Origin of the sequence: Haloferax elongans ATCC BAA-1513 (genome assembly GCF_000336755.1) — an archaeon.
GTDB classification, from domain to species: domain Archaea; phylum Halobacteriota; class Halobacteria; order Halobacteriales; family Haloferacaceae; genus Haloferax; species Haloferax elongans.
Genome location: NZ_AOLK01000012.1, coordinates 1 through 54186, shown reverse-complemented (window position 1 = coordinate 54186; position 54186 = coordinate 1). Strand labels below are relative to the sequence as shown.

61 protein-coding genes and 1 tRNA gene are annotated in these 54186 nt (G+C 63.5%); 35 read left to right on the top strand and 27 right to left on the bottom strand.

Annotated elements, in window-relative coordinates:
* The first annotated feature begins 67 nt into the window (after nucleotides 1–67).
* From C453_RS05645 to C453_RS05625, 5 genes are read left to right on the top strand one after another with little or no spacing between them, the layout of a single operon-like run.
* Complete coding sequence (locus C453_RS05645) at nucleotides 68–907, top strand: shikimate dehydrogenase (RefSeq protein ID WP_008323243.1); 840 nt, start codon at nucleotides 68–70, stop codon at nucleotides 905–907.
* Nucleotides 908–954: 47 nt separating this feature from the next.
* Nucleotides 955–1671, top strand: coding sequence for a helix-hairpin-helix domain-containing protein (locus C453_RS05640; protein ID WP_008323242.1), 717 nt, complete (start codon nucleotides 955–957; stop codon nucleotides 1669–1671).
* Between the two features lie 59 nt (nucleotides 1672–1730).
* Nucleotides 1731–3257 (top strand): anthranilate synthase component I family protein, encoded by a 1527-nt coding sequence (locus tag C453_RS05635; RefSeq protein ID WP_008323241.1) that lies wholly within the window; start codon nucleotides 1731–1733, stop codon nucleotides 3255–3257.
* Nucleotides 3254–3910, top strand: a complete 657-nt coding sequence (locus C453_RS05630; RefSeq protein WP_008323239.1) for an anthranilate synthase component II — start codon at nucleotides 3254–3256, stop codon at nucleotides 3908–3910. Before C453_RS05635 ends, C453_RS05630 begins: the two co-directional genes overlap by 4 nt.
* Nucleotides 3907–4800 (top strand): aminotransferase class IV, encoded by an 894-nt coding sequence (locus C453_RS05625; RefSeq protein ID WP_008323238.1) that lies wholly within the window; start codon nucleotides 3907–3909, stop codon nucleotides 4798–4800. Before C453_RS05630 ends, C453_RS05625 begins: the two co-directional genes overlap by 4 nt.
* 6 nt (nucleotides 4801–4806) lie before the next feature.
* On the opposite strand, the gene C453_RS05620 is transcribed toward C453_RS05625, so the two are convergent.
* The 4 genes from C453_RS05620 to C453_RS05605 form a co-directional block, all read right to left on the bottom strand.
* Nucleotides 4807–5223: a Rieske (2Fe-2S) protein gene (locus tag C453_RS05620; protein WP_008323237.1), complete on the bottom strand. Its 417-nt coding sequence runs from the start codon at nucleotides 5221–5223 to the stop codon at nucleotides 4807–4809.
* A gap of 276 nt (nucleotides 5224–5499) precedes the next feature.
* Nucleotides 5500–5574, bottom strand: a tRNA-Met gene (locus C453_RS05615).
* Nucleotides 5575–5643: 69 nt separating this feature from the next.
* Nucleotides 5644–6102: a GtrA family protein gene (locus tag C453_RS05610; protein WP_008323236.1), complete on the bottom strand. Its 459-nt coding sequence runs from the start codon at nucleotides 6100–6102 to the stop codon at nucleotides 5644–5646.
* Nucleotides 6095–6880, bottom strand: a complete 786-nt coding sequence (locus C453_RS05605) for a glycosyltransferase (RefSeq protein WP_008323235.1) — start codon at nucleotides 6878–6880, stop codon at nucleotides 6095–6097. The genes C453_RS05610 and C453_RS05605 overlap by 8 nt, the downstream gene beginning before the upstream one ends.
* Before the next feature lie 95 nt (nucleotides 6881–6975).
* Between C453_RS05605 and C453_RS05600 the strand changes: the two genes are divergently transcribed.
* Nucleotides 6976–9324 carry a DUF2298 domain-containing protein gene (locus C453_RS05600; protein WP_008323234.1) on the top strand — a complete coding sequence of 783 codons (2349 nt, stop codon included), beginning with the start codon at nucleotides 6976–6978 and terminating at the stop codon, nucleotides 9322–9324.
* Nucleotides 9325–9331: 7 nt separating this feature from the next.
* Here the strand turns inward: C453_RS05600 and C453_RS05595 are convergent, their stop codons facing one another.
* Nucleotides 9332–9592 (bottom strand): HAH_0734 family protein, encoded by a 261-nt coding sequence (locus C453_RS05595; RefSeq protein ID WP_008323233.1) that lies wholly within the window; start codon nucleotides 9590–9592, stop codon nucleotides 9332–9334.
* Between the two features lie 220 nt (nucleotides 9593–9812).
* Between C453_RS05595 and C453_RS05590 the strand changes: the two genes are divergently transcribed.
* From C453_RS05590 to C453_RS05570, 5 genes are read left to right on the top strand one after another with little or no spacing between them, the layout of a single operon-like run.
* Nucleotides 9813–10094: a 50S ribosomal protein L44e gene (locus C453_RS05590; RefSeq protein ID WP_007545081.1), complete on the top strand. Its 282-nt coding sequence runs from the start codon at nucleotides 9813–9815 to the stop codon at nucleotides 10092–10094.
* Nucleotides 10095–10098: 4 nt separating this feature from the next.
* Nucleotides 10099–10293, top strand: coding sequence for a 30S ribosomal protein S27e (locus C453_RS05585; protein ID WP_008323232.1), 195 nt, complete (start codon nucleotides 10099–10101; stop codon nucleotides 10291–10293).
* An 18-nt stretch (nucleotides 10294–10311) separates the two neighbouring features.
* Nucleotides 10312–11112: a translation initiation factor IF-2 subunit alpha gene (locus tag C453_RS05580; RefSeq protein WP_008323231.1), complete on the top strand. Its 801-nt coding sequence runs from the start codon at nucleotides 10312–10314 to the stop codon at nucleotides 11110–11112.
* The gene (locus tag C453_RS05575) at nucleotides 11112–11333 is read left to right on the top strand and encodes an RNA-protein complex protein Nop10 (RefSeq protein WP_008323229.1); all 222 of its coding nucleotides are present in this window, start codon (nucleotides 11112–11114) and stop codon (nucleotides 11331–11333) included. Before C453_RS05580 ends, C453_RS05575 begins: the two co-directional genes overlap by 1 nt.
* Before the next feature lie 57 nt (nucleotides 11334–11390).
* Nucleotides 11391–12155, top strand: a complete 765-nt coding sequence (locus C453_RS05570; RefSeq protein ID WP_008323228.1) for a proteasome assembly chaperone family protein — start codon at nucleotides 11391–11393, stop codon at nucleotides 12153–12155.
* Between the two features lie 20 nt (nucleotides 12156–12175).
* Here the strand turns inward: C453_RS05570 and C453_RS05565 are convergent, their stop codons facing one another.
* Both C453_RS05565 and C453_RS20360 read right to left on the bottom strand, forming a co-directional pair.
* Nucleotides 12176–13075: a PhzF family phenazine biosynthesis protein gene (locus C453_RS05565; protein WP_008323227.1), complete on the bottom strand. Its 900-nt coding sequence runs from the start codon at nucleotides 13073–13075 to the stop codon at nucleotides 12176–12178.
* Nucleotides 13076–13208: 133 nt separating this feature from the next.
* A complete protein-coding gene (locus tag C453_RS20360) occupies nucleotides 13209–13379 on the bottom strand; it encodes a DUF7563 family protein (protein WP_008323226.1) in 171 nt (56 codons plus the stop codon).
* Nucleotides 13380–13614: 235 nt separating this feature from the next.
* Here C453_RS20360 and C453_RS05560 point away from each other — a divergent pair, with 235 nt between their 5' ends.
* The 3 genes from C453_RS05560 to mtnP all read left to right on the top strand — a co-directional run bounded on the left by C453_RS05560 (nucleotide 13615) and on the right by mtnP (nucleotide 16328).
* Nucleotides 13615–14328 (top strand): phosphoribosyltransferase, encoded by a 714-nt coding sequence (locus C453_RS05560; protein ID WP_008323225.1) that lies wholly within the window; start codon nucleotides 13615–13617, stop codon nucleotides 14326–14328.
* A 98-nt stretch (nucleotides 14329–14426) separates the two neighbouring features.
* Nucleotides 14427–15398, top strand: a complete 972-nt coding sequence (locus C453_RS05555; RefSeq protein WP_008323224.1) for an AEC family transporter — start codon at nucleotides 14427–14429, stop codon at nucleotides 15396–15398.
* Nucleotides 15399–15467: 69 nt separating this feature from the next.
* A complete protein-coding gene (mtnP, locus tag C453_RS05550) occupies nucleotides 15468–16328 on the top strand; it encodes an S-methyl-5'-thioadenosine phosphorylase (protein ID WP_008323223.1) in 861 nt (286 codons plus the stop codon).
* A gap of 35 nt (nucleotides 16329–16363) precedes the next feature.
* On the opposite strand, the gene C453_RS05545 is transcribed toward mtnP, so the two are convergent.
* The 3 genes from C453_RS05545 to C453_RS05535 all read right to left on the bottom strand — a co-directional run bounded on the left by C453_RS05545 (nucleotide 16364) and on the right by C453_RS05535 (nucleotide 21544).
* Nucleotides 16364–17461: a segregation and condensation protein A gene (locus C453_RS05545; protein ID WP_008323222.1), complete on the bottom strand. Its 1098-nt coding sequence runs from the start codon at nucleotides 17459–17461 to the stop codon at nucleotides 16364–16366.
* Nucleotides 17454–21107 (bottom strand): chromosome segregation protein SMC, encoded by a 3654-nt coding sequence (gene smc, locus C453_RS05540; protein ID WP_008323221.1) that lies wholly within the window; start codon nucleotides 21105–21107, stop codon nucleotides 17454–17456. Before smc ends, C453_RS05545 begins: the two co-directional genes overlap by 8 nt.
* Before the next feature lie 83 nt (nucleotides 21108–21190).
* The gene (locus tag C453_RS05535) at nucleotides 21191–21544 is read right to left on the bottom strand and encodes a DUF7518 family protein (RefSeq protein WP_049907538.1); all 354 of its coding nucleotides are present in this window, start codon (nucleotides 21542–21544) and stop codon (nucleotides 21191–21193) included.
* 195 nt (nucleotides 21545–21739) lie between these two features.
* On the opposite strand from C453_RS05535, the gene gatB reads away from it, so the two are divergent.
* The gene (gene gatB / locus C453_RS05530; RefSeq protein WP_008323219.1) at nucleotides 21740–23230 is read left to right on the top strand and encodes an Asp-tRNA(Asn)/Glu-tRNA(Gln) amidotransferase subunit GatB; all 1491 of its coding nucleotides are present in this window, start codon (nucleotides 21740–21742) and stop codon (nucleotides 23228–23230) included.
* Nucleotides 23231–23309: 79 nt separating this feature from the next.
* Here gatB and C453_RS05525 read toward each other — a convergent pair whose 3' ends face one another.
* Both C453_RS05525 and C453_RS05520 read right to left on the bottom strand, forming a co-directional pair.
* On the bottom strand, nucleotides 23310–23489 hold the full coding sequence (locus C453_RS05525) for a hypothetical protein (RefSeq protein ID WP_008323218.1): 180 nt from the start codon (nucleotides 23487–23489) through the stop codon (nucleotides 23310–23312).
* A 59-nt stretch (nucleotides 23490–23548) separates the two neighbouring features.
* Nucleotides 23549–24976, bottom strand: a complete 1428-nt coding sequence (locus C453_RS05520; protein ID WP_338035948.1) for an MATE family efflux transporter — start codon at nucleotides 24974–24976, stop codon at nucleotides 23549–23551.
* A 209-nt stretch (nucleotides 24977–25185) separates the two neighbouring features.
* On the opposite strand from C453_RS05520, the gene C453_RS05515 reads away from it, so the two are divergent.
* Entirely contained in the window at nucleotides 25186–27753 is a 2568-nt protein-coding gene (locus C453_RS05515; protein ID WP_008323216.1) for a DNA topoisomerase I, read from the top strand.
* Here C453_RS05515 and C453_RS05510 read toward each other — a convergent pair.
* Nucleotides 27750–28754, bottom strand: coding sequence for a restriction endonuclease (locus tag C453_RS05510; protein ID WP_008323215.1), 1005 nt, complete (start codon nucleotides 28752–28754; stop codon nucleotides 27750–27752). The genes C453_RS05515 and C453_RS05510 overlap by 4 nt on opposite strands.
* A 104-nt stretch (nucleotides 28755–28858) precedes the next feature.
* On the opposite strand from C453_RS05510, the gene C453_RS05505 reads away from it, so the two are divergent.
* Entirely contained in the window at nucleotides 28859–29584 is a 726-nt protein-coding gene (locus C453_RS05505; protein ID WP_008323214.1) for a phosphoglycerol geranylgeranyltransferase, read from the top strand.
* A gap of 34 nt (nucleotides 29585–29618) precedes the next feature.
* Here C453_RS05505 and C453_RS05500 read toward each other — a convergent pair whose 3' ends face one another.
* A complete protein-coding gene (locus C453_RS05500; RefSeq protein WP_008323212.1) occupies nucleotides 29619–30353 on the bottom strand; it encodes a DUF4013 domain-containing protein in 735 nt (244 codons plus the stop codon).
* Between the two features lie 123 nt (nucleotides 30354–30476).
* On the opposite strand from C453_RS05500, the gene aspS reads away from it, so the two are divergent.
* The 4 genes from aspS (at nucleotide 30477) to C453_RS05480 (ending at nucleotide 34147) form a co-directional block, all read left to right on the top strand.
* The gene (gene aspS, locus C453_RS05495) at nucleotides 30477–31781 is read left to right on the top strand and encodes an aspartate--tRNA(Asn) ligase (RefSeq protein ID WP_008323211.1); all 1305 of its coding nucleotides are present in this window, start codon (nucleotides 30477–30479) and stop codon (nucleotides 31779–31781) included.
* 206 nt (nucleotides 31782–31987) lie between these two features.
* On the top strand, nucleotides 31988–32422 hold the full coding sequence (locus C453_RS05490; protein WP_008323210.1) for an SHOCT domain-containing protein: 435 nt from the start codon (nucleotides 31988–31990) through the stop codon (nucleotides 32420–32422).
* Nucleotides 32423–32486: 64 nt separating this feature from the next.
* A complete protein-coding gene (locus tag C453_RS05485; protein ID WP_008323209.1) occupies nucleotides 32487–33320 on the top strand; it encodes a pantoate kinase in 834 nt (277 codons plus the stop codon).
* Nucleotides 33321–33394: 74 nt separating this feature from the next.
* Nucleotides 33395–34147 carry a 4-phosphopantoate--beta-alanine ligase gene (locus C453_RS05480; protein WP_008323208.1) on the top strand — a complete coding sequence of 251 codons (753 nt, stop codon included), beginning with the start codon at nucleotides 33395–33397 and terminating at the stop codon, nucleotides 34145–34147.
* A 67-nt stretch (nucleotides 34148–34214) separates the two neighbouring features.
* Here the strand turns inward: C453_RS05480 and C453_RS05475 are convergent, their stop codons facing one another.
* The 3 genes from C453_RS05475 to C453_RS05465 all read right to left on the bottom strand — a co-directional run bounded on the left by C453_RS05475 (nucleotide 34215) and on the right by C453_RS05465 (nucleotide 37089).
* Nucleotides 34215–34898, bottom strand: coding sequence for a hypothetical protein (locus C453_RS05475; RefSeq protein WP_008323207.1), 684 nt, complete (start codon nucleotides 34896–34898; stop codon nucleotides 34215–34217).
* A gap of 61 nt (nucleotides 34899–34959) precedes the next feature.
* Nucleotides 34960–36033 carry a molybdopterin-dependent oxidoreductase gene (locus tag C453_RS05470; protein WP_049907537.1) on the bottom strand — a complete coding sequence of 358 codons (1074 nt, stop codon included), beginning with the start codon at nucleotides 36031–36033 and terminating at the stop codon, nucleotides 34960–34962.
* Between the two features lie 75 nt (nucleotides 36034–36108).
* Entirely contained in the window at nucleotides 36109–37089 is a 981-nt protein-coding gene (locus C453_RS05465) for a glutathione S-transferase family protein (RefSeq protein ID WP_008323205.1), read from the bottom strand.
* 165 nt (nucleotides 37090–37254) lie between these two features.
* Between C453_RS05465 and C453_RS05460 the strand changes: the two genes are divergently transcribed.
* Together C453_RS05460 and C453_RS05455 are read left to right on the top strand one after the other, a co-directional pair.
* A complete protein-coding gene (locus C453_RS05460; RefSeq protein ID WP_007545035.1) occupies nucleotides 37255–38178 on the top strand; it encodes a sulfide-dependent adenosine diphosphate thiazole synthase in 924 nt (307 codons plus the stop codon).
* Nucleotides 38179–38233: 55 nt separating this feature from the next.
* Nucleotides 38234–38923 (top strand): DNA methyltransferase, encoded by a 690-nt coding sequence (locus C453_RS05455; protein ID WP_206536609.1) that lies wholly within the window; start codon nucleotides 38234–38236, stop codon nucleotides 38921–38923.
* A gap of 29 nt (nucleotides 38924–38952) precedes the next feature.
* Here C453_RS05455 and C453_RS05450 read toward each other — a convergent pair whose 3' ends face one another.
* The 4 genes from C453_RS05450 to C453_RS05435 all read right to left on the bottom strand — a co-directional run bounded on the left by C453_RS05450 (nucleotide 38953) and on the right by C453_RS05435 (nucleotide 42002).
* On the bottom strand, nucleotides 38953–39660 hold the full coding sequence (locus C453_RS05450) for a class I SAM-dependent methyltransferase (RefSeq protein ID WP_008323203.1): 708 nt from the start codon (nucleotides 39658–39660) through the stop codon (nucleotides 38953–38955).
* Nucleotides 39661–39666: 6 nt separating this feature from the next.
* Nucleotides 39667–40572, bottom strand: coding sequence for a thiamine-phosphate synthase family protein (locus tag C453_RS05445; protein ID WP_008323202.1), 906 nt, complete (start codon nucleotides 40570–40572; stop codon nucleotides 39667–39669).
* Complete coding sequence (dcd, locus tag C453_RS05440; protein ID WP_008323201.1) at nucleotides 40569–41159, bottom strand: dCTP deaminase; 591 nt, start codon at nucleotides 41157–41159, stop codon at nucleotides 40569–40571. Before dcd ends, C453_RS05445 begins: the two co-directional genes overlap by 4 nt.
* A gap of 102 nt (nucleotides 41160–41261) precedes the next feature.
* Complete coding sequence (locus tag C453_RS05435; protein ID WP_008323200.1) at nucleotides 41262–42002, bottom strand: Yip1 family protein; 741 nt, start codon at nucleotides 42000–42002, stop codon at nucleotides 41262–41264.
* 115 nt (nucleotides 42003–42117) lie between these two features.
* Here C453_RS05435 and pth2 point away from each other — a divergent pair, with 115 nt between their 5' ends.
* Together pth2 and truD are read left to right on the top strand one after the other, a co-directional pair.
* Nucleotides 42118–42456: a peptidyl-tRNA hydrolase Pth2 gene (gene pth2 / locus C453_RS05430; RefSeq protein WP_008323199.1), complete on the top strand. Its 339-nt coding sequence runs from the start codon at nucleotides 42118–42120 to the stop codon at nucleotides 42454–42456.
* Nucleotides 42456–43802 carry a tRNA pseudouridine(13) synthase TruD gene (gene truD / locus C453_RS05425; protein WP_008323198.1) on the top strand — a complete coding sequence of 449 codons (1347 nt, stop codon included), beginning with the start codon at nucleotides 42456–42458 and terminating at the stop codon, nucleotides 43800–43802. Before pth2 ends, truD begins: the two co-directional genes overlap by 1 nt.
* A 16-nt stretch (nucleotides 43803–43818) precedes the next feature.
* On the opposite strand, the gene C453_RS05420 is transcribed toward truD, so the two are convergent.
* Entirely contained in the window at nucleotides 43819–44634 is an 816-nt protein-coding gene (locus C453_RS05420; RefSeq protein WP_008323197.1) for a hypothetical protein, read from the bottom strand.
* Between the two features lie 146 nt (nucleotides 44635–44780).
* Here C453_RS05420 and C453_RS05415 point away from each other — a divergent pair, with 146 nt between their 5' ends.
* From C453_RS05415 to C453_RS05385, 7 genes are all read left to right on the top strand, one after another.
* Nucleotides 44781–45506: a DUF2103 domain-containing protein gene (locus C453_RS05415; protein WP_008323196.1), complete on the top strand. Its 726-nt coding sequence runs from the start codon at nucleotides 44781–44783 to the stop codon at nucleotides 45504–45506.
* A gap of 108 nt (nucleotides 45507–45614) precedes the next feature.
* Nucleotides 45615–45884 (top strand): eL43 family ribosomal protein, encoded by a 270-nt coding sequence (locus tag C453_RS05410; RefSeq protein ID WP_007545022.1) that lies wholly within the window; start codon nucleotides 45615–45617, stop codon nucleotides 45882–45884.
* Nucleotides 45885–45916: 32 nt separating this feature from the next.
* A complete protein-coding gene (locus C453_RS05405; RefSeq protein ID WP_004044283.1) occupies nucleotides 45917–46051 on the top strand; it encodes a DNA-directed RNA polymerase subunit P in 135 nt (44 codons plus the stop codon).
* Between the two features lies 1 nt (nucleotide 46052).
* The gene (locus C453_RS05400) at nucleotides 46053–46322 is read left to right on the top strand and encodes a KEOPS complex subunit Pcc1 (protein WP_008323195.1); all 270 of its coding nucleotides are present in this window, start codon (nucleotides 46053–46055) and stop codon (nucleotides 46320–46322) included.
* A 43-nt stretch (nucleotides 46323–46365) separates the two neighbouring features.
* Entirely contained in the window at nucleotides 46366–46743 is a 378-nt protein-coding gene (locus tag C453_RS05395) for a prefoldin subunit beta (RefSeq protein WP_008323194.1), read from the top strand.
* Nucleotides 46744–46998: a DUF3194 domain-containing protein gene (locus C453_RS05390; RefSeq protein ID WP_007545019.1), complete on the top strand. Its 255-nt coding sequence runs from the start codon at nucleotides 46744–46746 to the stop codon at nucleotides 46996–46998.
* 153 nt (nucleotides 46999–47151) lie between these two features.
* Entirely contained in the window at nucleotides 47152–47358 is a 207-nt protein-coding gene (locus C453_RS05385) for an HVO_0649 family zinc finger protein (protein ID WP_008323193.1), read from the top strand.
* A 43-nt stretch (nucleotides 47359–47401) separates the two neighbouring features.
* Here C453_RS05385 and C453_RS05380 read toward each other — a convergent pair whose 3' ends face one another.
* The 3 genes from C453_RS05380 to C453_RS05370 all read right to left on the bottom strand — a co-directional run bounded on the left by C453_RS05380 (nucleotide 47402) and on the right by C453_RS05370 (nucleotide 50629).
* Nucleotides 47402–49312 (bottom strand): DUF2070 family protein, encoded by a 1911-nt coding sequence (locus C453_RS05380; RefSeq protein WP_008323192.1) that lies wholly within the window; start codon nucleotides 49310–49312, stop codon nucleotides 47402–47404.
* Nucleotides 49313–49444: 132 nt separating this feature from the next.
* Complete coding sequence (locus tag C453_RS05375) at nucleotides 49445–49996, bottom strand: GMP synthase subunit A (RefSeq protein WP_008323191.1); 552 nt, start codon at nucleotides 49994–49996, stop codon at nucleotides 49445–49447.
* A gap of 90 nt (nucleotides 49997–50086) precedes the next feature.
* A complete protein-coding gene (locus C453_RS05370) occupies nucleotides 50087–50629 on the bottom strand; it encodes a DUF7097 family protein (RefSeq protein WP_008323190.1) in 543 nt (180 codons plus the stop codon).
* Between the two features lie 132 nt (nucleotides 50630–50761).
* Between C453_RS05370 and C453_RS05365 the strand changes: the two genes are divergently transcribed.
* Nucleotides 50762–51106 (top strand): DUF192 domain-containing protein, encoded by a 345-nt coding sequence (locus C453_RS05365; RefSeq protein ID WP_049907536.1) that lies wholly within the window; start codon nucleotides 50762–50764, stop codon nucleotides 51104–51106.
* 193 nt (nucleotides 51107–51299) lie between these two features.
* Entirely contained in the window at nucleotides 51300–52844 is a 1545-nt protein-coding gene (locus tag C453_RS05360; protein ID WP_049907535.1) for a (R)-citramalate synthase, read from the top strand.
* A gap of 30 nt (nucleotides 52845–52874) precedes the next feature.
* Here the strand turns inward: C453_RS05360 and C453_RS05355 are convergent, their stop codons facing one another.
* Together C453_RS05355 and C453_RS20150 are read right to left on the bottom strand one after the other, a co-directional pair.
* Nucleotides 52875–53054, bottom strand: coding sequence for a hypothetical protein (locus tag C453_RS05355; protein WP_008323187.1), 180 nt, complete (start codon nucleotides 53052–53054; stop codon nucleotides 52875–52877).
* 124 nt (nucleotides 53055–53178) lie between these two features.
* Nucleotides 53179–53337, bottom strand: coding sequence for a hypothetical protein (locus C453_RS20150; protein WP_160163388.1), 159 nt, complete (start codon nucleotides 53335–53337; stop codon nucleotides 53179–53181).
* Nucleotides 53338–53439: 102 nt separating this feature from the next.
* On the opposite strand from C453_RS20150, the gene bluB reads away from it, so the two are divergent.
* Entirely contained in the window at nucleotides 53440–54105 is a 666-nt protein-coding gene (gene bluB, locus C453_RS05350) for a 5,6-dimethylbenzimidazole synthase (RefSeq protein WP_008323186.1), read from the top strand.
* Nucleotides 54106–54186: the final 81 nt, after the last annotated feature.

Sequence of the window (54186 nt, the reverse complement as noted above, 5' to 3'; positions counted from 1 at the left end):
CAGCCGAGTCCCGGCGGAATCCGACGCAGGCGGGCGAGTTAAACCGTCTGCCAAACACCACCTCGGTATGCACGTCTACGGTCTGGTCGGGAATCCCGTCGGCCACTCACTCTCACCGCCGATGCACGAAGCGGCCTACGAGACGCTGGGGCTGGATGCGCGATACGTCACGTTCGAGCCCGAACCGTCGGCGCTCGCCGACGCCATCGCCGGTGCCGACGCACTCGGAATCGACGGACTCAACGTCACGATTCCGTTCAAACAGGACGTTCTCGAACTGGTCGACCCCGACCCACTCGCCGACCGTATCGGCGCGGTCAACACCATCGCCTTCGGCGACAGCGCATCAGGTGACGGTAGCACATCGACGGATAACACACCGAAAGGATACAACACGGACGCCGCGGGCGTCACGCGCGCTTTCGAGCGTCACGACATCGACCTCGACGGGTCGAACGCTGTCGTCGTCGGTGCGGGAGGTGCTGGTCGCGCCGCTGCGTTCGCCCTCGCAGACGCCGGTTCGTCGGTCCACGTCGCCAACCGAACCGCAGCGAAAGCAGTCGACCTCGCAAACGACGTCCCCGGTGCGACCGGCGGGGGTCTCGACAGCCTCGACCGCATCCGCGACGCGACCGTTCTCGTCAACGCCACGAGTGTCGGGATGGAAGCACCCGACGAGACACCCGTGCCGGCGGAATACCTCCACGGTGACCTCGCGGTTCTCGACGCGGTCTATACACCTATCGAGACGCGTCTCCTCCGGGAGGCCGCCGACGCTGGGGCAGTCACTATCGACGGCGCGTGGATGTTACTCTTGCAGGGAGTCGAGGCGTTCGAACTGTGGACCGGCCGCGACGCTCCCGTCGAAGTGATGAACGCCGCACTCCGCGACCGTCTCACCGCATGACGCTGCCGCAGGTTTTTAAATAACGGCACCGCATACAGAGAACTAATATGGGTTTGCTCGAGAGTATCTCGTCCTTTCTGAAATCGCTGCTCGGTGGCGACTCGTCGTCCGCGTCGAAAAACGGCCGTGACACCGACGCGACAGTGACAGTCGAACGAGATACGCGAACGGAACGCGCCGAACCGGATATCGAGGCGGAAGCCGCGGTGAAGGAACCAGTCGAAGAGGCGTCAGCCGACGCTGAGGAAGACGAAGAGACTGAGACGGAGGGGACAGCCGCTGAAGCAGACGAAGTCATCGAAGAAGCGGAGCCAGAGTCCGACGCAGAGGCGGAATCTGAATCGGAGACGGAAGACGAAACTGAGCTGGAAGACGAAACCGAACCAGAGCCAGCGGTCGAAGAGGAAGCCGAGTCTGACACAGCCGAGGAAGAAGTCGAGTCCGACGTAGACGAAGGCGAAGACGAACCTGACGCAGACGAAGAGGAATCCGACACAGCCGAAGAGGAAGCAGACTCAGAGACGGTCGAAGAAGAGACCGAGTCCGAAGCGACCGAAGACACCACCGACGCCGCGGACGAGTCCGAAGACTCACCAGCCGTCGAGACGGTTCGCGGCATCGGTCCGGCCTACGCGGGTCGGCTCTCCGATATCGGCATCGAGACCGTTTCTGACCTCGCCGTCGCGGACGCTGACGACGTCGGAGACGAAATCGACGTGTCGCCCAAGCGCGTCCAGCGCTGGATTGACCGCGCGAACGAGTAGCCCGGCACCGCCTGACACGTCACGAAACCGTTTACCCGACGCACGAACTGGTGCGAGTAATGACCGCACCGACCGTCGTCACCGAGCGCGACGACTTTCTCGCGACTGCCGAAGGCGCTCCCGCCGGGAGTCGCGTCCCCGTCGAAGTCAGGGTCACCGTCGACGACCCGTTCGACGCCTATCGGCGCACGCGACGCAGTTCTGGTGGCTTCTTCTACGAGACGACCGGCGGCCAATCCGGCTGGGGGTATTTCGGCGTTTCCCCCGTCGAACGCCTCACAGTCAGCCCCGATGCCGTCACAGAAACCGGCGAGTCGCCGACACTCGCCGCACTGGAAGGACTCGTCGAGTCGGAGTCGCTCGTTCGCGGCGACTGCGACGTGCCGTACCCCTGCGGCCTGTTCGGCTGGCTCTCGTACGACGTGGCTCGCGAACTCGAATCGCTCCCGGACGACACCGAAGACGACCGCCACCTCCCGCACCTACAACTCGGACTGTACGACCTCGTGGCTGCGTGGCAGGAACCGCGGCGTGGAGGCGATGAAGATGAAGGCGAGAACGAGAGCGACCGAACCGAACTCCGAGTGACCTGCTGCCCGCAAGTCACCCCCGACGCCGACCTCGACAGCGTCTACGACGACGCACTCGCACGGGCGACGGAATTCGCCACCGAGGCAGTCGAGGGCGACGTCGCTCCAGTCGAGCCAGCCGTGGTCGCCGACGAAGCCCGGTTCGAGAGCGCCTGTGGGCGCGAGGAGTTCGCAGAGCGCGTCCGAGCCGCGAAACAGTACATCCGCGACGGCGACACCTTCCAGGCGAACCTCTCACAGCGACTCGTCGCACCCGCCGCCGTCCATCCGGTCGATGCCTACGCCGCACTTCGCCGCGTGAATCCCGCACCGTACTCGGGGCTGCTCGAACTCCGCGGCGTCGACCTCGTGAGTGCCAGTCCCGAACTACTCCTCCGCGTCGATGGCGACCGGCTCGTCACGGAGCCAATCGCCGGGACGCGCCCGCGTGGAGCAACCACAGAGGAGGACGCAGCACTCGAAGCAGACCTCACGACCGACGAGAAAGAGCGCGCCGAGCACGCAATGCTCGTCGACCTCGAACGCAACGACCTCGGGAAGGTGTCGGAGTACGGCACCGTCGACGTGACCGAATACCGCCGCGTCGACCGCTACTCTGAGGTCATGCACCTCGTCTCGCTGGTCGAAGGACGCCGCCGAGACGGAACTTCACTGGCCGATGCCATCGCCGCCGTCTTCCCCGGTGGCACCATCACCGGCGCGCCGAAGCCCCGGACGATGGAGATTATCGACGAACTCGAAGCAACCCGCCGCGGACCCTACACGGGAAGCATGTTCGCCATCGGCTTCGACGACCGGGCCGTGTTGAACATCATCATTCGGACGCTCGTCCGCTTCTGCGACGAGTACCACCTGCGCGTCGGCGCGGGCATCGTCCACGATTCGGACCCGAACAGCGAGTACGACGAGACGCTCGCGAAGGCGCGGGCGCTCGTGAACGCCATCGACGAGGCGCTCGGCGAACAGGCGCAGTTGACCGTGGGGGCAGAACGATGACGCGTATCCTCGTCGTGGACAACTACGACTCGTTCGCCTACAACCTCGTCCAGTACGTCGGCGAGTTCGCCGACGACGTGGTGGTCTACCGCAACGACGACCTGACCGTGGACGACATTCGGGACCTCGACCCCGACGGTATCGTGGTCTCGCCCGGGCCGGGAACGCCCGCTGAGGCCGGTGTCTCCGTTCCTGTCTTCCGCGACCTCGACTATCCGACCCTCGGCGTCTGCCTCGGCCATCAATCGCTGTGTGCCGCACTCGGGAGTCGCGTCGGCCACGCACCCGAGGTCGTCCACGGGAAGCCATCGGTGGTCGAACACGACGGCAAAGGCGTCTTCGCTGGTCTCCCGGATCGTATCGAAGTCGGTCGCTACCACTCGCTCGCGGTCGAACACGACGACATCCCAGACGAACTGGTCGTGACCGCAACGACCGTGGGCGACGAAGACGGCCACGACGCCGGGGAGAGGGCGGTCGTCATGGGCGTCCGTCACCGCGAAAAACCCCACGTCGGCGTCCAGTTCCATCCCGAGAGCATCCTGACCGACGCGGGCAAGGCCATCGTTCGCAACTTCGTCGCTATCGCGGCGGGCGAAGGTCCAGCGACCGAAGCGTGGGGAGAACGTACGCACACGGAGGATGGACAATGAGCGACGACGAGACAGACCGTGTCTACTACGTCGACGGCGACATCGTTCCCGCCGACGAGGCGTCGATTCCGGTCACCGACCGTGGATTCCTCTACGGTGACGCAGCGTTCGAGACGCTTCGCGCCTACGGCGGCGACGTGTTCCACTGGGAAGCGCACGCCGACCGACTCGCCGAGACCTGCGACGTACTCGGTATGGACCACGGCCTCTCGGATGCTGACCTCAGAAGCCGCATCGACGAGACGCTGGCCGCGAACGACCTCGAAGACGCGTACGTCCGTCTGTCGATAACGCGCGGGAGCCAGCCGGGTCGCCTGACCCCCGCCGAAGAAGTAGACCCGCGAGTCGTCGTCATCGTCGAACCCCTACCGCGTGGCGGCCGCGGGTCCGAGCCTGTCTGGGACGGCCCCGCGACGGCCCAGACCGTCCGAACCCGTCGGATTTCTGACCGCGCGCTGCCCGCCCGCGCGAAGACACACAATTACCTCAACGGCATCCTCGCACGAACCGAACTCCGAGTCACGGGTGCCGACGAGGCGCTCATGCTCGATTCGGAGGGCTACGTCACTGAAGGCGCGACGAGCAACCTCTTTTTCGTCGCTGACGACGCACTCTGCACACCGAGTCTCGACGGTCCGGTCCTCCCTGGAATCACGCGCCGTGTCGTGTTGGACCTCGCCCGAGAGGAGGGAATTCCGATTCGAGAGCGGCGCTTCACGCCTGACGAAGTCCGGGATGCGAACGAAGCGTTTCTCACCAACTCGACGTGGGAACTCCGCCCGGTCGAAACGGTCGATGGCATCACCATCGGCGACGGCCCGGTAACGACGCTTCTCTCGCGGCTCTACGACGACTACGTCGAACGGCAGTTCTACGGAACAGAAGAGTAGGTCGCCTCAGAATTCGACGTTCGAACTCGAACTGCGGTCGGCCGGGTCCTTCTCGACGCCGCCCTGTCCCACGAACGAGTAGTCGTCGTCAGAGAGGAAGACGTGGTCGCCGTCGACGGTGATATCGAGGTCGTCGAGAACTGCGCCCTCGCAGGGGCCGTAGTTGCAGTAGCCCGTGTCGGCTTCGAAGTACGCACCGTGGTTCTCGCAGATGAGTTCGCCGTTGCGCATCGACGCACCTGAGCCCTTGTCGATTTTGATGTGCGTCAGGTGCATGCAGTAGTTCAGCCAGCCGCGGATGTCGCCGTCGGTGCGAACGAGAATCGCCTCGCGCTCGTCTTCGTCGTCGCCCGCGACACGGAACAAGAACGTCGTGTCCGCGGGCACGTCGTCGACCGAACAGATTCGTTCGAGGTCGCTCATTGGTATCTGGTCGGTAAGGTGCGGAAAATCTTCTTCGGAAACGGTCGGCGGTGTTGGAGGTAGATTTGCTACTCGTCACGATTCGCAGAGAAACACGTCGTCGCAGTGCGACAAGACGCACTGCTTGGGAGTGTGGTTTTCAGGAGAATAGCGGGAGATAGATTTGAACCCCGGTCGCTGACGCTCCCCGGTTCAAATCTACTGTGCTATGAAGCCGACCTCAGGGGTCGCACCGAGACGAGACTCGGTGCTCAGGAGTTGAGGTCGGCAAAACCATAGCGGGAGGTAGATTTGAACTACCGATCTCCGGGTTATGAGCCCGGCGGAATCTCCTGGCTATCCCATCCCGCTGAATCAACAAACGCGACATCCATTGTTAAGACTTCTGTTTCGGGAGCCGTGTGTCAATTTTCACCGTGACTACCGCTGACTCGAACCGGCAGCAATTCGCCACGTGAACAGGCTCTCAGCGACGTAGTTCAGAAACATCGACGCGGCGATGGCGATGGGCAACGGGATGAGTTGCCAGAGGTCGATGCCGAAGACCGGAATCGACACCGGAACCTCCCGAAGCGCGCGAACCACGAGCACCTGCACTGCGAGGCCGCCGCTCCTGACGAGATTCGACTTCAGGAAGCGACGACCCTTCGCCATAAGGTGGTCTGCGCCCGCGCCCGCGAAGGTCCAGCGGTCGTTGATGATGAACATCACCACGATGGCGACCTCCGCGCCGGCGAGTTTGGCGTACTCGCCGAGGACGCCGAAGAAGATGATGAGGATGCTGCTCACCGTGAGGTCGAACATCGCGCCGACGACACCGACGGAAGCGAACTTCCCGAACCGAGTGCCGGAGGCGAGCGCCGAGAGTCGGTTAGTCATCCGTGGCCTCTGCGGAGAACTCATCGACGAGGGTACACTCGTCGTTCTGGGCGGCGATGAACTCGTGGAGGCGGTCCTCGCGAATCGTCCGGGCGCGGTGACGCGACCGGAGGAGACCGCGTGCCATCTTGATGGTCGTATCGACCGGCGAGACCGTCGAGTTGGGCTGGTCTTCCCAGACGACCGGGACCTCGGCGACACGGTGACCGAATGCACCCGAGACGGCGATGAGTTCGATGTCCCACGCGAATCCGGGTTCGTAGAGGTGGCTGCGAACGTCGTCCCACGCGTCGGCGGTTATCGCCTTCGCGCCGCACTGGTAGTCGTACAGCGGCACGTCGAGCAAGCGACGGGCGAGCCACGCGAAGCCGTCGCCGAGATAGCGGCGGGCAATGGTCTGGTGCGATGCGACTGTTGCACGGGGATGGCGACGCGAGCCGACCGCGAGGTCAGCGCCTTCGCGGACGGCGGCGACGACGTTCCCCATCGACTCCGCGGGTGTACTTCCGTCGGCGTCGGCGAACGCGAGGATATCCGTGTCGAGCGCTTCGAATCCGGCGGTGATGGCGGCACCTTTGCCGCGCCGGGCATCGACAGCGTTCACGTCTACGACTGGAGGGAGGGCAGAGAGAGAGTCGAGTATCCCCGCTCGCGGCGCGTCGAGTTCGACACGGACGACTTCCGGGTCGAACTCCGCGACGAGGGCGCGGACGTACGGGACGAGACGCTCGGGGTCGGGCCGATAGGCAGGGACCACCACCCCGACAGACTGCGACATACCCGTCCATTCTTCGAACGTGGTAAAAAGCGAACCGCTCTCGCGCGCACACCATCCACAACACGTTTACCGCCGGACGCACCTTTCTCTGACAGATGGAATACGCCCTCGTGGCCCGCTGGCTGGCGGTGTTTGCGGTCCTCTGGGCGGTCGGTCTTCCCCTCTCGAACCGACTGTTCGCCCGCCTCCCCGGCCGCGGTGCCGGCCTCACGCTTCCCGTGTCGCTCGTCGTCGTGACCCTCCCAGTGTACCTTGTCGGCCACCTCGCGTTCAGCCCGGCGATAGCTGTCGGTGTCGGCGTCGGCACGCTCGTGGTAGTCTCGGCGCTGGTCGGACTCGACCGCGACGCTCTCCGTGACGGCACAGTTCGACTCGCCCCTGAAATCGACATCGACAGACGCGCCCTCACGCAGGCAGCCACCGTATTCGCTATCGCGTTTCTCTTCGCGGTGACCCTTCGTGCGCTCGACCCCGCAGTCCACGCTGGCGGCGGTGAGAAGTTCCTCGACTTCGGCCTCCTGAAGTCGCTGGCCCGGTCATCGACGCTCCCGCCCGAGGACATGTGGTTCGCGGGTGAATCGGTTCGCTACTACTACGGCGGCCACCTCGTCTCGATTCTGCTCGCGTGGCTCACGGGCACCGACCCTGCGTTCGCCTACAACCTCGCGCTCGCCGGGTTCTTCGGCTTCCTCGTGACCGGAGCGTTCGAACTCGGACGCAGCATCTCGCTGAGTCGCGGCCTCGACGGTCGACTCGGCGGCATCCTCGCGGCGTTCTTCGTCGGGTTCGCGAGCAACCTCGTCACGGTCGGTCGGTTCGTTCTTCGACTCCTCCCCGAAGGGATTCAGCGACCAATCGCACAGGCAATCGCCGAGCGCTCGCGCTACACCGTCTCGCAGATTCTCGCCGGCACGTCGGACTTTTCGTACTGGACTGCGAGCCGTGTCATCCCCGAGACCATCAACGAGTTCCCGCTTTTCGCGTGGCTCAACGGTGACCTCCACGCGCATATGATGGGTACGCCGTTCTTACTCCTCGGCGCGGCGCTCGCGTTCGCGTACTTCCGAACACCGGAAGACGCCATCAGTGAGCGCCGCCTCCTCGTCGGCGCGACTGCTGTGCTCGGCGGGCTACAGGTCGTCATCGACACGTGGAGCTTCCCGTCTATCTTCGGCGTGCTCTTCCTTGGGGTGGTGTTCGCGACCGCACGCCCGTGGACACTGTTCCCCGGACGCGACCGACTCGCCGAACTCGTCGGCGACGACCCAGTCCGCAGCGAGGGTGCGAGAGTGCTCGGGACGACCGCAGTCGTCGGTCTCGCTGGCGTCGCCGCGGTCGCGATTGCGAGTCCGTTCCTCCTCGGCAGCGTCGCAGGCGGCGGGAGCACGCGCACAATCGAGATTCTCACGCCAGCACAGCGAAGCGGGGTTGGTGCGCTCCTCCTCGTCCACGGTGCATTCATCGCCGCGTTTGCGCTTCACTACGTCCGAAACCTCGGTGTCCGCGAGGCGCTTCCGGTCGGTGCGGGCGTCTTCGTGTTGGCCGTCGTCGCCGCCGTGCACTCGTTCGCCGCGCTCGTCCTCTTCGTCCCGTTCGTCCTCGTCGGCTGGGTACTCCTCCGTGCGAGCGACGACCCGCAGTTCGCGACGGTGCTCGTCGTCGCCGGGGCGGGACTGGCGATGCTCGTCGAAATCGTCTTCGTGAACGAGCAGGCCGGTCCGGGTCGGATGAACACGGTGTTCAAGACGTACATGCAGGTGTGGGTCCTCTGGGGTGTCGCCATGGGGCCCGTCCTCGCAGGGCTGTTCCGTGAGGCGGCCGCCGCGAGCGACCTGTCGGTTCCGAAAGTCAACCTCAGCATCCGCCGAGAAGCAATCCGCGCGATGGGCGTCGCCGTCGTCATTCTGTTCGTCGCATCGACGTCGGTGTACGGCGGCCTCGCAGTCAGTGAACACGCCAGTTCGCCCCGAGAAGAAGTGACCCTCGACGCGACAGCGTTCACCGAGTGGCGGCATTCTCAGGAGGCAGCCGCGATTACGTGGCTCGACGAAACTGCCGACGAGGAGACGGTCGTTCTCACGGCACCGGGAACGAAGTGGTCCGAAGCAGTCACAGACGAACGAGAACACGTGATGTACGCGTGGCGCGCGAACCCCGAATCGAGTCTGACCGGTGTGCCGACCGTCGCCGGGTGGGCCCACGAAGTCGGCTATCGTGGCCCTGAAGCGTACTACGAGCGAGTCCGACACGTGGACACGATGTACGTGGGCGACGAGTCGGCCCGCGCGCAGTTCATCCAGAAATACGACGTGCAGTACGTGTGGGTCGGACCGGGAGAACGAGCCCGCTACGGCGACATCGACACCGACGTGCCGTGGTTGACGCCGGTGCACCGCTCTGGCTCTGTGACAGTCTACGAAGTGGAAAAGTCGGAGTTACCCTGAGACAGGGTTAGGCCGCACCGCTCTTTTTGATGACTTCGATGGCGTCGGCTTCGACACCCTCGGTGTCCAGCCAGTGCGGGACGAACTCGCGCTTTTCGAACGCCTCGCGCTCGTCTTCGGTGCCGATGGTACACCACAGCTGGACGCGGTCGGGGCCGTGCCAGTCGCCCTGCCGGTCGATGGCGAAGCACGTGTACTCCTCGCCGTCGTATTTGATGACGGCGTCGCGCCGAATTCCGGGGTCGCCGTGGATGATGAGCTTCTTCATGCGCCGGGATTGGCACACTCACCGCTTAATCGCTTCGGCTTCGGGCGTGGAGGTCGACACTGAAGACCAACATACTGAGGCCTCGAACTAGGTCGGCTATCAGCCGGGTGACTGTGGGCCGTTGTCACGGCTCAACGGGGCACGGAAGAGGATTTTGCGGCCGCGTCGAACCAAACGGGTTTTAACGGGCCACGTCAAAACCCCCACAAGGTCGATATCTATGCAGATGCCACGCCGTTTCAACACGTATTGCCCACACTGCAAGGCACACCACGAGCACGAAGTCGAGAAGGTCCGCAAGGGCCGACCGACCGGTATGAAGTGGAACGCCCGTCAGACGCGACGCGGCAAGGCCACCATCGGTAACGCCGGTAAGTTCTCTAAGGTGCCTGGTGGAGACAAACCCACGAAGAAGACGCACCTGAAGTACATCTGCTCGGACTGTGGCAAGGCCCACATGCGCAAAGGATGGCGCGCAGGCCGCCTCGAATTCCAGGAGTAAATCGATGGCAGGAAACTACTACAAAGTCGCGTGTACCGACTGCGAAAACGAACAGACCATCTTCGGAAAGGCCTCTTCGGTCGTCAACTGCGCCGTCTGCGGGACGACCCTCGCCACGCCGACCGGCGGCAACGCCGAGTTCCACGGCGAGGTCGTCGAGACGGTCGAGCGCCGAGACAGCACCGAGCTCGAGGCGTAACTTCTTGGAGGACGCTTCATGAAGTACAGCGGATGGCCTGACTCCGGCGAACTCGTCGTGGGGAAGGTAGACGAGATTACGGACTTCGGCGTCTTCGTCGACCTCGAAGAGTACGAAGACAAGCGCGGACTCGCCCACATCAGCGAAGTCGCGAGCGGGTGGATCAAGAACGTTCGTGACCACGTCCGAGAAGGCCAGACGGTCGTCGCGAAGGTCCTCGACGTCAACGAGGGGTCTCAGCAGATCGACCTCACCATCAAGGACGTCAACGAGCACCAGCGCAAAGAGAAGATTCAGGAGTGGAAAAACGAGCAGAAGGCCGACAAGTGGATGGCCATCGCGTTCGGCGAGGACGTCTCTGACGAAGAGTACGGCACCGTCGCGAACGCGCTGCTCGCCGAATTCGAGTCGCTCTACGACGGGTTCGAGCAGGCTGCTATTCACGGCATCGAAGTCCTCGAAGACGTCGAACTGGACGACGACGACCTCGAATCTGTCGTCGACACAGCACGACAAAACGTCTCGGTTCCCTTCGTCAACGTCACCGGCTACGTCGACCTGCGCTCGCCCTCGGGCACCGGCGTCGACGACGTGAAGGAGGCGCTGAAGGCCGCCGAAGGCGACGGCGACGTCGGCGACGAAATCGAACTGTCTGTCACCTACGTCGGTGCGCCAGAGTACCGCATCAAGGTGAAGGCACCCGACTACAAGACGGCCGAATCGGAACTCGAAGCGAGTGTCGCACGCGCTCGTGAGGCCATCGAGGCCGTCGGCGGTACCGCCGAATACCACCGCGAACGCAGCGGCGACGAAGAGTAATGAAATCGGACATCCGGGTGTGTAGCGCGTGGCGCGGTCGCCACGACCGCCCGGTGTACTCACTTTCTCAGACGTGTCCGGAGTGCGGCGCACCCACAGAGAACAGCGCGCCCGCTCCGTACAATCCCGACGACACCTACGGCGAGTACCGTCGCGCTCGAAAGCGCCGGGCGGTCGAGGAGTCGCAGGCGACCCACGACTCACAGGCGACCGAAGAGTAGCCGAATCCGGGGTCGGCTACCGACGCCCTCTTAACCAGTGCGTCCGGCACTACGTGCATGGACGACATCGAAATCGAGGCTGTCGCAGAGGCTGACCTCTCCGACGCGGTCCTCATCGAGGGACTTCCGGGCGTCGGAAACGTCGGAAAACTCGCCGTCGAGCACCTGCTCGAAGAGTTCGAGGAGGCCCAACTGGTGCGGCGAGTCTACGCCGACGTGTTCCCACCGCAGGTGAGCATCGAAGACGGCGTCGCCGAGTTGACTCACACCGAGATTCACGCCGTCGAGACACCGGGCGACGGACCCGACCTGCTGTTGCTCACGGGTGACCACCAATCGCAGTCCAACGAGGGCCACTACCACCTCACCGACGCCTTCCTCGACATCGCCGAGGAGTTCGGCGTCGAACAAGTGTTCGCACTCGGTGGCGTCCCGACGGGAGAACTCGTCGACGAACCCTCGGTTCTCGGGGCCGTCGCCGACGACGCCCGAATCGAGGAACTCGAAGATGCGGACGTAGAGTTCCGTGACGGCGAGCCCGCGGGCGGCATCGTCGGCGTTTCGGGACTCATGCTCGGTCTCGGCAGCCGTCGCGGTCTCGACGCGACGTGTCTGATGGGCGAGACCAGCGGCTATCTCGTCGACCCACAGAGCGCACAGGTCGTCATCGAAGTGCTGCAGCAACTCCTCGACTTCGAAGTCGACTTCGAGGCGCTCGAAGACCGCGCCGAGGAGATGAAGGAAGTCGCCGGAAAGATACAGGAGATGCAGCAGCAACAACAGAGTATCGCCAGCGACGACGACCTGCGGTACATCGGCTAATCGCGGTACACGGCGAGGCCTCAGGCCTCGATGATGTCGTCGGATTCGGACTCCGGCACCACGAGTTCACCGTCGAGCGACTGCACCGCGCGCCCGCCGACTTCGATTGATTCTGCGACGCGAACCGAGATGTGACTGGGTCGGTCGACGAAGTGACCCTGTTCGAACTGGAGTTCGTCCGGCATAGAGTCGAAGGCACCGACGTGTCGGAGATACGCACCGCAGGCACCACTGGCGGTCCCCGTCGCGGGGTCTTCGGTGATGCCGACACCGGGGGCGAAACAGCGCGCGTGGAGCGTCGAGTCGCCGTCGATGGCGTCGAAGGTGAACGCGTAGACACCGGCAGCGTCGTACTCGGCGGCGAGTTCTGCGAGCGCGTCGTGGTTGGGGGACGCACCAGAGAGATGTTCGAGAAAGTTCACCGGGACCATCACGAACGGGAGACCGGTAGAGGCGAGTGCGACGGGCATGTCAGCGCCGATATCTTGGAGCGCAGCAGCGTCGATACCGAGCGCGTCGCCGAGGCGACCGTAATCGACATCGAGTTCTCGGACGGTCGGTGCGTCCTGTGTCATCCACACCTCGCCGAACTCGCTGACTTCGACGTCGAGCGTGCCGACGTTCGTCTCCAGCGTGTGTGTCCCCGGTTCGATGGCGCGCTCCGCGGCGAGATGTGCGTAGGCGGCGATGGTCGCGTGTCCGCAGAGGTCGACTTCCTGTGTCGGGGTGAAGTATCGGATTCGGCGGTCGGCCGAGGGAGACGAACAGACGAACGCCGTCTCGCTCGCGCCGAGTTCCGCCGCGATTGCTCGCATCTGTTCCGCGTCGAGGCCGTCGGCGTCGGGGACGACACCGGCGGGATTCCCCGTCAACGGTTCTGTCGTGAAGGCGTCGACGAGAAGGGCGCGTCGGCTATCCATGGAAGTGCGCACTTGCCCGCGCGGTATCAAACCAGCGGGTCACGGAGACGAACCGACGCCAGCGGGTCAGCAGTCAGACGCGAGGTGAGAATGAGATGAGAGCGATACGGAGTCGTGACTGGAGACCGGTCAGTCACGCCCGCGTCCAGCGGACGCCTTGAGAGCGTCGGGCAGCGCCCTCTCCTTGCATCACTTCGCGCATGTTCATGCATGCCGGGCAGCCAACGACTTCGTTGTGTTCGTTTCCGAACACGCGGACGAAGTCGCGCGAGACGAATTCACCACAGTTTCCGCACGTGTGCATCGGTTTTTCACCTACGGCCTGTCGTACTCACCCATCAGACATAACTATGCTCCTTGTTAACATGGGTTAGCTTCTGCCTGACCAGAATGTCATATCGAACAGAACAGCACAAAACAGGGTTAGGAACGAATTAACCGGCTGTTTTGGCCTCCTTTGGTAATCATACACACTCCTGGGCCGAGTCGTACAGATTAAAGGGCGTCAGGCGCCGCAGTATGGACGGTGAACGGAAGTTATGGGCAGCCTCCCCGACGAGTTTAAGTGTACCATCACGAACTGGGAGTACATCTACGGACTCTGCCGAGACGTCTCTGACGACGTCAAGGAGTCCGAATTCGAACCGGACGTCATCGTCGCACTCGCGCGGGGCGGGTGGTTCGCAGGCCGGTGTATCTGCGACTTCCTCGGGCTCGACGACCTGACGAGTCTCAAGATGGAACACTACGTCGGTACGGCCCAGAAATCGAACGAACCCGAAGTACGCTACCCGATGCCGGAGGGCAGCGTCGAAGGCAAAGACGTGCTCATCATCGACGATATCGCCGACACCGGCGGGTCCATCAAGCGCGCCTACGAGTACGTGACCGACCGCAACGCGGGCGAGGTTCGGACGGCCACACTCCAACTCCTCCAGACGAGCGAGTTCGAACCCGACTACGTGGGCGAGCGCCTCGAAGAGTGGACGTGGGTCGTCTACCCGTGGAACTTCATCGAAGACATGATAGACCTCGTCTCGGGCGTGATGGCGAAAGCCGACGAGGAAACCTTCGAGATGGAGGACATCCGCCACTACCTCACGGAGTTCCACGACGTCGACCGAATCGAGATGGAAATCGCCCAACCCGACCGCATGCCCGAAGTCATGGCCGAGATGGAGCGACGCGGCTACGTCGAATCCACCGGTGATGACGCGTGGCGACTCGTCGAAAACGACGGCGTCGGAGCCTAAGGCACGCGGACAACTGGGTTACGTCGTACCGTACGACGTTTCGCTACGACTGTGCCGGAAGCGTAACGTTCGAGAGCGCGAGACACATCACCACGCGTGTGTCGCTTCTGTCTATCTTCGCGACGGCGCTGCTCCCTATCCTCACTATCGGCGCGGTGGGGTTCGCGCTGGGTCGCCTGCGAGACATCGACCCCGACCCGCTCAACACGGTGACGGTGTACGTTCTCGCCCCCGCACTCGTCTTCTACAGCCTTGCGACGACAGACCTCGCGAGCGAGACGCTCGCCACTCTCACCGGCGGTATCGTCGTCTACCACCTCGTCATGATTCTCGTCGCGGGCGTCGTCGCTCGCCTGCTCGGTATCTCCGAGCCGATACTCGGCGCGCTAGTCCTCGTCTCCGCCTTTCCGAACTCCGGGAACTACGGCCTTCCCGTCTCGTCGTTCGCGTTCGGAGCGACCGGTCGGTCGACGGCAGTCGTCTACCTCGCCGTACAGGGCGTCCTCATCTACACGCTCGGCGTCTACATCGCCGGACGGGGTGGGAGCGACGACGGTGGACGTGCGACGTGGCGCGTCGGCCTCGGTCGTGTCCTTCGCATCCCACTCGTTTACGCCGTTGCCCTCGCACTCATCGCTCGGTGGCTCGGCGTCGTCCCGCCGACCGACATCGCAGCCATGCAGACGCTCAAACTCGTCGGCGATTCGGCGATTCCGGTGATGCTTCTCATCCTCGGCATCCAACTGTCGGACGCCGACCTCGGGTCGACGCTCTCGAAAGTGGGCGTCGTCTCGGGGCTCAAGATGGTCGTCGCGCCCGCCGTCGCAGTCGGTGTCGCGCTCGTCGCTGGCTTCGGCGACCCAGTCGTCGCCCGGACGTTCGTCCTCGAATCGGCGATGCCCGCCGCGGTGACACCGCTCATCCTCGTCGCAGAGTTCGGAGACACCGAGGTCGGCGGAGCGATTCCCGTCGCCGAGTTCGTCTCCGCGGCCGTGTTTGCGACGACGCTTCTCAGCGTCCCACTTCTCTCGGTACTCATCTTCCTCCTCGACGCTGGCGTCGTCGTCTGAGCGTGCTGGGCGCGGGCGAGTCGAACCCCGATTCGCCACGATTTTGTGCTCGGTCATCCACGTTCGTGTATGAAAATCGGATTCATCGGCGGCAGTGGAATCTACGAAGCACTCCCCCTCGAGAACACCCGCGAAGAACCCGTCGAGACACCGTTCGGCGAGCCTTCGACGACGCCTATCGTCGGTGAGTTCGGCGACACCGGCCGCGAAGTCGTCTTCCTCCCGCGTCACGGTCCCGACCACCAGCACTCGCCGACGACGCTCCCGTACCGCGCGAACATCTTCGCGCTGAAGAAACTCGGCGTCACCCACATCCTTGCCAGCAACGCCGTGGGGAGCCTCAAAGAAGACCTCCCGCCGCAGACGCTCGTCGTCCCGGACCAGATTTACGACCGTACCAAACACCGCCCGCTTACGTTCTTCGACGAGGGCATCGTCGTCCACCAGCCCTTCGCAATGCCGTACGACGGAGAACTCGTCTCTATCCTCGCGGAGGCCGCCGAGGAGGCGACCGACGCACAGGTCCAAGAAGGCGGCACCTACGTCTGCATCGAAGGCCCATCGTACTCCACAAAGGCCGAAAGCGAGTTCTACCGCGAACAGGGCTGGGACGTCATCGGCATGACCACGATTCCAGAAGCCAAGCTGGCTCGTGAAGCTGAAATCGCCTACGCGACCATCACCGGCGTCACCGACTACGACGTGTGGAAAGAAGACAGCGAAGTCACGCTCGACGAAGTCCTGAAGAACGCCGCCGCCAACGAGGAGGCCATCAAAGAGACCGTCGAGGCGGCTATCCGCAAGATTCCAGACGACCACGAGACCGACAGCCACTCCGCGCTCGAAGGTACCATCAACACGCCCGACGAGGCTATCCCCGAAGAAACGAAAGAAATGCTCGCACCGCTTATCGACCAGTACGTCGAGTAATTGGGGCAACCGGTTCGTATCGAAAGATTCGTTTTTCAGTCGTCTGCGATAGCTTCGACAGCCGCCTCGTCCGCTTCAGCCTCGCCTTCGGGTGACTCTTCGTCGTCTTCGACTTCGTCGAACACCTCGGGGTTCCGAATCCAAAGGTCGCCGAAGAGTTCGTCCTGGTTCAGGTAGACGGTGCTTCGGTGGGCGAGAAACAGCAAGGCGAGGTACGTCGTCATCACGGTGTCGCCAACGTCTCGAACCTCGGCGAAGAGAACCTCGTCGCGGCCCTTCTCGTAGTGCGTCGAGAGCACGTCGTGGACCGCGTCGACGACCGCCTCGATGTCTTCGTTGTGGGCGGTCCCCGTCACGTCGTCTTCGGTTGGTTCGCCCGCACCGCGCATGTCGCCAGCGGAGTGGTAGTCGAGCGTCTGCGTGCCGCGGGAAAAACCGCGCGGCGACTCGGTGGTGTCGTATTCGCGGCGGCGCTTCCACCACGACCCGCGTTCTGCCTCGCGGAGTTCGCGGACGAGTTCGTCCAGCGTCTCCGGCGACCCGCGGGCGTGCTTGCGTTCCAGCCGACGGTCCATCTCGGCTTCCAGCGCGCTGATGGGGTCGAATCCGGGTGCGCCGTCGTCGGGTGGGCGTTCGTCGTCGTCGCCACTCTGCATGGCGAGTTCCCACGGTTCGAGTTGTTCTTCCTCGGGGTCGTCCGGCGAGAGGAGTTCGTCGGATTTCATCCGAAGGAGGACGCTCGCGTAGAACAGCGCCCGCCCGGTGGTCCGAAGGTCCATCGCGTCGAGACGGTCGAGGAAGGCGTCTGTCACCTCGACGATGTCGATATCCCACGGGTCGATGTCGCCGTCCTTGGCGAGTTGGACGAGCAGTTCGACCGGTTCGACTTCGTCGTCGTCACCGTGTTGCACGTCGTCAGGGAGCACGTCGTCCATGCCGTCGGCGCTGGCGTCGGCCGTCGCTTCGGCCGTCGCTTCGGCCGTCGCTTCGGCGTCGTCGCTCCCGTTCGTGCTCTCACTCCCGTCGAACGAAAACGGCTCGTCTGCATCGGCGGAGTCTGCGTCGCGGTCGTCGCCATCGCGGCCAGCGCCGCGGTCGCGGGTGAGATTGAGCGACGGAATGTCGTCAGTCATTCGCCAGCACCTCTGGTTCCGGACCGTCCGTTCCGTCGCCGGTGTCGGGTGCGTCGTCGCCGCTGTCGTCACCGCCGTCTCCTTCGTCCTCCGGTGAGAACTGGATGCCAGTGACGGCGCTGACGTTGTCGCCCTGCATCGTCACCCCGATGGCGCGCTCGGCGCGTTCGAGGAGCGCAGAGCGGTGCGAGACGACGACGAACTGGGCGTCACCAGCGAGGTCGTCGACCATCTGGCCGACGCGCTCGGCGTTGGCAGCGTCGAGGAAGGCGTCAACCTCGTCCAGCGCGTAGAACGGTGCGGGGTTGTGACGCTGGATGGCGAAGATGAACGCGAGCGCCGTCAGCGACTTCTCGCCGCCGGACATCGCGTCGAGACGCTGGATGGGCTTGTCGCCGGGTTGGGCCTTCATCGTCAGGCCCTCCTCGAATGGGTCTTCGGGGTTTTCGAGGTGGAGGTGGCCCGTCCCGTTCGAGAGGCGCTCGAAGATGTCGGTGAAGTTCTCGGCGATGGCGTCGAACGACTCCATGAACGTCTCTTTCTTCTGTGATTCGTACTGCTCGATACGCTCTTGGATGGCGTCGCGCTCTTCGACCAGCACGTCGCGGCGCTCTTGGAGGTCTTCGAGGTCGGCCTTTACGTCGTCGTACTCGTCGATGGCGAGCATGTTGACTGGTTCGAGCGCCTCCATCTCCTCGGTGAGTCGCTCGATTTCGGACTCAACGGTGCTGTGGTCGGGAATCTCGTCGGGGTCGTAGTCGCCGACCTGTGCTTCGAGTTCGTCGATTTCCCACTCCAGTCGCTCGGTCGCCGAGCGCAGGCTCTCGAGTTTGGATTCGACGGCGTTGACGCGGTCTTTCTTCTCGTCGCGGGCAGAGCGCGCTTCGCGCAGGTCATCCTGTAACTCGCTGCGGTCTTCCTTGAGGTCGACCAGTTCTTCTTCGAGTTCGGCGACCGCCTCGCGTTTTTCTTCGAGGTCGGCTTCGCGGTCTTCGATTGCTTCTTTCGCGTCCTCGATTGCCTCTTTGGCCTCCGCCTTCCGGTTCTGGGCAGATTCGACCGTGTCGTGGAGGTCGTCGACCGCCTCTTCGGCGTACTGCTTCTCCAGTTGGAGTTCGTTGAGGCGGCCGTCGAGCGAGCCCATCCGGTCTTCGAGGTCGTCGATATCGGCGCGAATGTCGTCGGCTCGGGCGGTGAGTTCCGGAATCTCCGAATCTTCGAGTTGCTGTTCGATGTCGGCGATGTCGGCTTCGACGGCCTCGATTTGCTCGTCGAACGTGGCGATTTCGTCGTCGAGGGTAGCCATCTTCTCGTCGACCGACTCGCGTTCCGATTGGAGTTCGTCGAGGCGGTCTTCGAGACGCTCGATTTCCGCTTTCGCGTCCTCGATGTCTTCCTCGGCGTCTTCGATTTCGCGCTCGATGGTTCGGACGCGGTCTGCCGCGTCGGACTTCCGGCCGCGAGCGTCTTCGAGGTCGCCCTCGATGTCGCGAATCTCGCTGTTGAGCGAGCGACGGCAGTCTTCGAGTTTCGTGATTTCCTTCGCGATGCGTTCGAGTCGGCCTTCGCCGGACTTCGAAAAGGAGTAGCGAGAGCCGCCACCGGACCCACCGGTCATCGCGCCGGAGCGCTCGACGAGGTCGCCATCGAGGGTGACCATCCGGTAGTCGCCCATCAGCGCGCGAGCAGTCTGCATGTCCTCGACGACGAGCGTCGAACCGAGGACGTACGAGAAGATGGACTCGTACTGCGAGTCGTAGTCGACGAGGTTGCGGGCGAAGTCGACGACGCCAGGATGGTTCGGCTTGCGCGGGAGACTCCGGTTGTCCATCTTGGTGATGGGCAGGAACGTCGCGCGACCCGCGTTCCGAGACTTGAGGTGGTCGATACAGGTCGAACCGACCCCGTCGTCATCGACGACGACGTTTGCGAGACGCCCACCGGCGGCCGTCTCACAGGCTTTCGCGTACTCGCCGTCCACAGAACCGAGTTGCCCGACTGCGCCGTGGACGCCAGAGAGACCGGCGTTGAGAATCGTCGTGACCGCGCGCGGCCACGAGTTGTCGCCGTCGGACCCGGCGCGGGCTTCGAGGCGGGCGTACTCGGACTGCTTGGACTGGAGTTCGTCCGTGACTTCCGAGAGTTCGTCCTGTAGCTCGGCCTTTTCGTCCTGTAACTCCTCGATGATGCCGTCTATCTTCGCCTCGTTCTTCTCGGCGGTGTCAAGTTCGCTGTGGAGGTCTGACAGCGTCGCCTTCAGTTCGGGAATGCGCTCGTGTGCGGCCTCGATTTCGTCTTGCGTCTCCGAAATCTGGTTCGAGCGCCGACGGGCGTCGTCGAGGAGACGGTCTTTCTCGCGTTGACGGTCGTTTTTCTCCGTCTTGTACTCCTCTCGCGTCTCTTTCTTCTCTGTGAGTTCAGATTTCAGCTCGTCGAACTCGGTGTCGACGGAGTCGATTTCGGCCTGAACTTCGGAGAGTTCGACCCGCTTAGACTGGATATCGCTCTTGACAGACGCCTTCTCGACTTTTATCTCCCGGATGTCGGTTTCGAGGTCGTCTATCTTCTCCTGTTTGCGGTCGATGTCGACGAACGCTTTTCGTCGCTCGGCCTCGGCGTCGTCGCGCTTTTCTTCGGCCGCCTCGATGGCGTTTTCCAGGCGCGCGATGTCGCCTTTTATCTCCTCCATCTCCGACTTGATGCGGAGTTGCTCGTCTTCGCCCTTGCGCTCGATTTCGCGCGTCAGGTCTTCGAGGTCTTCTTCGAGGCGCGTGACCTTTCCTTGGCGTTCGTCGAGTTCGGCCTGCAGGTCCGCGAGGTCGGATTCGGTGGACTCGATGCGCGATTCAGTCCGCGAGAGGTCGTCGCGCTTGTCTTCGAGTTCCGCGGCTTTGAGATAGCCTTCGTACTCTTCTTTCTCGTCGCGAAGCCCCTTGTATTCGAGCGCGGTCTCTCGTTCGTCGGCAAGCTGGTCGAGGCGCGTCTCTTTTTCCTCGATTCTGAGGTCGGCCTCGTCGACGCGTTCTTCGACCGCTTCGAGTTCCTCGAAGGCGGCTTCCTTCTTCGCGTCGAACTCGGCGACGCCGGCGATTTCGTCGATGATGCCCCGCCGCTGGTAGGGCGTCATGTTGATAATCTCGGTCACGTCGCCCTGCATGACGACGTTGTAGCCCTCCGGCGTGATACCAGCCTGCGCGAGGAGGTCCTGAATATCGGAGAGGTTGACCGAGCGCTCGTTGAGGTAGTAATAGGAGTAGTAGTTGTCCGAGGTCTCTTTCACCCGGCGCTTGATGGTGATTTCGTCGACGGAACCGACGTTGTCGGTCCCAGCGGCGTTGACGACCTGCGACCGGTCGAGCGCGCCGTCGGAGTTGTCGAGGACGACGGTGACGCTCGCCTCTTTGGTTCCCGTCGCAGCCTCGTCGCTCCCGTCAGCGTGGCCGGGGTTGTAGATAAGGTCTGTCAGTTTCTCGGCGCGAATCCCCCGCGTGCGAGCGAGTCCGAGTGCGAAGAGGACGCCGTCGATGATGTTCGACTTGCCCGAGCCATTCGGACCCGTGACGACCGTGAAATCCTCGTAGAAGGGGATGCGAGTCGGTCGTCCGAAGCTCTTGAAATTGTCGAGGACGAGTTCCTTGATGTGCATGTGTTGGTGTTCAGGCGGGCGACACCCGCAGTCGAGCGCACCGCATGGACACGAAGCACGCTCGTCGCTAGCGACGGACCCAGTTACGCGACGATGATGTCGTCGCCGAGGGTCTCGGTTTCGCCTTCGTCACTGTCCTCGGTTTCGTCCGTTTTAATTTCATCGTCGTCTACCTGTCCGTCCTCAGCTTCGGCGTCGACGAGTTCCGTCTCGTCGGCGGCGTCCGACTGGGGCTGGGCCTGCGACTGGGACTGTGTCTGGGACTGGGCCTCGGCATCGCCGCGTCGCTGTGCAGCGCGCGTCGGAATTTCGACGTCGTTTGCGTCTTCGAGTTGTCGAAGCCGCTCTTTCGTCTCGACGAGTTCTTCGGTGAGTCCGTTCACCGCGGCCTGTAGTTCTGCAACCTTAGATTCGAGTTCCTCCACCCGATTGCTCATGCGTATTGTAGCGCCGCGCTGGAGACATAAATGTGCGTCAGACAATCACCGAAAATGTGATACGTGTGCGAACTGTTATCGCCCCCGATTTTCGGTCGTGGCGACTCGATTCGGCGGTGACGGTTCGGCGGTGACGACACCGTCTCACGGGTCCGTCCCGTTAGTCTTTAGCCCACCGCCGTCGAAGCGCGGCCAATGACTGCGCAAGCGCTCGAACAGCGCGAACTCGCGGTCGTCATCGGGTTGGAGGTTCACGTTCAACTCGAGACGGCTACGAAGATTTTCTGTGGCTGTTCGACCGAGTCCGCCGACGACGAGGAGCCGAACACACGCGTGTGCCCGGTCTGTCTCGGTCTCCCGGGTGCGCTCCCGGTACTCAACGAGAAAGCGGTCGAATCGGCCGTGAAGATTGGAAAGGCGCTGAACGCCGAAATCGCCGAAGACACCCGGTTCCACCGGAAGAACTACTACTACCCCGACCTGCCCAAGAACTTCCAGATTACCCAGTACGACGCGCCCATCTGTGCCGACGGGACGCTGGAAGTCTCCGTCGAAGGCACGCGCCGCGATATCGGCATCACGCGCGCCCACCTCGAAGAGGACCCGGGGAGCCTCCAGCACAAAGGCGGCAGCATCGACACCGCCGACTACACGCTGGTCAACTACAACCGCGCCGGGACGCCGCTTATGGAAATCGTCACGGAACCCGACTTCCGTAGCCCGCAGGAGACCCGCGCGTTCCTCGCCAAACTCGAAGAGGTGCTCGAATACCTCGGCGTGTTCGACGCCACCCGCGACGGCTCGCTCCGCATCGACGCCAACATCTCGCTTGTCCCCGCCGACGAAGTAGACGACAACGGCGACATCTCCGACGAGGCGCTCGAAGCGGCGAACCGCACCGAGGTCAAGAACATCTCCAGCCACAAGGGCGCAGAGAAGGCGCTAGCTTACGAGGTCACCCGCCAGAAGAACGCCATCAAGCGCGGCCGGGCAATCGAGCAGGAGACCCGCCACTGGGACGAATCCCGCGGCATCACCGTCTCGATGCGCTCGAAAGAAGAGGAAAAGGACTACCGCTACTTCCAGGAGGCCGACCTCCCGGCGCTGCAGGTCGCCCACTGGAAAGAGGAAATTCCGATTCCGGAACTCCCCGACGCGCGACGCGAGCGCTTCCAGACCGAGTACGGACTCGACGAGGAATCCGCCTCGAAGCTCACCTCCACGAAGGAAGTCGCCGACTTCTTCGAGGATGTTGCCGCGGAGTTCGACGCCAGCCTCGCCGCGACGTGGGTCGCCGACAACCTGCTCGGCGAACTCAACTACCGCGACATGCTCATCACGGACGTGTCGGACCGCCTCGATGAGTTCACCCGCCTCGTCGAACTCGTCGACGCCGACGAAGTGACGACGAAGAACGCCGAGGAAATCGTCCTCCGGAAGATGCTCGACGAGGAGAAAGACCCCGACACCATCGTCGACGAAGAAGGTCTCGGCAAGGCCGACGACGACGAAATCGTCGGCTTCGTCGAGGAAGCCATCGACGAGAACCCCGACGCAGTCGCCGACTACCACGACGGCGAAGGCGGCGCACTGAACTTCCTCGTCGGACAGGTCATGCAGAAGTCCCAGGGCTCTGCGGACCCCGGCACGGCGAACCAGTTGCTCCGCGAGAAGTTAGACGAATAACGACTGCAACGGGGTTTTCACCACCCTACAGCCACTTTCTCACTGCGGTTCGTTTCCCACCGTAGGGACGGGCGTCGAATTACTGCGTCCGCCGCCGTACGTACTGCTCGAACTGGATGAACTCGGTCGTCCCACAGGCGGCGCACTCGTCGGGGGCGCTGTAGTGATACGACCCGCTTTCTCTCGTCACTGTGCCAGCGTAGACTGCGTGACAGCCATCGCAGACGTAGCGCTCCGGCAACTCTGGAGTGTGCGACATGCCAATACGTTCGGCGTGTCGAAGTATGATACTTCGTCACACTCTCGGAGCGTGAGAAGTCAGTCGTCGCTCGCGGCAGGCGTCGCCCCACGGTCGATGACGCCCTCGCGCCACGTCCCGAGTCGGAACCAGACGACTGCAACCGCGAACGAGGCGACCGCGCCAGCGACGTAGGCCCACCAGAGTCCCTCGACGCCCCACGCGAGGCCGGAGATGGGACCAATTCCGGGCACTGTGACGGTCCACGCGAATGCGACGGCGAGCGCGACGGGAACGCGGAAAATCCACCGCGAGAGGAACGACAACGCCATCGCGGCTTTCGTGATTCCTGCACCGCGGAACGCGCCCTGAATGACCATCACGCCGCCGAAGAACGCCCACGACGGAGCGACGATGCGGAGGAAGGTGACTCCCTCGTCGATGACCGGCTGTTCGCCGATGAACAGGCGCATCGCTTCGGCGGGGAAGGCGACGACGAGACCGGCCGCTGCGAAGAGGATTCCCATCGTCGTCGCTGTGGCAGTCCACGTGACCGACGCCGCCCGGTCGGGTGTTCTCGCGCCGAGGTTCTGGCCGACGCCCGTCGCCGTCGCCTGTCCGACGGCTCCCGAGACGGACCACGAGACAGACATCAGGCGCAGGCCGATGCCGTACGCTGCGGTGGGTATCGGGCCGAAACGGGCGACGAGCGCAGCCATCACGACCGCTGAGAAGCTTCGTGCCCAGCCGTCGAGAGAGGCCGGATAGCCGACGTCGACGAGTTTTCGCAGGCGGTCGGGGTCGGGCCGGAGGTCCGCGAGGTGGAGTTGGACGCCCCAGTCGCCGCGCAGGAGGATGTAGACGCCAGCAGCCGTGGCGAACAGGCGGGCGATGAGGGTTGCGACGGCCGCACCGCGGGTTCCCATCCCCTCGATTGGTCCCCACCCGAGGATGAAAATCGGGTCGATGACGACGTTGAGCCCGGCCGAGGCGACCATGAGCCACATGGCAGTCTTAGTGTCGCCAGCGCCCTGTAACGCCGCCCGAAAGGCGAAAAACAGGAACGTGAGCGGAAGCGAGAGGAAAATGACTTCGATGTAGGCCAACGCCTCGGTGTAGACTGCACCCTCCGCGCCGATGAGGCTCAAAAGCGGGTGTCTGAAGACGTATCCGAGGATAGCGAGCGCGACGGAGACCGCGAGCGTGAGAAGCACGGTCTGGCCGACGACGTGGTCTGCCTGCCGGTCCTCGCCAGCGCCGACGTGCTGTGAGACGAGTGCGATAGTGGCTGCCGTGATGCCCATCGCGGTGGAGACGAACATCCAACTCGTCGGGAACATGAGCGAGACTGCCGCGACAGCGTCGGAGCCGACGCGGCCGACCCAGAACACGTCCGCGAGATTGTAGAGCGTCTGCAGGAGGTTTCCAGCTACGAGTGGCCACGACAGGGCGAACAGTTTGGGGGCGATAGCCCCGTCTGTCATGTCTATTCGTGAATCGCTCGACACGTTCGGAGGTTCGAGTCAGACGGGTTAGCCCTTCGGGTTGCGGAACGCTCTCGGGAAGTGTGCGGAACACTCTCGGGACGTGATTACACCTCTCGCGCGCGAGCGTACCGCGCCCTCGCCTGTACACCCACATACGCGCGCGTTGGCCCCTCTATTTGCCGAATTCGCCCACGAAAGGTTTAGAACCTCCCCCGACATATCGCCGGGCAATGAGTCGCGGCCCCGACCTCATCATCACGGAGAAGGACAACGCCGCGAGGCGTATCGCCGACATCTTGAGCGGCGAGACAGCCTCCGCAGAGCGAATGAACGGCGTGAACGTCTACAAGTGGGGCGGGAAGCGCTGTATCGGCCTGTCTGGCCACGTCGTCGGCGTCGACTTCCCGCCGGAGTACAACGACTGGCGCGACGTGGAGCCGGTCGAACTCATCAGCGCCCCCGTCGAAAAGCACCCGACACAAGAGAACATCGTCGCCGCCCTCCGACGCCTCGCCCGTAAGGCGGGGAACGTCACCATCGCGACAGACTACGACCGCGAGGGTGAACTCATCGGCAAGGAGGCGTACGAACTCGTCCGCGAGGTCAACGAGGACGTGCCTGTCGACCGGGTTCGCTTCTCGTCGATTACGAAACGCGAAGTGACCGAGGCGTTCGAGAACCCCGACGAACTCGACTTCGACCTCGCGGCTGCCGGCGAGGCGCGACAGATTATCGACCTCGTGTGGGGGGCTGCCCTCACGCGCTTCCTCTCGCTTTCGGCCCGCCAACTCGGTAACGACTTCATCTCCGTCGGCCGGGTGCAGGGGCCGACCCTGAAGCTCATCGTCGACCGCGAGCGCGAAATCGAGGCGTTCGACCCCGAGGACTACTGGGAACTGTTCTCCAAACTCACGAAGGACGCCGACGGGGCCGCCGAGTCCTTCGAAGCCCAGTACTTCTACCTCGACGACGACGGCACCGAAGCAGAACGTATCTGGGACGAGGACGCCGCACAAGCGGCCTACGAAGACCTCCTCAGTGTCGATGCGGCCGAAGTCACGGCGGTCAAACGACGTACCCGGACTGACAAGCCGCCCGCGCCGTTCAACACCACCCAATTCATCCGCGCTGCCGGGTCTATCGGCTACTCTGCCCAGCGGGCGATGAGCATCGCAGAAGACCTCTACACCGCCGGTTACATCACCTATCCGCGGACGGACAACACCGTCTATCCGGACGACCTCGACCCGCGCGAACTACTCGGCGCGTTCGAGGGCGACCGCCGCTTCAAGGAGGATGCCGAGTCGCTTCTCGAACAGGAAGAAATCGAACCCACCGAAGGCGACAACGAGACGACCGACCACCCGCCGATTCACCCGACGGGCGAACTTCCCTCGGCATCGGACCTCTCGGAGGACGAGTGGGACGTGTACGAACTCGTCGTTCGGCGCTTCTTCGCCACCGTCGCCGAAGACGCCGTGTGGGAGCACCTCCGCGTCGTCGCCGAGGCGGCCGGTCGCACCCTGAAGGCCAACGGCAAGCGCCTCCTCGAACCGGGTTACCACGCAGTCTACCCGTACTTCAACTCCACCGAGTCGTTCGTCCCCGACGTGGAGGAAGGCGAAGAACTGCAGCTTTCGGACACCCACCTCGACGCCAAGCAGACCCAACCACCCCGTCGCTACGGCCAGTCGCGCCTCATCGAGACGATGGAGCAGATGGGTATCGGGACGAAGGCGACTCGCCACGACGTGATTCAGAAGCTCTACGACCGTGGCTACATCGAGAGCGACCCGCCGCGTCCGACCCGTCTCGCCCGGGCCGTCGTGGAGGCCTCCGAGGACTTCGCCAAACTCATCGTCAGCGAGGAGATGACCTCGCAACTCGAATCCGACATGATGGCTATCGCCCGCGGCGAGGCCAGCCTCGAAGACGTGACCGAGGAGTCCAAGGAGATTCTCGAAGACGTGTTCGAGGGCCTGATGGAGTCCCGCGAGGAACTCGGCAAACAACTGCAGGACTCTCTGAAGGCCGACAAGACCGTCGGTCCGTGTCCCGAGTGCGGCGGCGACCTCGTCGTTCGAAAGAGTCGCCGCGGGTCGTACTTCATCGGCTGTGACTCCTATCCCGACTGTACGAACACGCTCCCGCTTCCCTCGACGGGCAAGCCGCTCATCATGGAGGACACCTGCGACGAACACGACCTCCACCACATCAAGATGCTCGCCGGGCGCAAGACGTTCGTCCACGGCTGCCCGCTCTGTAAGGCCGAAGAGGCCGACGAAGAAGAGGACCTCGTCATCGGTTCGTGTCCCGAGTGTGGGGAGGGTGCGACGTCGGAGACGTCGCAAGACGAAGGCGGTGAAACCGCCGAAGAGGGTGGCGAACTGGCTATCAAGCGCCTCCGCTCTGGCTCTCGGCTGGTCGGCTGTACCCGCTATCCCGACTGCGACTACTCGCTTCCGCTCCCCCGTCGCGGCGACATCGAAGTGACCGACGAGTCGTGCGACGAACACGACCTGCCGGAGCTTCGCATCACTTACGACGGCGACCGCGAACCGTGGGAACTCGGCTGTCCCATCTGCAACTACCGCGAGTATCAGGCCCAACAGAACGGCGAGGGCGGGTCTGAGTTAGAGAGCATCAAAGGCATCGGCGCGAAGACCGCCGAGAAACTGAAAGACGCTGGCTACGAGGACGTGAAGACGCTGAAGGCTGCCGAGCCTGACGACGTGGCCGCGAACGTTGAGGGTGTGGGTGCGGATACGGTTCGGAAGTGGCAGGCGGCGGCGGATTAAGGTTCCTGCCAGAGGTACGTCTTCTCTCGACCGTTCTCGACTGATACCTCCGGCAGTCGGTCGAGCCAGACGCCGACCGAACTCGCCCGACGCTTCGCACTACTCCGTGACAATTCTGATTCCGATTCAATACGTTCGATTAGCGTGCTGTGACTGATTGACTCAGATTCTCTGAGTGTGCGAGTGAGTCGAGTGATAATCTCAGTATCTCGAATCGCATCGATAAGCAGCTGTTCCGCTTCCTCGTCGATCTCTGCTGCACGATACGCAACGTAGCGAGCACCATTCCGAGTTAGTGACCATCGTCGCTGCCTGTGCGTCTCATCGTCAGGCCACTCTTGATGGACGAACCCGAGAATCCACCCAGCGACTGCGTATAGATCCGCGTGGCGAGATGACACGTCCGCGTTGGCGACGATGTCTGCTTTCGTACCCCGGGTGTTGCCGATAGTTTCGAGCACGGAATCAAGCGTCTCGAACGAGTTTGCAAGCGGGATCTGTTTTGATGGTATCGAGCCATCTTCTTCCGGCGTTCCGAACAACTCCCAAAATGTATCGTTGGGCTCGAATCGTTCAGTTTCCCGATGAACGCCGACCTGCAAATCCACCATCGACTCAAACAACGACCGGCCGTTCACCAGATGAATCCCTGCCCGTTGGGCACTTTCGATGGCAGGGTCGGTAAACGAACTCGTGGTAATAACCGTGCCAGTGTCACAACCAGTGTCGGATAATGCGCCCTGAAACCGCTGAATCTCGGGCGATCCGACTGTGTTCGTCGGGGAGTATTGTTTCACTTGAACGCCCAGGGAGATATCGAGAAGCGAGTTCTGGACGCTCCCGTCGATGTCGATACCACCGTCCTGTCGGAAAGCAGTCACCGAAAATCGTGCTGGAGGGAGTGATTCCGTGAGCACCGACTCGCAAAGTAATTCAAACTCTTCCGCAGAGAGGGACAGCGTCCTATCCTGAATATACTCCGTTGCTGCGGCGGTATCCATCTTAACAGCTGATTTGGTAGCAGATAGTTTTAAATTCACTTTCGTCCGAGTGTCTCCCACCACTTCCGCACGCTTTTTAGGCCCCCTCAAGCATAGACCGACCAATGAGCTATCCCTGGGAAGACTGGGACCACATCACCAAAATCGACCCCGACAAAGACCTCGTCGACGGCGAAACGTTCGAAGACGTCTGCGAGACCGGCACCGACGCGCTGGAAATCGGCGGCACGCTCGACATCACCGAAGAGAAGATGGAGCGCGTCGTCGAGGCCACGGCGAAGTACGACGTGCCGATTTATCAGGAACCGTCGAATCCCGGCGTCGTCATCGACGACCCGGCGCTGGACGGCTACCTCATCCCGACGGTGTTCAACGCCAGTGACTCCTTCTGGATTACCGGCGCGCACAAAGAGTGGGTCCGCATCGAAGACGGCCTCGACTGGGACCGCACCCACACCGAGGCGTACATCGTCATGAACCCCGACTCGTCGGTGGCCGAGTACACCGACGCCGACACCGACCAGTCCGCCGAGGACGTGGCGTCCTTCGCCCGCGTGGCCGAGAGGATGTTCGGTCAGGACATCATCTACGTGGAGTACTCGGGCACCTACGGCGACCCCGAGAAGGTCTGTGCAGCCCACGACGCACTGGACGACGCGACGCTGTTCTACGGCGGCGGCATCCACGACTACGAGTCGGCCTACGAGATGGGCAAGTGCGCCGACGTAGTGGTCGTCGGGAACCTCCTGCACGACAAGGGTGTCGATGCCGTCCGTGAGACCGTCGAAGGCGCGAAAGACGCCACGGCGGAACTCGTCGACGCGGAATAACGACCGAACGGTCTCCCTCCTCTCCTCTTCTCTTCTACGCCGACCCGACCGCATCGACAGTTGAGTCTGGGCGGGAGGCGCTGTCGTGTGCTGCGAGTTTCGAGGCCCCCCGTCCGAGGAGCGCCGCGGACGCGACGAGTGCGAAGAACGACACGAGAGCCGCGAGCACGCTGCCGACGAGCGGGAGCGCCCCGAAGAGCGCGGCGAGGAGCCGACCGGCGAAGACGACCAGCGCGACAGCCGAGACGACGGGGACGAACGACATGTCCGAGGCAAGTTCGCGGGTTGTGGGAACAGCCGCGACGAGCGACCGTTCACGCGCGACTGCGACTGTTGCTGCGGCGGAGAAATACGTCCCGACGAGTGCGGCACCGCCGGCCGCGACGAGTCCGACGACTACGAGAACAGAGTGGCCAACGACGTGCAGTGATTGCATCTCGGCGGCGTACACGAGCGTCGCGAACGATGCGCCGGCGAGCTTCGCGACGGCGACTGCGATACCCACCGCCGGAAGCTGCAGGGCGACGAGGACCCCCGAAAGTCGCACCCCATCGACCACCACGCCCCCGAACTCATCGAACGCGGGGAGCGCAGTCGTAGTTCGGCCCCCGGCGCGAACCAGTCGGACGACGTAGCCGACGAGCACGATACCTGCGAGGGGCGTGACGAACGAAGCGAGTGTCGCGAGCACGCCGACGGCCGCCGTGTCGAGCGACGTGTCCTCGGCGAGCGGGAGTGCGAGCGCGGATTCGAGGTCTGAGAAGTCCATGTTCGCGCCGGAGTGGTCCCGGTATCGTACATAAACCTCCGTCCCGGCAGAGGAGTGTGGTACCAAATGACTCGCAAGAGCGAAACGACCGTGTTTAAGGCGCACGGTCAGGAATCACGTCGTATGCGAAACCGAACGTACACGGCCGACGCCGAACCCGGCGACACGGTCACCGTCGCCGGCTGGGTTCACGAGATTCGTGACCTCGGCGGTATCGCGTTCCTGATTCTCCGCGATACGACGGGCAAGATTCAGGTCAAGTTCGAGAAAGACGAGATGGACGAGGACCTCGTCGAGACGGGGCTGGGCGTCCACCGCGAGAGCGTCATCAGCGTCACCGGCGACGTCGCAGAAGAGCCGCGCGCGCCGACGGGGGTTGAAGTCACGCCTGAGAGCCTCGACGTCATCGCCGAGGCCGACCCGCAGCTTCCGCTCGACCCCTCCGGCAAGGTCGACGCCGAACTCTCGACGCGTCTCGACAACCGGACGCTCGACCTCCGCAAGGACGAGGTGAAGGCAATCTTCGAGATTCGCGCCGAAGTCCAGCGCGCCGTTCGCGAGAAATTCCGCGACCTCCGCGCAACCGAGATCAACACGCCGAAAATCGTCGCCACGGGTACCGAAGGCGGCACCGAACTCTTCCCCATCACCTACTTCGGACAGGAAGCGTTCATGAACCAGTCGCCGCAGCTGTTCAAGCAGCTGATGGTCGGCTCCGGTCTCGAACGCGTCTTCGAAGTCGGCCCGATTTTCCGCGCCGAAGAGCACAACACGCCGCGACACCTCAACGAGGCGACCTCCATCGACTTCGAGTCAGCCTTCATCGACCACACCGAAGCGATGGACGTCTGTGAAGCGGTCGTCAAGGCCGCCTACGAGGCAGTCGAAGAGAACTGCCAGGACGAACTCGAAGCACTCGGCCTCGCCGAGGAGTTCGAAGCGCCGTCCGGCGAGTTCCCGCGTCTCACCTACGAAGAGGCCATCCAGCGCATCAACGCGACGGGCGAACTCGACGAGCAGCTCGTCTGGGGCGACGACCTTCCCACGGAAGGCGAGAAGGCGCTCGGTGAGGACGTCGGCGAGCACTACTTCATCACCGACTGGCCCAGCGAAATCAAGCCGTTCTACATCAAGGACCACGACGACGACGACACCCTCTCGACGGGCTTCGACATGATGCACCCGAACATGGAGCTCGTCTCGGGTGGCCAGCGTGAACACCGCTTCGAACACCTCGTCGCCGGGTTCGAGCAGCAGGGTCTCGACCCCGACGCGTTCGAGTACTACACGAAGATGTTCAAGTACGGCATGCCCCCGCACGCAGGCTTCGGCCTCGGCGGCGAGCGTCTCATCATGACGATGCTCGGACTGGAGAACATCCGAGAGGCTGTTCTCTTCCCGCGAGACAGACAACGCCTGAGTCCCTAGACGAAGGCGTTTCTGCGAGCGGGAGCAGGGAGCAAATCTCCGATTTGCGACCGAGTTCCCGCGCGACCGTCAGCGTCTGTCGCCGTAGGCGACGACCTGACGAACCAACGAGGAGCATTCTTTTGCGGCCACAGCAGCGAAACAGTCGTTACCCTCCCGACGAGTGATACCACCATGTACCAGTCCGGTCTCCGACGGAGGGGTCGATGAGCAACCGCGGCAGAATCGTCGACAGCCTCGACGATGACGATTCACCGCTCGAAGAGTTAGTCGCCGGCGTCGTCATCGGGCTTATCCTCCTCGTCGGCTTCGGCCTACTCGCGCTCGACGTCTCGTGGTTCTGGGTGGCGTTCCCGATTGGGTTCGCAGGCGTCCTTCCCGCAGCACTCGCGCTCGTGAAAATATACGAGTCCCGCCACGAGGAAGACGCTGAAGACCCACAGCAGTCCGAGACGCAAGACGCGCTCGAAACACTCCGGCAACGCTACGCAGCCGGGGAGCTCACCGAAGCGGAGTTCGAAGCCAAGGTCGAACGGTTGTTGGAAACCGAGACGGTCGCCGACGCCAGAAAGCGAACGGCCAGCGACACCCGAGAAGAGACAGCTATAGACGCCACCAACGAGGAACTCGACCGAAACTGACGGGGAGAGAACTCGGACCGACGAAACGCAACACCGTTAACCGACCCCGGCCGAGGGGATGACGATGAGCGACGACGCGACGGCATTCGTGCCCGGTCACATCACCGGCTTCTTCAGCGCCCACCCCGCCGACGACCCAGCAGTCGCAGGGTCGCGTGGTGCGGGGGTAACGCTCTCTCACGGCGTCACCGTGACCGTCGAACCGGCGGCCGAATCCGTCGTCACCCTCGATGGTGAGACAGTCGAAATGCCGCCCGTCGCGGACGTGCTTCGGCGACTCGGCGTGACCGCCACCGTCCGGGCCGAGAGCGAACTCCCGCTCGGTGCCGGGTTCGGCGTCTCAGGAGGAATGGCACTCGGAACGGCCCTCGCAGCTAACGCCGTCTTCGACTGTGGTCACTCCGAAAACGACCTCGTCACCGTCGCGCACGAAGCAGAAGTGCGGGCTGGAACCGGACTCGGTGACGTGGTCGCACAGGCACGCGGCGGACTGCCCATTCGCGTCGAACCCGGCGCGCCGGAACACGGGCGGATGGATGGCATCCCGGCACGCCCCCAAATCGAGTACATCGCCTTCGGCGGTCTCTCGACGGCTGACGTACTTTCGGGAGATACGACTGCGCTCACGGCCGCGGGCGAGGCGGCCCTTGGAAACCTCCGGGATGAGCCAACACTGAGCCGGTTCGTCACCGAGTGTCAGCAGTTCGCCCGCGACGCAGGGCTGCTCACCGACCGCGTCGAGAACGCCATCGAGGACGTCTCTGCTGCGGGCGGAGACGCCGCCATGGCGATGCTCGGCGAGACGGTCTTCGCCATCGGAACGGGCCTCTCCGACGCGGGCTACGACCCCGAAGTCTGCCGCGTGCACCCGGCGGGTGCGACGCTGGAAAGCCAGTAGTTCTCGGCACCCGGCGGTATCGCGGTGGGGGAAATGAGAAAACGTGTTAGACCCCCGGCGACGACTCCTATCCAATGAGCGACATCGAGATTCCTGAAAGCCACCCCCGCTACCAGTCGCTTCTCACTCGACATCGTATCGAAGACGGCGTGGAAAAGGGCATCACGAGCAAGCAGGGCCTCATCGCACAGGGTCGCGGCGAAGCGTTCGACTACCTCCTCGGCGAGCAGACGATTCCCAGTGCCGACGCCGCCGAGCGTGCTGCGGCCGCGCATCTCCTTCTCGCCGACCACCCGGTCATCTCGGTCAACGGCAACGTGGCCGCACTCTGTCCCGCGGAAATCGGCGACCTCGCCGAAGCGGTCGGTGCCGACGTGGAAGTCAACCTCTTCAACCGGACCGAAGAGCGAATGCAGGCCATCGCCGACCACCTCCACGAACACGGCATCGAGCAGGTGAAGGGACTGACCGCAGACGGCCGCATTCCTGGGCTGGACCACGAGCGCGCCAAAGTCGATGCCGACGGAATCGGAAGCGCAGACGTCGTCGTCGTCCCCCTCGAAGACGGCGACCGCGCGGAAGCACTCGGCGAGATGGACAAAACCGAAATCGTCGTCGACCTCAACCCGATGTCGCGCTCGGCACAGGTGGCGACGGTGCCCATCGTGGACAACATCATGCGCGCGGTTCCGAACATCACCGCCCACGCCCGCGAACTCCGAGACGCCAGCCGTGAAGAACTCGAAGCCATCGTCGCCGAGTTCGACGCCGACGAGGCGCTCGAAGCGGCCGAGCAGGCGATTCGCTCGGGCGAAGGCGGCGAGTAGCGATTCGGAACGATAGCAATCGGAGGGCCGGATAGATTACCTGTTGAGCATTTCGACAAAGCGCCAGTTAGTACTCGCGCGGTTCTCGAAACGGGACAACAGGGATGTTCCGAACGAGAAACGTCTCGCCCCCGTGTTCAACAGGTACGTTGAGTGTTTGTGGAAGGATTTCACCGAGACGGTCGAACGGGAACGAAGGCGGGTTTGGAACCGCAGGAACCGTTTTCGGGTCGGTTTTGTCGATAGGATAACTGACCGCCACCCACAGAATCCGTTCTGGGAACGCTGCCGTTCCGATAGCGGCCTGTGTACCAGCCCGCACAACCGCTGCTTCATCACCGAAATGGTCGGACAACAGTTGGTTGACGGTCTCCCTCGCCGACTTTGTCGCTTCGACGAGAAGCCAACTCTGGAACGACATCTCGTTCGTTCTCGTGGTTGACTCACCCGGACCAGGGTCACGCAGACCGCCGTATTCTCGTGTTACTGAGCCTTTCGAGGCAAGGAATTCAGGCGGAGACCGCTGGCTGATTTGCTCACCTTCTGGGACCGCCACGTCATCTAGAATCTCGTCTTCCACACCAAGTTTGATGGCAGCTACCGTCAGTTGGTCTGGGTCTATATCGAACTCACGGGCAATTTCAGCAAGTGGTGTTGGGTCAACCGAGCCCCGCTGAATAAGTAGTGTTCCAAGCGCGACTGCAACAGCAGCGTCCTCGTGGAACGGAACGAGTTCGAAAGTCGTGTTCATGCTCTGTGGGAGACAGTGACTGATTTGACACTTGGCCATTTAGAGATTCAGCAGAGCGACTTCAGCTAAACCCACTCACCAGCACTGCCACCCACTGTGCCGGGTCGCGTCGCCGCCGCACCTCGATTGTTGCTATCCACTTGACCCACTGGAAGCCGCGCCGATTCGGGGCGACGAGTCGAAGCGGTGCACCGTGGCCGTGGGAGAGTGGTTCGTCGCCGACGCGAGTCGCAAGCAGCATCTCGCGGGCTTCCGCGATGGGGAACGACCACCGATAGCCCGTCACCGACCGAATCGTGACCCAGCGGGCAGCCTCCTCGACTCCGGCCGAATCGAGCAGGTCGCCGAGGCGAATCCCAGTCCAGTCCTGTTCTGTGTACCAGCCACTCGTGCAGTCGAGGAGGACCGACTGCGTCTCGTCGGGGTCAAGGTCGGAGACGCCGAATTCGAGTGGGTCGGAAACGAGACCGACGACCGAAAGCGACCACCTGTCCGGGTCGATAGGGTCCGGGTCGTCGGCGACCCAACTCGTGACCGGGAATGAGGCGTTTCCAGACCCCTCCGGGAGCGGGCGCGACCCGGTGAATCGCCGTGTCGTCCCTTGGACAGTCCCGGCGATTTCGGTCGCTCGGTATGCGGCCGCACCGAAGACGAGGAGCGCCCCGTACTGGAGCGCCCGGCGACGGCCCTCGAAGTCGGCTCTGCTCGGCGTGTGAAACCGCGACCGGAGATGGACGAGGAGAATCGGAATCACGAGGAGGCCGAAGCCGATGTGGACGTTGAGGAGCGTCCAGAAGCCGACCCGAATCTCGACGCCCGCAACCCACGCGATTCCGGTTCCGAGTGCCGCGAGCGCGACGATGGCGAGCAGGACAGAGATGGCCGTCGTTCGGTCGTGGAGGCGCGAGTCGAGGACGCGGTGGCGGACGCGATAGAGTTTGAACCCGACGAGGGCGACGAGCGAGAGGCCAGCAACACCGTGGGTGACGAAGAGGAGAGCGTTCGCGGGATGGCCAGCGCCGAGGCTGAGGACGCCGGAGAGCGTCTCGAACACCACGAGTACGAGAATCGACCAGTCCACCGCTCGGGGTGGCGGTTCGAGTCGATTTCGAAGCTGGGCTATTCGACCGGCCATGTGAACACCTAGCGCTGGAGACCGGAAGTATTCGTCGCGGGGGAGAGAGAAGCGAAAACGGAGTCGGTGCCGTGCTTAGTCGTCAGCAGCGATAGCCGGCGGGAGGTCGGCGTCGAGGCGGTCCCGGTCGTGCGGCGCGGTGAAATCGAGGTCCGGGCCGACCCCGTAGATACGCTTGGGGTTGATGTCGCCGTGGCTGACGAAGTAGTGGCGAACGATGTGGTCCATGTTGACCGTCTGTTCGACGCCGGGCAACTGATAGAGTTCCTTCGTGTAGTTCCAGAGGTTGTCGTACTCGTGGATGGCCTTCTTGTTGCACTTGAAGTGTGTGTGGTAGACGTGGTCGAAGCGAATCAGCGTCACGAACATCGCGATATCGGCCTCGGTGAGCGTGTCGCCGGCGAGGTATCGCTGGTCTGCGAGCACGTCGTCCCAGTGGTCCAGCGCGTCGAACAGTTCGGTGACGGCGTTTTCGTAGGCTTCCTGCGTCGTCGCGAATCCGGCGCGATAGACGCCGTTGTTTATTGGCTCGTAAATCTCGTCGATGAGGCGGTCAACCTCGTCTTCGGACCCCTCGGGAAGCAAGTCGATGTCGGTCGTGGCGAGGTCCGAAAACGCGGTCGTCAGCATTCGCATTATCTCGCGCGACTCGTTGTTGACGATGGTCTCGCGTTCTTTGTCCCACAGCACTGGGACCGTGACGCGGCCGGTGAACTCGTCGTCGGCACGAAGGTAGATATCGCGCAGGAACTCCTCGCCGTAGAGGGGGTCGGGGTTCTCCTCGGAGAACTCCCACCCGTCGTCGATGCGCACTGGGTCGACGAGCGAGAGGGAGATGACGTCTTCGAGTCCCATGAGTGCGCGCGTCATCGCAGTGCGGTGTGCCCACGGACAGGCGCGACAGATGTACAGATGGTACCGACCTGATTCGACGGGGAACCGCTCGTCCTCGCCGACCCAGTTTCGGAACGTCGTGGTCTGTCGCTCGAACTCGCCGTCTTCGTTGTTGGCGACGAACTCGTCGGTTCGCCACTCACCGTCGTAGAGCATGTTCATGCGACTGCCACCTCTGATACAGGCATTGACACATCGTACGGACCTCGCCAACAAAAAGAGGCAGGCGACATGGATGTAACCGGGGTCTACGGGGGTTTTGCCGTATCTCGACGGAGAAGTGTGCGTGTCGAAACGTTTTACTACTAAGTAATATCACTAGGTAGTATGTCGTTCGATGGATTCACCGACGCGACAGAAGCACAGGTCACTCGCGCAATCTCCGATTCGTGGATGGAGGAGTTCCGCGAGCGAACGGACACCGAGGTTATCATCGTCGGCGGCGGTCCCTCGGGTCTCGTCGCAGCGAAGGAACTGGCGGAACGCGACGTCGACGTAACCATCGTCGAGAAGAACAACTACCTCGGCGGCGGCTTCTGGCTCGGGGGGTTCCTGATGAACAAGATCACCGTCCGCAGCCCCGCTCACGAAGTTCTCGACGAACTCGACGTTCCGTACGAAGAAAGCGACGAGGCCGACGGACTCTACGTCGCAGACGGCCCGCACGCCTGTTCCGCGCTCATCAAGGCCGCCTGTGACGCCGGTGCCGAAATCCAGAACATGACCGAGTTCACCGACGTCGTCCTCCGCGAAGACGACCGCGTCGGCGGCATCGTCATGAACTGGACGCCGGTCCACGCCCTCCCGCGCGAACTCACCTGTGTCGACCCCATCGCCGTCGAATCCGACCTCGTCCTCGACGCGACGGGCCACGACGCCGTCGTCCTCTCGAAGCTCTCCGAGCGCGGCGTCCTCGACGTGAGCGGTATCGAGCACGCCAAAGAGCACAACACGGGCATGGACAAGACGAGCGACGGCGAGTACGGCGCACCCGGCCACGACTCGCCCGGCCACGACTCGATGTGGGTCTCCGAGAGCGAAGACAACATCGTCGAGCAGACGGGCGTCGTCCACCCCGGCGTCGTCGCCTCCGGTATGGCCGTCGCCACGGCTCACCACCTCCCGCGCATGGGTCCGACCTTCGGTGCCATGCTCCTGTCCGGTAAGCAGGCGGCGCAGTCCTGCCTCGACGAACTCGGCCGTGACGCGCCCGAAGTGACCATTAGCGGCCCCGCTGCTGCCGACGACTAACCGACACTCGAAACCCGTCTCCCAAAACCGAGAGCGCGGACCCCGGGGATTCAACATGACAGCCTCGGAACGTGCCTCTGACATGAAAACCGCGCTCTCGTTCGAATACGCACACGACGAGGAGTTGCCCCCACCTCACACGAGCGACTTTCGGACGCCAAACGCGCTCGTGGAACACGTTCTCCAGACGTACACCGACCCCGGAGACGCCGTTATCGACATCTTCGCAGGGTACGGAACGACACTCATCGAAGCCGAGCGGCTCGACCGAATCCCGTTCGGTCTCGAATACGAACCTGAGCGTGTCGCATACATCCGCGAACGACTCTCGACACCAACGAACGTCCGCGAGGGCGACGTCCTCGACTTCGACCCGTCGTGGGTCCCCACCTGCGAGATGTGTTTCACGTCGCCGCCGTTCATGGAACAGACCGACGACCGCAACCCCTTCGAGAACTACGCGGGCGAGAGTTCGTACGACGCGTATCTCGACGACATCGAGACGGCGTTTTCCAACCTCGAAGGCGTGATAGCTCCCGAAGGGCACCTTGTCGTGGACGTCGCGAACATGAAACACGAAGGCCGAGTGACGCCGCTGGCGTGGGACGTCGCAGAGCGCATCTCGAACGTGTTCCACTTCGACGGCGAAGTCGTCGTCTCGTGGGAGGGAGACGATGCGCCGGACGGGACGTTCGGCTACGGCTACGACCACTCCTACATGCTCGTGTTCACGAACGAAGCGTGATCACGAACGAAGCGTGACTGCGGGGCAACTCACTCGACGACGCCCGCCCTGACGCGCGCGAATCCAAACACGTGCGTCGCCCGGTGTGTCACCCGACATCGAGATTCCAGCGACCGGTGCGCAGAAACGAGTCGTTCATCGAGCATCGCAGTCGGCGACCCGCGCATCGTCCGCGTGCCGGGCGGTGCAGTGATACGAACGAGTGCTCGAAACACTGGATTGAGCACCCGCCACGTCGAGTCCGTCGTCTCCGCGAGGTCGACGAGACAGAGCCGCCCGCCCGGTCCGACGAGGTCGGCCCACGACGAGACGACTGCTGCGGGGTCGTCGAACATCCCCGAGACGAACGTCGCGAGAATCGCGTCCGGGTCGGCGAGAGGTGGCTGGGTCGCGTCGGCGCGGACGAGGTGGACGTTCGGGTAGTCGCGCACGCGCTCGCGAGCTACGTCGAGGACGCCGGGTGAGAAATCGACGCCGACGACGGTTCCGTCGGTGCCGACGCGCTCGGCGAGGTACGGGAGGTTCGCACCGGTTCCACAGCCCATCTCGACCACCGTGTCGCCGGGCGAGAGGTCGAGAGCGTCTGCTGCCTCGGAGCGAACGGTCCCGACACCCGGCGCTCGGCGGGCGAGCGTGTCGTAGAGGCGTGCCCAGCGAGTGTAGAACGATTGGGCGATAGTCGCTGGCGAGCGGGCGTTCGAGTCAGTAGACTGTTCGGCCGCGGTGTCGGGAGCCATCGTCCCTCAGAGCAGCACGCGAACCGCGTCGGCAACAGTCGGTGCGTCGGGGCCGAGGACGTAGGTAATCGGTTCGATGCCGTAGCTCCCGGTCTGGTAGACGACGAACGTCTCCGGGAGGTCGTCGTCACGGGCTTCGAGCACGGCGCGAACCGGGTCCGTGGGGGCGTCTGCATCGAACTCGATACATTCGTAGCCAGCGGCTTCGAGTTCCTCGACGACACCGGCGTCGTAGACGATGTTGAGACCGGCGTTCACGTCGGCACCGGCGGCGCGGGCCGACAGGAGCACGGACGCGACGTGTTCGCTGACGCCGAACTCCGGTTCGCCCGGAACGGTCGCCTGTCCCTTCACGTCGAAGATGCGGCCCGGGATGCCAGCGATGTCGTCGATGCCCTCGGCGTCCGGTAGCGACTCCACCAGGTTCGACCCGACGTTCGGGATAAGGCCCGCGAAACCGGAGGTGTTGGTGAGCTTTCGAAGCCCCCGCCGAACCGACGAGCGAACCTGCTCGACCGTCCGCAGGTGGCTCTCGGGGTCGTGGATGTTGTGGAAGCCGTCGTACGAGGCCAGTTCGGGCATCGCCTCTTCGTGGAGGTCAGAGAGGAGGTCCGCCTCTTCGAGTTGCCGGATGAGAACCTCGGCTTCGACCAGGGCTTGCACGGGCGTCATGTCGCCGGTCGCGAGTCCCTCGCCGACTCTGTCGACCAGTTCGCGAACGCGCGTGTCGTCCGCGACGCGGGCGTTCACGTTGACCTCGCCGTGGGCGTACTTCGAGACGGCGCTCTGGCTGATACCGAGCGCGTCTGCCACCTCAGACTGGGTAAACCCGCGGTCGCGGAGGTCCTCTGCGAGCAACGCGCGGAACGTCGGGAGGAATTCGTCGACGACGAGCTCTTCGATGAATTTCATTTTTCCGTGTCTCCGAACTCGGGGTCAGAGCCGATACGCGACGCCTGCGGGCCGCGCTGGCCCTGATACTTCGACCCACGTTCAGCACCGTAGGGCCGGTCGGCGGGCGACTTCATCTCCGTGAACACGAGTTGCGAGATGCGCATTCCTGGCGTGAGCGCGACGGGCGCGGAGCCGAGGTTCGACAGTTCGAGCGTAATCTGTCCCTCGTAGCCGGGGTCGACGATACCGGCAGTCGCGTGGATGACGATGGCGAGGCGGCCGAGCGACGACCGGCCTTCGACCGTCGCGAGCAGGTCGTCGGGAATCTCGACGCGCTCTTTGGTCGTTCCGAGCACGAAGTCACCCGGATGGAGGATGAAGTCGTCGCCTTCCTCGACGTAGGTCTCGTCGACGTAGGTCGAGACTTCGTCTTCGCGGTTCGGGTGGATACACGAGATGTTCGTTCGCTGGAACTCCAGGAACTCCGTCCCCAGTCGGAGGTCCACACTCGCCGGCTGGACCTGCATGTCGATGTCGTCGAGCGGGTCGATTACGAGGTCCCCCACTTCAAGGCGAGCGAGGATGTCGGCGTCGGAGAGTATCATGCTCGAATGAGCGCGACGTACGTAGGTAAATCCATCCTCTCGTTTCGGCGGCATAGATGATGTGACACGACTATCGAGTCGAGTGTCGAGAGGTGCTGTTGGTCACATGAACTCGAAGAGAAGGCCAACAAGCGACAATCCGACAGTGACGACGGCTGCATTCTCCACAGACAGGTCTCGGGCGCGGGCGAGGCCATAGGTTCGAATGTACGTCGCCCACGCGACGACGACGAGCATGATGGCTCCGGAGACGAGGTCGAGACCGCTCAGTGACGCCTGAATCGCCTGAGTCGCCCCTTCGGGGTCCGATGGGAGCGATAGATTTCTGAACTGGTACGTGATGAACACCCCCACGGCGAGTATGCGACCGACCGTCGGGACCATCCCCCATCCGGCCACAGCGAGCGAATCAGTGAATCGGCCTTCACCGCCGACGAGCGAGCTTCCGACGTGAAGCATCGAACCCTCGACGAGCCACACGAGTGGGACGAGCACCAGCGTGGCCCACGGAACCCACGAGAACTCTTCCCAGACGAGTTCGCCCAGCGGTCGTTGAATCTGCTCGGAGACTGCCGGGTCGCATCCCTCGGGCGAAGACATGTCATCGAACGGGCCGCCGTCTTCGTACTTCTCGCACGCCCACTCGGGGTGGTGTTCCGGGTTGTCGACCGTGATCTGTTGGTCGAGTTGGTGTGTGAACGTCCAGAGGATACCGCCGATACCGGCAGCGAGGACGAGCGTGACGACCGCGACGGCGACGACTGCCTTGCCGAGGTCGAGCGGTGGTGTCTTCGACGCGAAGTATTCGCGCGGCTTGAGGAGGGGTGTTCGGGGACCAGTCATCGACTGAACGTGGGTAGTGTCAGGTAAGATTCTTTTGACCCGAAGGTGGGAGACAGCGTGTCTGCACGGCTCAGCGATGGGAGGACATTTACCGCGTCGGCGGGGAGTAGGGCGCATGAAACAGGCCATCGTCGCACGAGCCGACATCGGCATGGGCGAGGGGAAACTCGCCGCGCAGGTCGCACACGCGTCGCTGTCTGCCTACGAGGACACGGACTCACGGACGCGAAAGCGCTGGAAAGGTGAAGGACAGAAGAAGGTCGTCCTCAAGGCGAACGGCGAATCGAAACTGTTCGAACTCGCCTCGAAGGCCGAACACGAAGGTATCCCGCACGCTATCATCCGCGACGCCGGTCACACCCAACTCGAACCGGGCACGGTGACGGCGCTGGCAATCGGGCCGGGCGACGACGACATCATCGACCGCGTCACTGGCGACCTCTCTCTGTACTGATGCGCGAGGCGCACCCCACAGAGCAGACGGTCGGTATCGACCACTACGTGAGTGACGCTGACGGCATCGGCGGCGTGCTCCGCGTCGAACCCGAGGACTTCGGCGTCCGAGAAGTCGAACTCGACTCGCTGAACATTCGCCCGGCGGACGCACCGACCGGCGACTTCCCGAATCTCGTCCTCCGCGTCACCCTCCGCGGCTGGGACACCAACGACTTCGCGGGCCACCTCTCGGACGAACTCGGCGTCAGCAGAGAGCGCGTCTCGTGGGCGGGCACGAAGGACAAACACGCAGTCACGACGCAGCTATTCACGGTCCACGGCGGCGACGCCGACGACGTGCCCGAGGTTCGAAACGCGGATATCGAAGTCGTCGGCCGACTCGGGCGCACCCTCGATTTCGGCGACCTCGCGGGCAACCACTTCCGTATCCGCGTCCGCAACCCAGACCACCCCGAGAACGTCGCGGACATCACCGACTCACTCCGCGAATTCGGCGGTCGCGACGACATGGTCGGCGTCCCCAACTACTTCGGCCACCAGCGATTCGGCAGTATTCGGCCTATCACCCACACAGTCGGCCTGCACGTCGTCCGCGGCGAGTGGCGCGAGGCTGTCCTCGCATACTGCGGCGGCCCGACCGAAGACGAACCCGAGGAGACACAGGACGGCCGGGCCATCGTCGACGAGGAAGCAGCGTCGTCCGACCCGGATTGGCACCGCGCGCTCGACGCGATTCCGGGCTATCTCGGCTACGAGCGCGGCATGCTCCACCGACTCGCAGAAGACGGCGCAGAGACCGACGACGACTGGCGCAACGCGCTCGAATCGGTGCCATCGAACCTCCAGCGCCTGTTCGTCAACGCCGCGCAGTCGTACGTCTTCAATCAAATTCTCTCCGAGCGACTCGAACGCGGCCTCCCCTTTGACAGACCAATCGAGGGAGACGTTGTGGCTTTCGCCGACCGCGACGCCCCCGACGGAATCGAGATTCCAGACGTGAGCCGTCTCCAGTCGGCCACCGGCCGCCGGGTCGACGTGATGGCCCGTCACATCGAGCGCGGCCGGGCGTTCGTCACGGCACCCCTCGTCGGCACCGAGACGGAACTCGCCGAGGGTGAGCAAGGAGACATCGAACGCGAGGTTCTCGACGACCTCGACCTCGAACCCGCCGACTTCGACCTCCCCGGGAACTTCCGTTCGACCGGGACGCGCCGGGCGATTCTCGTCCGCACGGACCTGACGGTCGAAGACGAGAGCTTGGTCTTCGACTTCGGCCTCCCACACGGGTCGTACGCGACGGCCGTGATGCGCGAGTATCTGAAGGCCGGACCACTCGACCTCTGAGGCGCTCTTTTTCGAGTTATTCGTCTGCCGCTGCTGACGCGTTCGGGGGCGCTTTCGTTGCTTTCGTCGTTCGCGTCGTCGCGTAGCCGATGGCAGCAAACGGGAGCGACAAGAGGACCGCAGCGATGGCAAAGCCGACTGCTAATCCGACGGTCCCGAGTTGGAAGCTCGAAGCCTCTGCGGCGGGTGGGAAGTACGTCCACGCCGGGATGGCGAACGCGAGCGTGGAGACGAACGCGCCCGCAGTCGGGCGGCCGTGCGCGCTAGCGACGCCGAGAGAGTAGCCGACAGCCAGCGGGAGTGCGAGCGTCGCAATCTGTGCGACCGACGGGCTGACGAAGAGGTACGCGACAGCCCCGCCGACTGCAATAGGGGCGACTGCGTACAGCGAACCGGTGACGACGCCTTCCGTGTTGGACCGGCCTGCGAAGACGGCTCCTGCGGCCGCGAGGAGGATGACACCCGTTCCGACGACCACCACGGGACGGTCGCGGGCGAAGACCGCGACGAGCGGAACGGTCGCCGACGCGACGAGGGCGAAAGCGAGTTCGGCCATCGTGCGCGTATCACCGTGGTCGCGGTGGACGAAGAACGCGCTGAAGGTGCTGGCGGTGAGCCACGCGAAGAGGGCGAACAGGCCAGTCGAGATGGGAGCCGCCCGACGGAGATACGAGGCGACTGCGCGTGCCAGTGCCAGCAACTGATTCGCCAGTTCGGTGGCGAGCCGAATCGTCGCTTCGGGGTCGAGGGCGAGGGCGAACAAGCCGACGAGACCGACCAAGGCGAGCGGGAGGAGAGACGCGAGAAGAGCCCCCCGGTGTAGACCCTGCATACGCGTGCCTCACGGACGGGGAACCAATAGTTTTCGCCACCGTGTCAGTCGAGCGAGGAGAGATGAGGGGCCGGTCGATGTGCAGAACACGAAGGGGCGGTCAATGTATAAACGACCTTTTGTAGACGCACGCCCGAGGGGGATTTATGCACTGTCGGCGGTGTGGAACGCCGTTAGCGAAACCGGGAGACTACTGTCTCACCTGCAACACCGCCAACTGCGACGCCGTGGTCGCCGTCTTCGAAGCCGACCGAGCGACGCTGACGTATCTCGACGAAGACGACGTCGTCGGCGAGACCACCGTGACGACGATTCCGGAGTCCGGCGACGAGACGAAGGTCGTCCAACTGCGGAACTTCGCCGGGCTCGTCGCCGACGAGATTCGCCGAAAGCGCCCCGAGACGGTCTACGCCGCTGGCGAGCGCGACCCGCTTCGCGAGACGCGGGCGCAACTCCACTACGAATTCTACCGCGTCGCCGACGACGACCCCGTGGCTGCCGTCCTCGAGAGACGGGGCGAACGGGCGCTGGAAGTCGTCGATATCCCACCCGCCGAAAAACTCGGTGGGAGTCACACGACGCTTATCGGCGACCGGAAGGGTCGCCGCGCGATTGGCGTCGTCGCCGGACATCCGCACGTCAAGAAGGTCATCCCCGGCCCTATCGACGCCGGCGGAAAGGGGTCGCAGTCGGGGCTCCGGGCGAAGGTCACCCGCGCCGACAACAACGGCAACGTTCGCTTGCTCCTCCGCGATGGGTCGAGCGTGCAGGAAAACCGTATCGTGACGACCGCGATGGACCGGGAGACGGGCGAGCGCGTCAGGGACGACCTGAACGACGCGCTCCGCGAGGCGGAGTTACAGGACGAATAACGCGCGAGCGTGTCAGGGACGACGAGCGATGTCGTCCCACACAGGGCGGCGACATCGCCGACTCGACTCGTAGGGTTTATCCATGCCGCTGGGGTAGTAGGCGGTACTATGGCCGAGAATAAGGCACGGTCCGTCGGAAGTGCCGGGCGCTTTGGCGCACGGTACGGCCGCGTCGCCCGCCGCCGCGTCAAGGAAATCGAAGCAGAGATGCGAAATTCCAAGGTCGACGGCGACGACGTCACTCGCGTTGGAACTGGCATCTGGAAGAACGAAGAGACCGGTGAGGTCTTCACCGGCGGTTCCTACCGCCCCGAGACCCCCGCAGGCAAGCAGGTTCGTCGTTCCATCCGCGCCGCGCTGACCGGCGAGGACGAATAACGCCGCAGCAGCCTCGATTCCTCACACTACCAATGAGCTACAAGTGTTCCCGGTGTAAACGCGACGTCGAACTGGACGAGTTCGGTGGCGTACGCTGTCCGTACTGTGGGCACCGCGTCCTCCTGAAGGAGCGGTCCCCCAACGTGAAAGAAGTCGCCGTCGAGTAACGTGCGCACAGCGCATTGCGCTGCTCTCGAATTCGACTACCCCGACGAGCGGCGCGCACGCATCGTCGAGCAAAGCATCGCGGTCGAAGTCGGCGAGATAGACGACGCTCGCTCGGGCGCGAGCGTCCACCGCGAGGGCAAGACAGTCGTCGTCACCATCGAAGCCGACGACCTCGTCGCCCTCCGTGCCGGCGTCAACACGTGGGTTCGCCTCGTGGAGGCCGCAGAGACTGTTTTCGACGCCGCGACAGACCGCGGCCAACTCGCGTAGGAGACCGCGGGTGTTTTAGGGCCGGCGGCCCGTCGGTTCGGGTATGCAGGGAAGTCTGCCGCCGGAAGCGCAGGAGAAGCTCGAAGAACTTCAGAACCTTCAGGAAACCGCCCAGAACGTCGCTGAGCAGAAGCAGTCCTCCGAGACTGCGCTCAACGAGGCGAAGACGGCACTGGAGACCCTCGAAGACATCGACGCGGACACGAAGATGTACCGCGAAGTCGGCGAACTCCTCGTCGAAGCCGAGTACGACGAAGCGAAAGACGACCTCGAAGAGAAGGTCGACAGCCTCGAAGTCCGCGTCGAACAGCTCACGAAGCAGGAGACGCGCGTGCAGGACAAATTCGAGAGTCTGCAGGAAGAACTCCAGCAGATGCTGCAGGGCGGCGGCGCTGGCCCGATGGGCCCCGGCGGCGCGTAAATGCCACAGCCGAGCGACGAAGAGGTCGTCGAAACCGCCGCAGAGGCGGCTGAAGGCCTCATCTTCGACCGGTTCAAACAATCCCGCGTCAAAGACTTCGACGTCACCGTGACGTTCGAAGATGGCGTGCTCGACGTCGACGTGTACATCAACGCACCCGACGACGCCGAGAACGCTGCCGCGGTCGCCGACGAGGCGGCCAAGACAGCGCAGGAAGCCGTGGACGAACTGTTCGCGGCCGCTGAAGACGAATAGGGTTCTCGCGGGCACCCCCCGTGACTCGCCGACCGCTGAGCGGAGCGGGCGCTCCGTCCGTCACGGCGTCGGCCTGTCCAACGTTGCTGTGAGTATTAACTATCTTCAGTGTCCGGCGGTACACCTATACCACTTAATGTCATAAGTTAACGCATGTCAACCAGGCGGACACGGAGAGGGACGACAGCGTTAGACCGACTGCGCGACCACTACACCGACGCCGACCGCGAGTGCTCGAAGTGCGGGTTCGTAGACGAAGACGGTGAGTGGTCCGCGAAGACGACAGGCAACCGAATCGACTACCGACGCGTCTGTCCGAGTTGTGGCGCTATCGAAGTTCGGACACTCAAACTGAAGTGACGTGACGGGCCGCTTTTCGTCACGCACCTCACTCGCCGAGTGGCTATGCGAGGAAGAACACGAGAAGACTGACAGCCATCGCAGCGAGGATGACCGCCAGCGCAAGCGCCCCACCCATGGAGACGACGGCGTTGGCGTGGCTGGCGAGTGTTTCGGTTCGGTCATTGCCGAAGATAGTCACTTCTGCGCGCCGGGTAGCCATCCCCGCTGTGACCGGTTCGCAGTCGTCGAGCGCCGCGTCGGTGAGGCGTTCGATGGTCGCGAGGAGTTCGTCCTGGTCGATGACTGAGCCGACCTGATTTTCGGCTTCGACGGTGTTGACGATATGCGTGTCCGTCGTCATCACTTCGGCCACGTCGACGTGGCCGTCGGCCGTCGTGAGCGCGTCGACGATACGGTCACGGAGTCCCGGTTCCATGTTGTTGCCGTCGATGAGGACGTAGGCCGTCGTCTGCCCGTCGACTCGGGTGACAGCCACGCGAATGCCGAGCGGGCCGATTCCCTCGCGGGGAACCCAGTCGGTCTCCTCCCACGCGGTCCCCATCGAAAGCGACCCTCGATTTGCCTCAGTGAGTCGTTCGCCTGCAAGTCCCGCCGCGGATATCATGTCGAACGAACGCTTGCTGCCCGGCGTGACGTGGCCGAGGTCGGGACCGGAAAGTCCGTTGTTGCAGTTGTGAGCGTCGACTAAGAGCACGTCGTCGAGGCCGGTCGTTCGGGCTTCAGCGGCCGCCGAGAGACCGACCGCGTACTCGACGTCGTCGGCGAAAAGCGGAGCGTACGTCGAGACGAGGACGGCGTCGTCGCCGAACGACTGCCCGAGCATCTTCGAATCACCAGACTCGACGCGGACGCTCTGTGTCGCTTCGGACGTGTACTCGATGTCGTCGGCAGCACAGTCGATGGCGTCGAGCACCACGTCGACTTCGCGCTCGGTTACGAGGTTGAAGTCGTGTCCGGCGGTCGCGTGAGGTGGGAACGCCAGTCCTTCTGAGCGGCGAGCAACGCGTTCGGGAAAGTTCCCACCGCCGATTTCGCCCATCGGTCCGGGGTGAATCATCGGCAAGACGAATCGGGCCTTCTCGGTGCCGTCGTCTCGCCGGAACGAGAGGACCGTCACAGGGACGATAGCCTCCTGTCCGAGTTGTTGGAAGAAGTCCTCTAACTCGCGGGTCCCCTCGGCGACGTGGCCGATGAAGCCGCGGATGAAGTCGAGGACCGAAACGCCGAGGCTGCGACGCCACGGTCGGTCGACGACGCGGAGGAACGCGTAGACGGCCAGCGCGTAGATAACACACGATATCACCAGCAGTTGGAAGTGACTGAGGGCGATGACCGAGAGTTCCGGCGGGGCGCGCGATGGGCGCGCGAGATACGGCATCAGGTACGCTTCGAGGAGTGGGCCGCCGACTTCGAAGAAGCGAAGCGTCCCGCTGTAGACGAACAGGAGCGCCGCGGCGGTGAGCGTCTGGATGCTCGCGGGAACCGCGGCGATGAGCAGGGACGACCGCGACACCGCCATGATGATGAGGAGACGGAAGGCGAACACCGATGCGAGGGCCACGACGAGCGCGTCGAAGACGAACCGCTGGCCGAGACCGGTCCCGACGGACACGATAGCCGCCAGCGTGACGACCGTGACGATGATGACTTCGCCCGCCAGTGCGAGGAGCGACGAGCGATTGTGCGTGAGTTTTCCGCCGACGAATCGGTCGACGCCCGTAGTTCCGAACGCCGCGACGACGGTGGGAATGCCGATGAAGAAGATTCCTTCCCACGCGTCCCGCCCGAGGAAGAAGAGTCCTCGCCACGACCCGGCGAGGTCACCGGAGTCGAACGCCGCAACACCCGCCATCGCAGCGACGAGCAGGGCGAAGCCGAGACTCGTATACCAGTTGGGTGCGCGGAAGATGAACCGCGACAACCCAGCGAGGTCGCTCTGCGTGGAGGTCATTTTTCGAACAGACAGGGTGGAAGGCGGTAAATGTCTCGGCTTGTCTCAGAGAAACGACGATGAGAGACACTGTCCGAAATCGGACGGCGTCGGGTTCAGGTGAAAGTCAGCAGAACCGAGTAGTCAGATTTCTTACTGTTCGCAGATGTCGATGAAGTTCTCGAAGACTTCCTCACCTTCGTCGGTGTGGGCGACTTCGGGGTGCCACTGGACGCCGTAGAGGTTGCGCTCGGTGTCGCTCATCGCTTCGATGGTACACACGTCGCTCGTGCCCGTGTGGGTGAAGCCCTCGGGGACTTCCTTGACTTCGTCGGCGTGGCTGGCCCAGACGCGAGTCTCGGGTGCGAGAGAGCCGATAAGTGGGTCGTCGTCGTCGAGAATCTCTACGTCGACGTCGGCGTAGCCGCCGTAGTCGCCGCCACCGACGCGGCCACCGAGTTCTTCGGCGAGAATCTGCATGCCGAGACAGATACCGAGGACGGGAACGTCGAGGTCGAGATAATCGGGACTGCGACCGATACGGTCCATGTCGGGGCCGCCGGAGAGGACGATGCCGTCTGCGTCGATGTCGTTCGGGTCCGTGTCGTTGTCGACGAGTTCGGTGTCGACGCCGAGGTCACGGAGTGCGCGCCGTTCGAGGTGGGTGAACTGCCCGTGGTTGTCGATGACGACGATGCGGGTCATGTGCCGGGTTGGACTACCGTGCGTAAAAGTGAATCGAAGACTGGCCGAGATGAGCGTATCCGTGCATCGAATTGGCACATTCACCGATTCCTATCTGTCGCTGGCGCGGTCACGCGCCGACTGAAAACCCAACTCCGATTGCTCTTTTGTTCGGCGGGCTTCACGTGCAGCGATGGCCTCCGGGTCGGGCGAGGCGTCGTCGTCAACGCGCGCGAAAGACTTGTGGACTTTCGTGTGACACCACCGGCAGAGCGCGACGGTAATCTCGTGAGACGGGCCTTCACCGTCTGCGTGCGAGGCACTCGCGCCGCTCCCGTAGGAGAGATGGTGCTCTTCGAGGAGTGGCTGGGCTGTCGAGTCGTGCGCCATCCGAACCTCTTCGAGTCCACACCGAGTGCACTCGCGGCCCGAGGTGGTCGATGCGTAGTGCGGGCAGTCACGGAAGGCACAGCCCTCCGCGGCGGCGATGCAGTCGTAGTTCTCGCGTGCGCGCTCGCGTGCGAACTTGGGGTCGCGGTCGGCGTACTCGCGGGCGAGTCGGCACGCACCGTCGCCAGTCAGGTGGTCGCATCGGCCGGCGTGGTCGTAGGGGTCGTCGACTCCGACGGGGGTTCCGGTCGGCGTCCGCTCCATACCCGGCGTCGGGTCGGTGGCAGGGTAAACGTTGCTCTCGATGGGTCAGTGGCAGAGAAGCGTCGCTCTCGCTGGGTCGTTTTGGGGTGTCGCGGCGGAGGTTTCATCACGAATCCCACCGAATCCGCGGCCGTGAAACTCGTCCACCGACGGAATGGAGACCACACGACGCTCGCCTCGGACGTCGAGACGGCAGATTCGTTCCTCACGAAGGCGCGCGGGCTGATGTTCCGCCGCACGATTCCGGACGACTACGCGCTCGTCTTCCGCTTCGACGACGTGGACCGCCACAGCCTCCACATGGTGTTCGTCCCGTTCGACATCGACGCCCTCTGGCTCGTCGGTGGCGAGGTCGCCAAGAAGAAACGGCTCTCGGCGTGGACCGGCATCGGCTTCGGCATGGCCGACACCATCGTCGAACTTCCTGCTGGGGCGGCAGACGACGTGGAAGAAGGCGACCTCGTCGAAGTCGAATAAGGGTTCGGGCCGTCGGTTTTCGAAACGTGACACCAATTTCTGTCGGAACCCGCTCTTTTATACAACCGACAACACATCTGTACAACTACCATGTCGGGAGATACCACACCGGCGGAGGATAGAGTAAGTCGTCGCGAGACGGCTGGCTGTGAAATTCAACGGTTCCGCTGACTCACGAGGATACGATTCTACCGTGAACGAGCTATTCGGGGAGCCTGCTGAGCACACCCTTACTTCTGATTCCGTCGAACTGTTGGACACCACACTCCGCGATGGCGAGCAAGCGCCGGGCATCTCGCTGTCGCCGGACGAGAAAGCAGATATCGCACGCGCACTCGACCGTGCCGAAGTCGGGTTTATCGAGGCCGGAAGCGCCTGTACCGGTCCCGGCGAGCGAGAGACGATAAAGCGCGTTACCTCGCTCGGACTGGACGCGACGGTCACGAGTTTCGCACGCGGCGTCAAAGGAGACGTCGACCTCGCGCTCGACTGCTACGTCGACGGTATCACGCTGGTTGTTCCAGCGAGCGACCGCCACGTCGAGTCGAAGGTCGGAACGACCCGCGACGGCGTCGTCGAGACGACCACCGAACTCGTCACCTACGCGAAAGACCACGGCCTCTGGGTCGAGGTCATCGGCGAGGACGGGTCGCGGGCAGACCCGGACTTCCTCGAAGACGTCGCGCGGGCGAGCCACGACGCCGGGGCAGACCGCTTCTGTTTCGCGGACACGGTCGGCCACACCAGTCCCGAGCACACCTACAACGTGGTCTCGCGCCTCGCCGAGCTCGGACCTACCTCGACGCACACCCACGACGACCTCGGACTCGCGATGGCGAACGTCCACGCCAGCCTCTCCGCTGGCGCGGACCTTGTCCACACCACGGTCAACGGCATCGGCGAGCGCGCCGGGAACGTCGCGCTCGAAGAGGTCGCAATCGCGCTGCACCACTGCTATAACGTCGAGACGGTGAAACTCGACGAACTCTACGCGCTCGCACAGAAAGTCGCCCACGCGACGGGCGTCGTCTTACCGCCGAACAAAGCCGTCGTCGGCGAGAACGCCTTTACGCACGAAAGTGGCATCCACACCGATGGCACGCTCAAAGACGACGCGATGTACGAACCGTACCCACCGGAGACTGTTGGGCGTGAGCGCCGTCTCGTCCTCGGCAAGCACGCCGGACGCGCCGGTGTCAAAGCGGCGCTGGAAGAACACGGTGTCGACGCGACCGACGAGGAAGTCGCCGCCGTCGTCCAGCGCGTGAAGGAACTCGGCGACCGCGGCAAGCGCGTCACCGACGCCGACCTGCTCGCGTTCGCCGAGGACGTACAGGGACGCGAACGCGACCGACAGGTCGAACTCCTCGACCTCACGGCCGCCTCCGGCGGTGGCACACCCACTGCGAGTGTCAGACTCCGCGTCGATGGCGACGAGCGTGTCGCCTCCGGCACGGGGTCCGGCCCGGTCGACGCCGCGGTCAAGGCAGTCCGAAAAGCGCTCGGTCCCAACGCAGACGCACAGTTGGACGACTACCACGTCGACGCGATTACCGGCGGGACAGACGCCGTCGTGACCGTCGAAGTGACGATGTCAAGCGGCGACCGCAGCGTTGCTGTCGCCGCCTCGCACGCGGACATCACCCGCGCGAGCGTGCAGGCGATGGTCGATGCGCTCGACCGCCTGCTCGCACCGACACCGGGTGTCTCGGAACCTGCGGCTTCGGCTGACGACTAGACTACTGCAGAAGCTTCGATTCGACGCGTTTCAGCGCGTCTCTTTTGCGACGAGGTAGGTCCAGCCACCGCGACGCTCGAACCCGATAGCGGCGTCGCCGAGTTCCGTCTCCGCGAAGTCGGCCACGCGGCCGGTACGGACAGTCGTCACGTTGATTCGGCGCGTGCCGCCCTCTTCGCTCGTGTTCGTCTCTGCTGCGTTCGCACTCATACCTCCCCCAATGGCCGGAACGGTTATGTATCGAATCCTAGGAGAGTGAAAGTGAAAATCGGGAGACTGAGGCGTGACGGGAGAAAACAGCGCCCTATTCGTGCTCGCTTGCCGTCGCCGACGTTCAGTTCGAATTCACCGAGACGAAGACCAGTACCCCCACTAACCCGAGCGGAGCCAGTAGGATACCTATCGGACCGACCGCCTGGTACGTCACAGCCACGAAGATGAGAGCAAGTAGCGCGACGATACTGTCTAGTCTCCGCCTGAGCACGGGGTCCATACGCGACAATATGAGAGTTCATTGAAACTTCTTTCGAGAGTACTGAGAGAGGCAGGAAACGTACCAGAACCGATATGCAATCGAGACAGTTCTATAGCAAGTATGGTTGGATTCGACGCATCCGAGCGGGCTGGCGTCTACAAATCGGTGTATGCGCGACGGGACATCAGGCGGTTCAGCGGCGACCCGATTCCCAAGGAGACGCTGGCGCGAATTCTCGACGCCGCGCACCACGCTCCGAGCGTCGGATTTTCGCAGCCGTGGGACTTCGTCGTCGTCGAGGACGACGAGACGAAATCGGAGATTGCGTCCATCGCAGACCGGGCGATTTCGGCCGCTCGTGAGGGGTATCGAGAGCCGCGGAAGTCGGATTTCGGGCAGTTGAAATTGGAGGGTATCACCGACTCGCCGGTGAACATCTGTGTCACCTGCGACCCAACCCGCGGCGCGCCGCACGTTCTCGGACGCAACACGATGCGCGAGATGGACGTGTACTCGACATGTCTCGCAGTGCAGAACCTCTGGTTGGCCGCCCGGGCCGAGGGCGTCGGCGTCGGGTGGGTGTCATTTCTCTACCCACACGAAGTTCGGGAGGTACTGGACATCCCGCACCACATCAAGCCGATTGCGTATCTCTGCGTCGGCTATCCCGAGGATGGCTTCCCTGAAGAGCCAGTGCTTCAGCAAGAAGGGTGGCGCGAGCGCATCGACGTGGACGAGCTCGTCCACTGGGGACGGTGGGAGTCCGGGTCGGAATCTGGGAAGTGAATGCAGAGTGTTCGTCTCACGGACTGCATCCAGAGGCGTCTCGTCGCTATCACCGCTGTCTCTTATACACATCTCTGATGG

Excerpts from the sequence above, each read along its gene's own strand:
- C453_RS05645 (WP_008323243.1), top strand. The coding sequence starts at position 68 with ATGCACGTCTACGGTCTGGTCGGGAATCCCGTCGGCCACTCACTCTCA.
- C453_RS05640 (WP_008323242.1), top strand. The coding sequence starts at position 955 with ATGGGTTTGCTCGAGAGTATCTCGTCCTTTCTGAAATCGCTGCTCGGT.
- C453_RS05635 (WP_008323241.1), top strand. The coding sequence starts at position 1,731 with ATGACCGCACCGACCGTCGTCACCGAGCGCGACGACTTTCTCGCGACT.
- C453_RS05630 (WP_008323239.1), top strand. The coding sequence starts at position 3,254 with ATGACGCGTATCCTCGTCGTGGACAACTACGACTCGTTCGCCTACAAC.
- C453_RS05625 (WP_008323238.1), top strand. The coding sequence starts at position 3,907 with ATGAGCGACGACGAGACAGACCGTGTCTACTACGTCGACGGCGACATC.
- C453_RS05620 (WP_008323237.1), bottom strand. The coding sequence starts at position 5,223 with ATGAGCGACCTCGAACGAATCTGTTCGGTCGACGACGTGCCCGCGGAC.
- C453_RS05610 (WP_008323236.1), bottom strand. The coding sequence starts at position 6,102 with ATGACTAACCGACTCTCGGCGCTCGCCTCCGGCACTCGGTTCGGGAAG.
- C453_RS05605 (WP_008323235.1), bottom strand. The coding sequence starts at position 6,880 with ATGTCGCAGTCTGTCGGGGTGGTGGTCCCTGCCTATCGGCCCGACCCC.
- C453_RS05600 (WP_008323234.1), top strand. The coding sequence starts at position 6,976 with ATGGAATACGCCCTCGTGGCCCGCTGGCTGGCGGTGTTTGCGGTCCTC.
- C453_RS05595 (WP_008323233.1), bottom strand. The coding sequence starts at position 9,592 with ATGAAGAAGCTCATCATCCACGGCGACCCCGGAATTCGGCGCGACGCC.
- C453_RS05590 (WP_007545081.1), top strand. The coding sequence starts at position 9,813 with ATGCAGATGCCACGCCGTTTCAACACGTATTGCCCACACTGCAAGGCA.
- C453_RS05585 (WP_008323232.1), top strand. The coding sequence starts at position 10,099 with ATGGCAGGAAACTACTACAAAGTCGCGTGTACCGACTGCGAAAACGAA.
- C453_RS05580 (WP_008323231.1), top strand. The coding sequence starts at position 10,312 with ATGAAGTACAGCGGATGGCCTGACTCCGGCGAACTCGTCGTGGGGAAG.
- C453_RS05575 (WP_008323229.1), top strand. The coding sequence starts at position 11,112 with ATGAAATCGGACATCCGGGTGTGTAGCGCGTGGCGCGGTCGCCACGAC.
- C453_RS05570 (WP_008323228.1), top strand. The coding sequence starts at position 11,391 with ATGGACGACATCGAAATCGAGGCTGTCGCAGAGGCTGACCTCTCCGAC.
- C453_RS05565 (WP_008323227.1), bottom strand. The coding sequence starts at position 13,075 with ATGGATAGCCGACGCGCCCTTCTCGTCGACGCCTTCACGACAGAACCG.
- C453_RS20360 (WP_008323226.1), bottom strand. The coding sequence starts at position 13,379 with ATGCACACGTGCGGAAACTGTGGTGAATTCGTCTCGCGCGACTTCGTC.
- C453_RS05560 (WP_008323225.1), top strand. The coding sequence starts at position 13,615 with ATGGGCAGCCTCCCCGACGAGTTTAAGTGTACCATCACGAACTGGGAG.
- mtnP (WP_008323223.1), top strand. The coding sequence starts at position 15,468 with ATGAAAATCGGATTCATCGGCGGCAGTGGAATCTACGAAGCACTCCCC.
- C453_RS05545 (WP_008323222.1), bottom strand. The coding sequence starts at position 17,461 with ATGACTGACGACATTCCGTCGCTCAATCTCACCCGCGACCGCGGCGCT.
- smc (WP_008323221.1), bottom strand. The coding sequence starts at position 21,107 with ATGCACATCAAGGAACTCGTCCTCGACAATTTCAAGAGCTTCGGACGA.
- C453_RS05535 (WP_049907538.1), bottom strand. The coding sequence starts at position 21,544 with ATGAGCAATCGGGTGGAGGAACTCGAATCTAAGGTTGCAGAACTACAG.
- gatB (WP_008323219.1), top strand. The coding sequence starts at position 21,740 with ATGACTGCGCAAGCGCTCGAACAGCGCGAACTCGCGGTCGTCATCGGG.
- C453_RS05525 (WP_008323218.1), bottom strand. The coding sequence starts at position 23,489 with ATGTCGCACACTCCAGAGTTGCCGGAGCGCTACGTCTGCGATGGCTGT.
- C453_RS05515 (WP_008323216.1), top strand. The coding sequence starts at position 25,186 with ATGAGTCGCGGCCCCGACCTCATCATCACGGAGAAGGACAACGCCGCG.
- C453_RS05510 (WP_008323215.1), bottom strand. The coding sequence starts at position 28,754 with ATGGATACCGCCGCAGCAACGGAGTATATTCAGGATAGGACGCTGTCC.
- C453_RS05505 (WP_008323214.1), top strand. The coding sequence starts at position 28,859 with ATGAGCTATCCCTGGGAAGACTGGGACCACATCACCAAAATCGACCCC.
- C453_RS05500 (WP_008323212.1), bottom strand. The coding sequence starts at position 30,353 with ATGGACTTCTCAGACCTCGAATCCGCGCTCGCACTCCCGCTCGCCGAG.
- aspS (WP_008323211.1), top strand. The coding sequence starts at position 30,477 with ATGCGAAACCGAACGTACACGGCCGACGCCGAACCCGGCGACACGGTC.
- C453_RS05490 (WP_008323210.1), top strand. The coding sequence starts at position 31,988 with ATGAGCAACCGCGGCAGAATCGTCGACAGCCTCGACGATGACGATTCA.
- C453_RS05485 (WP_008323209.1), top strand. The coding sequence starts at position 32,487 with ATGAGCGACGACGCGACGGCATTCGTGCCCGGTCACATCACCGGCTTC.
- C453_RS05480 (WP_008323208.1), top strand. The coding sequence starts at position 33,395 with ATGAGCGACATCGAGATTCCTGAAAGCCACCCCCGCTACCAGTCGCTT.
- C453_RS05475 (WP_008323207.1), bottom strand. The coding sequence starts at position 34,898 with ATGAACACGACTTTCGAACTCGTTCCGTTCCACGAGGACGCTGCTGTT.
- C453_RS05470 (WP_049907537.1), bottom strand. The coding sequence starts at position 36,033 with ATGGCCGGTCGAATAGCCCAGCTTCGAAATCGACTCGAACCGCCACCC.
- C453_RS05465 (WP_008323205.1), bottom strand. The coding sequence starts at position 37,089 with ATGAACATGCTCTACGACGGTGAGTGGCGAACCGACGAGTTCGTCGCC.
- C453_RS05460 (WP_007545035.1), top strand. The coding sequence starts at position 37,255 with ATGTCGTTCGATGGATTCACCGACGCGACAGAAGCACAGGTCACTCGC.
- C453_RS05455 (WP_206536609.1), top strand. The coding sequence starts at position 38,234 with ATGACAGCCTCGGAACGTGCCTCTGACATGAAAACCGCGCTCTCGTTC.
- C453_RS05450 (WP_008323203.1), bottom strand. The coding sequence starts at position 39,660 with ATGGCTCCCGACACCGCGGCCGAACAGTCTACTGACTCGAACGCCCGC.
- C453_RS05445 (WP_008323202.1), bottom strand. The coding sequence starts at position 40,572 with ATGAAATTCATCGAAGAGCTCGTCGTCGACGAATTCCTCCCGACGTTC.
- dcd (WP_008323201.1), bottom strand. The coding sequence starts at position 41,159 with ATGATACTCTCCGACGCCGACATCCTCGCTCGCCTTGAAGTGGGGGAC.
- C453_RS05435 (WP_008323200.1), bottom strand. The coding sequence starts at position 42,002 with ATGACTGGTCCCCGAACACCCCTCCTCAAGCCGCGCGAATACTTCGCG.
- pth2 (WP_008323199.1), top strand. The coding sequence starts at position 42,118 with ATGAAACAGGCCATCGTCGCACGAGCCGACATCGGCATGGGCGAGGGG.
- truD (WP_008323198.1), top strand. The coding sequence starts at position 42,456 with ATGCGCGAGGCGCACCCCACAGAGCAGACGGTCGGTATCGACCACTAC.
- C453_RS05420 (WP_008323197.1), bottom strand. The coding sequence starts at position 44,634 with ATGCAGGGTCTACACCGGGGGGCTCTTCTCGCGTCTCTCCTCCCGCTC.
- C453_RS05415 (WP_008323196.1), top strand. The coding sequence starts at position 44,781 with ATGCACTGTCGGCGGTGTGGAACGCCGTTAGCGAAACCGGGAGACTAC.
- C453_RS05410 (WP_007545022.1), top strand. The coding sequence starts at position 45,615 with ATGGCCGAGAATAAGGCACGGTCCGTCGGAAGTGCCGGGCGCTTTGGC.
- C453_RS05405 (WP_004044283.1), top strand. The coding sequence starts at position 45,917 with ATGAGCTACAAGTGTTCCCGGTGTAAACGCGACGTCGAACTGGACGAG.
- C453_RS05395 (WP_008323194.1), top strand. The coding sequence starts at position 46,366 with ATGCAGGGAAGTCTGCCGCCGGAAGCGCAGGAGAAGCTCGAAGAACTT.
- C453_RS05390 (WP_007545019.1), top strand. The coding sequence starts at position 46,744 with ATGCCACAGCCGAGCGACGAAGAGGTCGTCGAAACCGCCGCAGAGGCG.
- C453_RS05385 (WP_008323193.1), top strand. The coding sequence starts at position 47,152 with ATGTCAACCAGGCGGACACGGAGAGGGACGACAGCGTTAGACCGACTG.
- C453_RS05380 (WP_008323192.1), bottom strand. The coding sequence starts at position 49,312 with ATGACCTCCACGCAGAGCGACCTCGCTGGGTTGTCGCGGTTCATCTTC.
- C453_RS05375 (WP_008323191.1), bottom strand. The coding sequence starts at position 49,996 with ATGACCCGCATCGTCGTCATCGACAACCACGGGCAGTTCACCCACCTC.
- C453_RS05370 (WP_008323190.1), bottom strand. The coding sequence starts at position 50,629 with ATGGAGCGGACGCCGACCGGAACCCCCGTCGGAGTCGACGACCCCTAC.
- C453_RS05355 (WP_008323187.1), bottom strand. The coding sequence starts at position 53,054 with ATGAGTGCGAACGCAGCAGAGACGAACACGAGCGAAGAGGGCGGCACG.
- C453_RS20150 (WP_160163388.1), bottom strand. The coding sequence starts at position 53,337 with ATGGACCCCGTGCTCAGGCGGAGACTAGACAGTATCGTCGCGCTACTT.
- bluB (WP_008323186.1), top strand. The coding sequence starts at position 53,440 with ATGGTTGGATTCGACGCATCCGAGCGGGCTGGCGTCTACAAATCGGTG.